Annotated in this window: 54 protein-coding genes (2 of these 54 cut by a window edge); 35 read left to right on the plus strand and 19 right to left on the minus strand. The window is 71.9% G+C overall.

The window, feature by feature from the left end:
• The 3 genes from ACIQID_RS12580 to ACIQID_RS12590 form a co-directional block, all read left to right on the plus strand.
• On the plus strand, positions 1-347 hold the 3' portion of the coding sequence (locus ACIQID_RS12580) for an MmgE/PrpD family protein (RefSeq protein ID WP_400285394.1). Its footprint begins 1,180 nt before the window's first position; only the last 347 of its 1,527 coding nucleotides appear in the window; its start codon lies off the left edge, out of view; the stop codon is at positions 345-347.
• A 76-nt stretch (positions 348-423) separates the two neighbouring features.
• A complete protein-coding gene (gene prpB, locus ACIQID_RS12585) occupies positions 424-1,332 on the plus strand; it encodes a methylisocitrate lyase (RefSeq protein WP_331201291.1) in 909 nt (302 codons plus the stop codon).
• 77 nt (positions 1,333-1,409) lie between these two features.
• The gene (locus ACIQID_RS12590) at positions 1,410-2,543 is read left to right on the plus strand and encodes a bifunctional 2-methylcitrate synthase/citrate synthase (protein WP_331201290.1); all 1,134 of its coding nucleotides are present in this window, start codon (positions 1,410-1,412) and stop codon (positions 2,541-2,543) included.
• A gap of 34 nt (positions 2,544-2,577) precedes the next feature.
• Here ACIQID_RS12590 and ACIQID_RS12595 read toward each other — a convergent pair whose 3' ends face one another.
• Positions 2,578-3,018: a hypothetical protein gene (locus ACIQID_RS12595; RefSeq protein ID WP_400285398.1), complete on the minus strand. Its 441-nt coding sequence runs from the start codon at positions 3,016-3,018 to the stop codon at positions 2,578-2,580.
• A gap of 186 nt (positions 3,019-3,204) precedes the next feature.
• Here ACIQID_RS12595 and ACIQID_RS12600 point away from each other — a divergent pair, with 186 nt between their 5' ends.
• Complete coding sequence (locus ACIQID_RS12600) at positions 3,205-4,692, plus strand: MFS transporter (protein WP_400285401.1); 1,488 nt, start codon at positions 3,205-3,207, stop codon at positions 4,690-4,692.
• 13 nt (positions 4,693-4,705) lie between these two features.
• Here the strand turns inward: ACIQID_RS12600 and ACIQID_RS12605 are convergent, their stop codons facing one another.
• The gene (locus ACIQID_RS12605; RefSeq protein WP_062765537.1) at positions 4,706-5,308 is read right to left on the minus strand and encodes an antibiotic biosynthesis monooxygenase; all 603 of its coding nucleotides are present in this window, start codon (positions 5,306-5,308) and stop codon (positions 4,706-4,708) included.
• A gap of 153 nt (positions 5,309-5,461) precedes the next feature.
• On the minus strand, positions 5,462-6,436 hold the full coding sequence (locus ACIQID_RS12610) for a DUF559 domain-containing protein (RefSeq protein WP_400285406.1): 975 nt from the start codon (positions 6,434-6,436) through the stop codon (positions 5,462-5,464).
• A 393-nt stretch (positions 6,437-6,829) separates the two neighbouring features.
• Between ACIQID_RS12610 and ACIQID_RS12615 the strand changes: the two genes are divergently transcribed.
• The 4 genes from ACIQID_RS12615 to ACIQID_RS12630 all read left to right on the plus strand — a co-directional run bounded on the left by ACIQID_RS12615 (position 6,830) and on the right by ACIQID_RS12630 (position 11,273).
• Complete coding sequence (locus ACIQID_RS12615) at positions 6,830-8,329, plus strand: CoA-acylating methylmalonate-semialdehyde dehydrogenase (RefSeq protein ID WP_400285409.1); 1,500 nt, start codon at positions 6,830-6,832, stop codon at positions 8,327-8,329.
• A gap of 8 nt (positions 8,330-8,337) precedes the next feature.
• Entirely contained in the window at positions 8,338-9,519 is a 1,182-nt protein-coding gene (locus tag ACIQID_RS12620; protein WP_280565950.1) for an acyl-CoA dehydrogenase family protein, read from the plus strand.
• Positions 9,516-10,394, plus strand: a complete 879-nt coding sequence (gene mmsB, locus ACIQID_RS12625) for a 3-hydroxyisobutyrate dehydrogenase (RefSeq protein WP_400285413.1) — start codon at positions 9,516-9,518, stop codon at positions 10,392-10,394. The genes ACIQID_RS12620 and mmsB overlap by 4 nt, the downstream gene beginning before the upstream one ends.
• A 102-nt stretch (positions 10,395-10,496) precedes the next feature.
• Positions 10,497-11,273, plus strand: a complete 777-nt coding sequence (locus tag ACIQID_RS12630; RefSeq protein WP_400285416.1) for an enoyl-CoA hydratase-related protein — start codon at positions 10,497-10,499, stop codon at positions 11,271-11,273.
• Between the two features lie 14 nt (positions 11,274-11,287).
• On the opposite strand, the gene ACIQID_RS12635 is transcribed toward ACIQID_RS12630, so the two are convergent.
• The 3 genes from ACIQID_RS12635 to ACIQID_RS12645 are packed head-to-tail and all read right to left on the minus strand — an operon-like array spanning position 11,288 to position 12,448.
• The gene (locus tag ACIQID_RS12635) at positions 11,288-11,731 is read right to left on the minus strand and encodes a YdeI/OmpD-associated family protein (RefSeq protein ID WP_400285419.1); all 444 of its coding nucleotides are present in this window, start codon (positions 11,729-11,731) and stop codon (positions 11,288-11,290) included.
• Positions 11,728-11,883 carry a hypothetical protein gene (locus ACIQID_RS12640; RefSeq protein WP_400285422.1) on the minus strand — a complete coding sequence of 52 codons (156 nt, stop codon included), beginning with the start codon at positions 11,881-11,883 and terminating at the stop codon, positions 11,728-11,730. Before ACIQID_RS12640 ends, ACIQID_RS12635 begins: the two co-directional genes overlap by 4 nt.
• Before the next feature lie 28 nt (positions 11,884-11,911).
• A complete protein-coding gene (locus ACIQID_RS12645) occupies positions 11,912-12,448 on the minus strand; it encodes a MarR family winged helix-turn-helix transcriptional regulator (RefSeq protein WP_071329144.1) in 537 nt (178 codons plus the stop codon).
• 175 nt (positions 12,449-12,623) lie between these two features.
• Between ACIQID_RS12645 and ACIQID_RS12650 the strand changes: the two genes are divergently transcribed.
• From ACIQID_RS12650 to ACIQID_RS12670, 5 genes are read left to right on the plus strand one after another with little or no spacing between them, the layout of a single operon-like run.
• The gene (locus tag ACIQID_RS12650; protein ID WP_312674913.1) at positions 12,624-13,400 is read left to right on the plus strand and encodes an electron transfer flavoprotein subunit beta/FixA family protein; all 777 of its coding nucleotides are present in this window, start codon (positions 12,624-12,626) and stop codon (positions 13,398-13,400) included.
• Position 13,401: 1 nt separating this feature from the next.
• Positions 13,402-14,373 (plus strand): electron transfer flavoprotein subunit alpha/FixB family protein, encoded by a 972-nt coding sequence (locus tag ACIQID_RS12655; protein ID WP_400285426.1) that lies wholly within the window; start codon positions 13,402-13,404, stop codon positions 14,371-14,373.
• A 2-nt stretch (positions 14,374-14,375) separates the two neighbouring features.
• Positions 14,376-16,019, plus strand: coding sequence for a cytochrome b/b6 domain-containing protein (locus tag ACIQID_RS12660; protein ID WP_400285429.1), 1,644 nt, complete (start codon positions 14,376-14,378; stop codon positions 16,017-16,019).
• Between the two features lie 3 nt (positions 16,020-16,022).
• The gene (locus ACIQID_RS12665) at positions 16,023-16,496 is read left to right on the plus strand and encodes an ASCH domain-containing protein (RefSeq protein ID WP_400285431.1); all 474 of its coding nucleotides are present in this window, start codon (positions 16,023-16,025) and stop codon (positions 16,494-16,496) included.
• Between the two features lie 13 nt (positions 16,497-16,509).
• Complete coding sequence (locus tag ACIQID_RS12670) at positions 16,510-17,661, plus strand: acetyl-CoA C-acetyltransferase (RefSeq protein ID WP_400285434.1); 1,152 nt, start codon at positions 16,510-16,512, stop codon at positions 17,659-17,661.
• A gap of 53 nt (positions 17,662-17,714) precedes the next feature.
• On the opposite strand, the gene ACIQID_RS12675 is transcribed toward ACIQID_RS12670, so the two are convergent.
• Positions 17,715-18,224, minus strand: a complete 510-nt coding sequence (locus ACIQID_RS12675; protein WP_025105423.1) for a GNAT family N-acetyltransferase — start codon at positions 18,222-18,224, stop codon at positions 17,715-17,717.
• Between the two features lie 130 nt (positions 18,225-18,354).
• Between ACIQID_RS12675 and ACIQID_RS12680 the strand changes: the two genes are divergently transcribed.
• The 7 genes from ACIQID_RS12680 to rocD all read left to right on the plus strand — a co-directional run bounded on the left by ACIQID_RS12680 (position 18,355) and on the right by rocD (position 26,976).
• Positions 18,355-18,915 (plus strand): acyl-CoA thioesterase, encoded by a 561-nt coding sequence (locus ACIQID_RS12680; RefSeq protein ID WP_025105424.1) that lies wholly within the window; start codon positions 18,355-18,357, stop codon positions 18,913-18,915.
• A gap of 64 nt (positions 18,916-18,979) precedes the next feature.
• Positions 18,980-22,654, plus strand: a complete 3,675-nt coding sequence (locus ACIQID_RS12685; RefSeq protein ID WP_400285439.1) for a proline dehydrogenase family protein — start codon at positions 18,980-18,982, stop codon at positions 22,652-22,654.
• Between the two features lie 397 nt (positions 22,655-23,051).
• Complete coding sequence (locus tag ACIQID_RS12690; RefSeq protein WP_060922631.1) at positions 23,052-23,486, plus strand: hypothetical protein; 435 nt, start codon at positions 23,052-23,054, stop codon at positions 23,484-23,486.
• Positions 23,486-23,716: a helix-turn-helix transcriptional regulator gene (locus ACIQID_RS12695; RefSeq protein ID WP_400285443.1), complete on the plus strand. Its 231-nt coding sequence runs from the start codon at positions 23,486-23,488 to the stop codon at positions 23,714-23,716. The genes ACIQID_RS12690 and ACIQID_RS12695 overlap by 1 nt, the downstream gene beginning before the upstream one ends.
• Entirely contained in the window at positions 23,713-24,711 is a 999-nt protein-coding gene (locus ACIQID_RS12700; RefSeq protein ID WP_400285446.1) for an NAD(P)-dependent alcohol dehydrogenase, read from the plus strand. Before ACIQID_RS12695 ends, ACIQID_RS12700 begins: the two co-directional genes overlap by 4 nt.
• Before the next feature lie 163 nt (positions 24,712-24,874).
• The gene (ddaH, locus tag ACIQID_RS12705) at positions 24,875-25,753 is read left to right on the plus strand and encodes a dimethylargininase (protein WP_400285449.1); all 879 of its coding nucleotides are present in this window, start codon (positions 24,875-24,877) and stop codon (positions 25,751-25,753) included.
• Positions 25,754-25,755: 2 nt separating this feature from the next.
• Positions 25,756-26,976, plus strand: coding sequence for an ornithine--oxo-acid transaminase (gene rocD, locus ACIQID_RS12710; protein ID WP_331201793.1), 1,221 nt, complete (start codon positions 25,756-25,758; stop codon positions 26,974-26,976).
• Between the two features lie 90 nt (positions 26,977-27,066).
• On the opposite strand, the gene ACIQID_RS12715 is transcribed toward rocD, so the two are convergent.
• The 3 genes from ACIQID_RS12715 to ACIQID_RS12725 are packed head-to-tail and all read right to left on the minus strand — an operon-like array spanning position 27,067 to position 29,189.
• Complete coding sequence (locus ACIQID_RS12715; RefSeq protein WP_025105431.1) at positions 27,067-27,351, minus strand: hypothetical protein; 285 nt, start codon at positions 27,349-27,351, stop codon at positions 27,067-27,069.
• A 60-nt stretch (positions 27,352-27,411) separates the two neighbouring features.
• Entirely contained in the window at positions 27,412-28,743 is a 1,332-nt protein-coding gene (locus ACIQID_RS12720; protein ID WP_331201792.1) for an MFS transporter, read from the minus strand.
• 5 nt (positions 28,744-28,748) lie between these two features.
• Complete coding sequence (locus ACIQID_RS12725) at positions 28,749-29,189, minus strand: MarR family transcriptional regulator (RefSeq protein WP_331201272.1); 441 nt, start codon at positions 29,187-29,189, stop codon at positions 28,749-28,751.
• 70 nt (positions 29,190-29,259) lie between these two features.
• Between ACIQID_RS12725 and ACIQID_RS12730 the strand changes: the two genes are divergently transcribed.
• The 5 genes from ACIQID_RS12730 (at position 29,260) to ACIQID_RS12750 (ending at position 34,231) form a co-directional block, all read left to right on the plus strand.
• A complete protein-coding gene (locus ACIQID_RS12730) occupies positions 29,260-30,018 on the plus strand; it encodes a copper homeostasis protein CutC (protein ID WP_331201271.1) in 759 nt (252 codons plus the stop codon).
• A 9-nt stretch (positions 30,019-30,027) separates the two neighbouring features.
• Positions 30,028-30,882 carry an alpha/beta fold hydrolase gene (locus ACIQID_RS12735; protein ID WP_400285455.1) on the plus strand — a complete coding sequence of 285 codons (855 nt, stop codon included), beginning with the start codon at positions 30,028-30,030 and terminating at the stop codon, positions 30,880-30,882.
• A gap of 524 nt (positions 30,883-31,406) precedes the next feature.
• Positions 31,407-32,144, plus strand: coding sequence for a DUF1684 domain-containing protein (locus ACIQID_RS12740; protein WP_331201269.1), 738 nt, complete (start codon positions 31,407-31,409; stop codon positions 32,142-32,144).
• Positions 32,145-32,177: 33 nt separating this feature from the next.
• Complete coding sequence (locus ACIQID_RS12745; protein ID WP_312674929.1) at positions 32,178-33,227, plus strand: biotin/lipoate A/B protein ligase family protein; 1,050 nt, start codon at positions 32,178-32,180, stop codon at positions 33,225-33,227.
• A gap of 86 nt (positions 33,228-33,313) precedes the next feature.
• On the plus strand, positions 33,314-34,231 hold the full coding sequence (locus ACIQID_RS12750; protein WP_400285755.1) for a DNA-methyltransferase: 918 nt from the start codon (positions 33,314-33,316) through the stop codon (positions 34,229-34,231).
• A gap of 23 nt (positions 34,232-34,254) precedes the next feature.
• On the opposite strand, the gene ACIQID_RS12755 is transcribed toward ACIQID_RS12750, so the two are convergent.
• From ACIQID_RS12755 to ACIQID_RS12765, 3 genes are read right to left on the minus strand one after another with little or no spacing between them, the layout of a single operon-like run.
• On the minus strand, positions 34,255-34,605 hold the full coding sequence (locus ACIQID_RS12755) for a cupin domain-containing protein (RefSeq protein ID WP_400285460.1): 351 nt from the start codon (positions 34,603-34,605) through the stop codon (positions 34,255-34,257).
• Positions 34,602-36,005: an NAD(P)/FAD-dependent oxidoreductase gene (locus tag ACIQID_RS12760; RefSeq protein WP_400285463.1), complete on the minus strand. Its 1,404-nt coding sequence runs from the start codon at positions 36,003-36,005 to the stop codon at positions 34,602-34,604. The genes ACIQID_RS12755 and ACIQID_RS12760 overlap by 4 nt, the downstream gene beginning before the upstream one ends.
• Positions 36,006-36,031: 26 nt before the next feature.
• Positions 36,032-36,499, minus strand: a complete 468-nt coding sequence (locus tag ACIQID_RS12765) for an Lrp/AsnC family transcriptional regulator (protein WP_025105441.1) — start codon at positions 36,497-36,499, stop codon at positions 36,032-36,034.
• 99 nt (positions 36,500-36,598) lie between these two features.
• On the opposite strand from ACIQID_RS12765, the gene ACIQID_RS12770 reads away from it, so the two are divergent.
• Together ACIQID_RS12770 and ACIQID_RS12775 are read left to right on the plus strand one after the other, a co-directional pair.
• A complete protein-coding gene (locus tag ACIQID_RS12770) occupies positions 36,599-38,047 on the plus strand; it encodes a gamma-aminobutyraldehyde dehydrogenase (protein ID WP_400285466.1) in 1,449 nt (482 codons plus the stop codon).
• A 67-nt stretch (positions 38,048-38,114) separates the two neighbouring features.
• Entirely contained in the window at positions 38,115-39,401 is a 1,287-nt protein-coding gene (locus tag ACIQID_RS12775) for a low temperature requirement protein A (protein WP_400285469.1), read from the plus strand.
• 12 nt (positions 39,402-39,413) lie between these two features.
• Here ACIQID_RS12775 and ACIQID_RS12780 read toward each other — a convergent pair whose 3' ends face one another.
• On the minus strand, positions 39,414-39,941 hold the full coding sequence (locus ACIQID_RS12780; RefSeq protein ID WP_400285472.1) for a GNAT family N-acetyltransferase: 528 nt from the start codon (positions 39,939-39,941) through the stop codon (positions 39,414-39,416).
• 163 nt (positions 39,942-40,104) lie between these two features.
• Between ACIQID_RS12780 and ACIQID_RS12785 the strand changes: the two genes are divergently transcribed.
• From ACIQID_RS12785 to ACIQID_RS12795, 3 genes are read left to right on the plus strand one after another with little or no spacing between them, the layout of a single operon-like run.
• On the plus strand, positions 40,105-41,250 hold the full coding sequence (locus ACIQID_RS12785) for an ROK family protein (protein ID WP_331201265.1): 1,146 nt from the start codon (positions 40,105-40,107) through the stop codon (positions 41,248-41,250).
• A 23-nt stretch (positions 41,251-41,273) separates the two neighbouring features.
• Positions 41,274-42,203: a polysaccharide deacetylase family protein gene (locus ACIQID_RS12790; protein WP_400285475.1), complete on the plus strand. Its 930-nt coding sequence runs from the start codon at positions 41,274-41,276 to the stop codon at positions 42,201-42,203.
• Complete coding sequence (locus ACIQID_RS12795) at positions 42,200-43,525, plus strand: MFS transporter (RefSeq protein WP_331201263.1); 1,326 nt, start codon at positions 42,200-42,202, stop codon at positions 43,523-43,525. Before ACIQID_RS12790 ends, ACIQID_RS12795 begins: the two co-directional genes overlap by 4 nt.
• Positions 43,526-43,527: 2 nt before the next feature.
• Here ACIQID_RS12795 and galE read toward each other — a convergent pair whose 3' ends face one another.
• Genes galE through galT form a run of 3 tightly spaced genes read right to left on the minus strand, consistent with a single transcriptional unit; the run spans position 43,528 to position 46,923 of the window.
• Positions 43,528-44,508 (minus strand): UDP-glucose 4-epimerase GalE, encoded by a 981-nt coding sequence (gene galE / locus ACIQID_RS12800; RefSeq protein WP_400285479.1) that lies wholly within the window; start codon positions 44,506-44,508, stop codon positions 43,528-43,530.
• A 46-nt stretch (positions 44,509-44,554) separates the two neighbouring features.
• Positions 44,555-45,739, minus strand: a complete 1,185-nt coding sequence (gene galK / locus ACIQID_RS12805) for a galactokinase (protein ID WP_331201261.1) — start codon at positions 45,737-45,739, stop codon at positions 44,555-44,557.
• Entirely contained in the window at positions 45,736-46,923 is a 1,188-nt protein-coding gene (gene galT / locus ACIQID_RS12810) for a galactose-1-phosphate uridylyltransferase (RefSeq protein WP_400285483.1), read from the minus strand. Before galT ends, galK begins: the two co-directional genes overlap by 4 nt.
• A gap of 103 nt (positions 46,924-47,026) precedes the next feature.
• Here galT and ACIQID_RS12815 point away from each other — a divergent pair, with 103 nt between their 5' ends.
• Positions 47,027-47,992, plus strand: coding sequence for a LacI family DNA-binding transcriptional regulator (locus tag ACIQID_RS12815; protein WP_400285758.1), 966 nt, complete (start codon positions 47,027-47,029; stop codon positions 47,990-47,992).
• Between the two features lie 6 nt (positions 47,993-47,998).
• Here ACIQID_RS12815 and ACIQID_RS12820 read toward each other — a convergent pair whose 3' ends face one another.
• On the minus strand, positions 47,999-49,957 hold the full coding sequence (locus tag ACIQID_RS12820; protein ID WP_400285486.1) for a DUF2264 domain-containing protein: 1,959 nt from the start codon (positions 49,955-49,957) through the stop codon (positions 47,999-48,001).
• Positions 49,954-50,964, minus strand: a complete 1,011-nt coding sequence (locus ACIQID_RS12825) for a hydroxyacid dehydrogenase (protein WP_400285489.1) — start codon at positions 50,962-50,964, stop codon at positions 49,954-49,956. The genes ACIQID_RS12820 and ACIQID_RS12825 overlap by 4 nt, the downstream gene beginning before the upstream one ends.
• A gap of 182 nt (positions 50,965-51,146) precedes the next feature.
• Between ACIQID_RS12825 and ACIQID_RS12830 the strand changes: the two genes are divergently transcribed.
• The 4 genes from ACIQID_RS12830 to ACIQID_RS12845 all read left to right on the plus strand — a co-directional run.
• Positions 51,147-52,247 carry a substrate-binding domain-containing protein gene (locus tag ACIQID_RS12830; protein ID WP_400285492.1) on the plus strand — a complete coding sequence of 367 codons (1,101 nt, stop codon included), beginning with the start codon at positions 51,147-51,149 and terminating at the stop codon, positions 52,245-52,247.
• A gap of 102 nt (positions 52,248-52,349) precedes the next feature.
• Entirely contained in the window at positions 52,350-53,519 is a 1,170-nt protein-coding gene (locus ACIQID_RS12835) for a Gfo/Idh/MocA family protein (RefSeq protein ID WP_400285495.1), read from the plus strand.
• Positions 53,516-54,736 carry a DUF993 family protein gene (locus tag ACIQID_RS12840; protein WP_400285498.1) on the plus strand — a complete coding sequence of 407 codons (1,221 nt, stop codon included), beginning with the start codon at positions 53,516-53,518 and terminating at the stop codon, positions 54,734-54,736. Before ACIQID_RS12835 ends, ACIQID_RS12840 begins: the two co-directional genes overlap by 4 nt.
• On the plus strand, positions 54,733-54,766 hold the beginning of the coding sequence (locus ACIQID_RS12845) for a sugar phosphate isomerase/epimerase family protein (protein ID WP_400285501.1). 884 nt of this gene lie beyond the right edge of the window; the window shows 34 of its 918 coding nt (coding positions 1-34); its start codon is at positions 54,733-54,735; the stop codon falls past the right edge of the window. Before ACIQID_RS12840 ends, ACIQID_RS12845 begins: the two co-directional genes overlap by 4 nt.

A 54,766-nucleotide genomic window follows, 5' to 3' on the forward strand; every position in this document is an offset into this window, starting at 1 on the left:
CCACGGCCGAGGACGCGGAATGGACGCGCCGCTATCACTCGGAGGATCCGGACGAGAAGGCCTTCGGCGGCCGCGTCGAGATCCGCCTCACCGACGGCTCGACCGTGGTGGACGAGATCGCCGTCGCCGACGCCCACCCGCTCGGCGCCCGTCCGTTCGCGCGGGAGAACTACGTCGCCAAGTTCCGTCTGCTCGCGGAGCCCGTGCTCGAGGCTGCCGAGATCGAGCGGTTCCTCGACCTGGTGCAGCGCCTTCCCGAGCTCACGGCCGCCGAGGTCGCCGAGCTCTCGATCGTCGCGAAGCCGGGTCTGCTCGACGACGCCGACGCCCCGGCGGGTCTGTTCTGATGCCCTTCGAGAGGCTCAGCAACCCAGTCAGCTGGGTTGCTGAGCTTGTCGAAGCACGATCACGAAGGAGCAACTGATGCTGTACTCCACCGTCACGCCTGCCGAGAAGCGGCGCCTGTTCCGGGAACGCCTGGCCTCCGGCGAGCTGCTCCGCTTCCCCGGCGCGTTCAACCCGCTGAGCGCCCGACTGATCGAGCAGAAGGGGTTCGAGGGTGTCTACATCTCGGGCGCCGTGCTCTCCGCCGACCTCGGCCTGCCCGACATCGGCCTCACCACGCTCACCGAGGTCGCCGGGCGGGCGAAGCAGATCGCCCGCATGACCGACCTCCCCGCGATCGTCGACGCCGACACCGGCTTCGGTGAGCCGATGAACGTCGCCCGCACGATCCAGGAGCTCGAGGACGCCGGCCTCGCGGGAACGCACATCGAGGACCAGGTCAACCCCAAGCGCTGCGGCCACCTCGACGGCAAGGCCGTGGTCGACGAGGACACCGCGATCAAGCGCATCCGCGCCGCCGCCGACGCCCGCCGCGACGAGAACTTCCTGATCATGGCGCGCACCGACATCCGGGCGATCGAGGGGCTGGACGCCGCGATCGACCGCGCCAAGGCGCTCGTCGACGCGGGAGCCGATGCGATCTTCCCCGAGGCGATGCGCACGATCGGCGAGTTCGAGGCCATGGCCGCGGCGCTGGACGTGCCGATCCTGGCGAACATGACCGAGTTCGGCAAGAGCGAGCTGTTCTCCGTCGATGCTCTCCGCGATGCCGGGGTGCGCATGGTCATCTGGCCCGTGTCGCTGCTCCGGATCGCGATGGGGGCGGCGGGCCGTGCGCTCGATACGCTGAACGACGAGGGGCACCTGACCTCGAAGCTCGGCGAGATGCAGCACCGCGCCGACCTCTACGAGCTGATCGACTACGAGTCGTACAACCACTTCGACTCGGGCGTCTTCAACTTCACACTCGACAACACCGGTCGCTGAGCGCAGCGAAGCGGACACACGACGCGGTTGCTGAGCGAGGAGCGCAGCGACGAGTCGAAGTACACGAAGGAGTGACCATGACCGAGCCGGACATCAAGAAGGGCCTCGCGGGGGTCGTCGTCGACACGACGGCGATCTCGAAGGTCAACCCCGAGACGAACAGCCTGCTCTACCGCGGCTATCCCGTGCAGGAGCTCGCCGACACGCAGTCCTTCGAGGCCGTGGCGTACCTGCTGTGGAACGGCGAGCTGCCGACGGGCGACGAGCTGGCCGCGTTCCGGCTGGAGGAGCGCAAGCACCGCGCCCTGGCCGACAACGTGAAGGCCGCGATCGATCTCGTCCCGCTCGAGGCGCATCCGATGGACGAGGTGCGCACCGCGGTCAGCCTGATCGGCGCATCGGACCCCGAGGCCGGCGGCTCGGTGCTCGACGCCGGTGGCAGCCCGGAGCAGAACCTGGCGCGCAGCATCCGCCTGTTCGCGGCGCTGCCGGCCATCGTCGCCTACGGTCAGCGTCGCCGTCGCGGCCAGGAGCTTATCGCTCCGCGCGACGACCTCGACTATTCGGCGAACTTCCTCTGGATGACGTTCGGGGAAGAGGCCGACGACGTCGTGGTCGACGCGTTCAACCGGTCGATGATCCTGTACGCCGAGCACTCCTTCAACGCCTCGACCTTCACCGCCCGGGTCATCACCTCGACCCTCAGCGACATCTACTCGGCGGTCGTCGGAGCCATCGGTGCGCTCAAGGGCCCGCTGCACGGCGGGGCGAACGAGGCCGTGCTGCACATCTTCGACGAGATCGGGTCGGCGGACGCCGTCGAGGCCTGGCTCGACAAGGCCCTCGCCGAGAAGCGCAAGATCATGGGCTTCGGGCACCGCGTCTACAAGAACGGCGACTCCCGGGTGCCGACCATGAAGGCCGCGCTCGACACCCTCGTCGCGCACTACGGCCGGGAGGACGTCGCGGAGCTGTACGACGCGCTGGAGTCGCAGTTCGTCGAGCGCAAGGGCATCCACCCGAACCTCGACTACCCGTCCGGTCCCGCGTACAGCCTCATCGGCTTCGACACCCTCACCTTCACGCCGCTGTTCGTCGCGGCGCGGGTGACGGGGTGGACGGCCCACGTCATCGAGCAGGCCGGCGCGAACGCCCTGATCCGCCCGCTGTCGCACTACGACGGCCCCGACGAGCGGCACGTGGCCGGCTGACCCCCTCCGTTCGAATCGCCTGAATGGCTCCATCTCACCCCGGGATGGAGCCATTCGCGCGATTCGGAGCGGTGCGAGCGAGGAGCGGGCGCGGCCAGGCGCCGAGCATGAGGACGGCGCACACCGTCTGGACCAGCCCGGTCGCGAAGAAGATGCCGTGCAGCGGCGACCACACCAGCATCAGCGCGATCTCGACGAAGATCCAGATCATCAGCGTGAGGCCGGCGGCCGCGTGCAGCCCCCATGCGACCTGGAAGCGGCCGACCTGGGCGATCAGTGCCAGCGACTGAGTCCCTCCCACGACCACGCCGAGGATCACGCCCGGCCAGAAGTAGGACGCAAAGATCGTCCCGGTGATCCACTCCGCGGGCAGGCCCATGCCGCCGCCGATCGTCAGCCCGATCATGCCGATCAGGGCGGACACGACGGAGAAGCCGGCGAGGGTGAAGAGCAGGATGCGGAGCGTCGGTCGCATGGGCTCACCGTAGCGTCCTCCCCGTTCGAGTCGCGCGAATCGCTCCACCTCCACCCGGAATGGAGCCATTCGCGCGATTCGGAGCCGTAGCGTGCCGGCGGCCCCGGGTCAAGCGGATGCGGCGGATTTCGGGGAGGAGTAAACCGGATCCGGGACGACAGCCCGTCCCGCGAGAAGGAGGCCCCCATGTCCGCGTCCGACGTCACCGTCAAGGAGGTCCGGTCGCTCGTCCCCGCGCGCATGGACCGGCTCCCCTGGTCGCGATTCCACTGGATGATCGTCGTCGGACTCGGGTTCTCCTGGATCCTGGACGGCCTCGAGGTGCAGATCGTCGCGGCGAACGGCTACGCCCAGACACTGGGGATGGGGCCGGCCGAGGTCGGTCTCGCCGGCACCTGCTACCTGCTCGGACAGGTTTTCGGCGCCCTCGTGTTCGGCCGTCTCGCCGACCGCCTCGGCCGCAAGAACCTCTTCCTGCTCTCCCTCGGGGTGTACCTCGTCGGGTCGGCCGTCGCCGGACTCGCGTTCGCCCCCTGGTTCTTCTACATCTGGCGCTTCGTCGCCGGGGCGGGCATCGGCGGCGAGTACGCGGCCATCAACTCGGCCATCGACGAGATCATCCCCGCCAGGTACCGCGGCCGCGTCGACATCGCCATCAACGGCACCTACTGGGGTGGTGCGGCCCTCGGCGCCGTGGCCAACATGTTCTTCCTCAACACCGACATCCTGCCCGCCGACATCGGCTGGCGGCTGAGCTTCTTCGTCGGCCCGATCCTCGGCCTCCTCATCATCTGGCTGCGGCGGCACATCCCGGAAAGCCCGCGCTGGCAGATGACGCACGGCCGCGAGGAGGAGGCGGAACGCAACGTCGACGAGATCGAGGAGCGCATCCGCAAGGAGGGCAAGACGATCGAGCCCGTCGACGAGAGCAAGGCCATCACGGTCAAGGAGTACGGCAGCGTCCCGTTCCTCGTGATCGCGAAGGTGCTGTTCAAGAAGTACCCGCGGCGCACGCTCGTCGGCATCACCATGATGGTGACGCAGTCCTTCCTCTACAACGCGATCTTCTTCACGTACGCGCTCGTGCTGGAGAACTTCTACGACACCCCGCCCGCGTCGGCGTCGCAGTACTTCATCGTCTTCGCCGTGGGCAACCTCGCCGGCGCCCTCATCCTCGGCCACTTCTTCGACACGTGGGGTCGTCGGCGGATGCTGTTCGGCACCTACGTGCTCGCGGGACTGATCCTGCTCGTCAGCGCCTTCCTCTTCAACGCGGGGGTGCTGAACGCGGGCACGCACACGGCGTTCTGGTGTGCGTCGTTCTTCTTCGCCTCAGCCGGGGCTTCCGCCGCGTATCTGACGGTGAGCGAGATCTTCCCGCTCGAGCTGCGCAGCCAGGTGATCTCGTACGTCTTCTCGATCGGGCAGCTCGTCGGCGCCGTCGCCCCGGTGCTCTACGGCGCACTGATCGGTGCGAGCGCCGAGTCCGGCGACCGCGGTCCGCTGTTCTGGGGCTACGTGCTCGGCGCGGCGATCATGATGTTCGGCGGTGTCGTGTGCGGTGTCTTCGGCGTCAGCGCCGCCGGGAAGTCGCTGGAGGACATCGCTGATCCGCTCTCGCTCGTGGAACCGGCGAAGAAGGGTGTCACCCCGGGATCGGAGTCGGGGTCCTGACGGGGCGCTTCCGCTAGCGGGCGAGCCAGTTCCGCAGGGAGCGCGTGACGAACGGCAGCACCCAATACGTCATGATCGGCGTGAGCACGAGGGTGGTGATGAGCACGCGGAGCCACAGCGGCACGGCGTCCCATCCCGGCACCGGGCTCATGGCGTAGGTGAACGCGAGGTTCACGGGGAAGAAGCCGAGCCAGATCGAGACGGCCTGCTTCCACCGCGGCGGCGCGGGGGCGACGGTCACGGTGCTGGTCGTGCCGTCCGGGTCGACGACGGGGATGGAGCCCGTGGACGGCTCGTCGAACCAGCCCTCGATGCCGGAGCGGCGCTTGGACCGCTCGCTGCGGACGAAGCCCTGGCCCATCGACAGCCACCACGCGCGCTCTCCGGACTGCTCCCACGCGGTGAGCGCGTCCTCGCTCGCGAAGCGGTAGAGCATGTGCCAGACCTGGGAGTCCTCGCCGGCACGGACCCAGCCGGAGCCGAGGAACCCCGGGTACTTCGTCGCGAGGTTCACCCCGGTCTGCACCCACGCGGTGGCCTCGGCGATGCGCTCCGGGTCGACCTCGCGGCGGATGGAGACGGTGACGGGTTCGGAGACGGGCGCGGATGCGGACATGGTGCGGTCCTCGGGGTGAGCGGCGTCGGGGTGCGGACGCGGGGTGGCGGCGCCAGGGTCGCGGCGCCTGGTCGATTCTAGTTCCCGTTCGAGTCGCGCGAATGGCTGTGAATCCGGGCCGGATGCCGCCATTCGCGCGATTCGAACGCCGGGTCACCGCCCCAGCGCCAAGGCCACACGGCGGATCAGCTCCTCTGGCTTGTGGAGGAGAGGTGCGGTGACCTCGATCACCGTCCACCCGGCAGCCCGCAGCGTCGCGACCCGCTCGACATCGCGTGCCCACTGTGCGCCGTGCACCATGCCGTGATACTCCACTGCGACGCGTTCGGCCTCCCAGACCATGTCGACGCAGGCGAGGAAGCGGCCCCGGTCGTCGAACACGTCCACGTTGAGCTGCGGTTCCGGGATTCCGGCCGCGACCAGGAGGCACCGCAGCCTGCTCTCCCGCGGCGACCACGAGTCCTCCCGCACGAGCTCGACCGCCTCCCGCAACCGTGCCGCCCCGCGCCTCCGCCCGGCCGCCAGCATCTCCCGCAGCTCGTCGACCGTCGCCCACGGCTGCCGCCCGACACCCGGCCGCCCGACGCCCGGTCTCCAGTGCCGGCAGAAGTAGTCGCCGAGCGCCACGAGGTCCGTGAGCGGCAGCGTGCCCAGGGAGACCCAGGTCGCGGCGGGGGAGGTCACGCGGAGTCCGTCCCGATAGCGGATCGAGGTGAGGCTGGACAGCGTGCGGTGTCCGGTCACGCCGCGGGCGCGGGGGAACGGGATCCCGCCGGACGCACTGACGTGGAGGGCGAGGTCGTCCGCCGTCGCGATACCCCCGTGGTCGTCGAAGGCGAGCGGCAACGGGCCTCCCCAGATCGACACGGCAGTCTCGTGACTGAAGAAGTGCCCGGTATGCAGGATCGGGGCATAGGACTGCGCTCGTGCCACCCGCGCTCGCCGCTGCCGCTCGTACGGGTCAGCGATATCGGGCCCGAGAGCCGGGCGGGGGTGCACGCGGACCCCGTGGAACGGTGCCTCGAGGTCGGATCCGCGCAGCCGTCCGCGGCTGACTCCGTGCAGTCGCGCCGTTCGCACCGCGAAGTCCCCCTCGAAGCGGGCCGGAAGCTGCTGTCGTCGTCCCATGCCCCCACGTTCGCACCCCTGCGGTCGCGCCGGGGTCGGCTGTCCACAACCCCCGTTCGAATCGCGCACTGTGCTCCATTCCCGGCCGAAATGGAGCAAAGCAAGCGATTCGAAGGAAGAGAAGACCCCCGCCGACCCGATTCGGCGGGGGTCTCGGGAGCGAGAGTGCTCACCGTGTGCACGGGAGACGCGACTACCCGATCCGGTCTGAGTCTGTGCCGTGCATCTGCAGTTGTAATCGGCCCGGATGTCCGGCGGGTGAACGGCTGGAGAACGGGTGACGGCGGCATCCGAACGCGGGGTGACGCAGGATACAAGGACGTCCTCGTATTTTCACGGTCGTCGGAGTAAACTCGCCGATGTGCCAAAGAGGGCACGGAGGGATGTCGCACAATGACCCGTACTATCCCGCACTTCGTGGGCGGAACGCATGTCACCCCGGAAGACGGCCGCTTCGCCGACGTCTTCGACCCGAGCACCGGAGCCGTGCAGGCCCGGGTGCCGCTCGCGTCCGCGGAGGAGGTGCGCCGCGTGATCGCGAACGCCGAAGAGGCGCAGGTCGCGTGGGCGGCGACCAACCCGCAGAAGCGCGCCCGCGTCCTCCTTCGGTTCCTCGACCTCGTGCAGCAGGAGATGACCTCGCTCGCCGAGCTCCTCGCGAGCGAGCACGGCAAGACCGTCGACGACGCCAAGGGCGACATCCAGCGCGGGCTCGAGGTGATCGAGTTCTCCGCCGGAGCCCCGCACCTGCTCAAGGGCGAGTACTCCACCGGTGCCGGGGCCGGCATCGACGTGTACTCGATGCGGCAGCCGCTCGGGGTCGTCGCCGCGATCACGCCCTTCAACTTCCCCGCCATGATCCCGCTGTGGAAGGCCGGTCCCGCGCTCGCCGCCGGCAACGCCGTGGTGCTCAAGCCCAGCGAGCGCGACCCTTCGGTGCCGGTGCGCATCGCCGAGCTGTTCCTCGAAGCGGGGCTGCCGGCCGGCGTCCTCAACGTGGTGCACGGCGACAAGGAGGCGGTCGACACGCTGCTCACCGACGACCGGATCCGCGCGGTCGGCTTCGTCGGCTCCACACCCATCGCCGAGTACATCTACGCCACCGCGGCCGCCCACGGCAAGCGGGCGCAGTGCTTCGGCGGCGCGAAGAACCACATGATCGTGATGCCCGACGCCGACCTCGACCAGGCCGTGGACGCCCTCATCGGCGCCGGTTACGGCTCCGCGGGGGAGCGGTGCATGGCCATCTCGGTCGCCGTGCCGGTCGGCGAGGAGACCGCGGACGCCCTTGCCGCCAAGCTCACCGAACGCGTCGCTCAGCTGCGGGTCGGGCCGTCCCTCGCCGCGGACGTCGACTACGGCCCCCTGGTCACGCGGGCAGCCGTCGAGCGGGTCGAGGGCTACATCCAGCAGGGGATCGACGAAGGGGCGACGCTGCTCGCCGACGGCCGCGGCTTCACCGTCGACGGGCACGAGGAGGGCTTCTACCTCGGACCGACGCTCTTCGACCACGTGACCACCGACATGGCGATCTACCGCGAGGAGATCTTCGGCCCCGTGCTCGTGATCGCCCGTGCCGCCGACTACGAGGAGGCGCTGCGCATGGCCTCCGAGCACGAGTACGGCAACGGGGTCGCCATCTTCACGCGCGACGGCGACGCGGCTCGCGACTTCGCCGCTCGCGTGGAGGTCGGGATGGTGGGCGTGAACGTGCCGATCCCGGTGCCGATCGCCTACTACACGTTCGGCGGCTGGAAGCGCAGCGGTTTCGGCGACCTCAACCAGCACGGCGCCGACGCCTTCCGCTTCTACACGAAGACCAAGACCGTGACGAGCCGCTGGCCGTCGGGGATCCGCGAGGGCGCCAGCTTCGTCATCCCCACGATGCACTAGGACACGCGATGACCATGACCACCGTCACCACCACCGACGAGGAGCGCGAGGCGATCCTCGATGCCGTGCGGGAGTTCGCCGACGCGGAGCTCGCCCCGTTCGCCGCGGAACGCGACGAGAAGCACCTGTTCCCGCGGGAGTCGCTGCAGCGCGGCGGCGAGCTCGGCCTCGGCGGGATCTATGTGAGCGAGGAGTTCGGCGGCACGGGCCTCACCCGCGTCGACACCGTCGCGATCTTCGAGGAGCTCGCCAAGGCCGACCCCGCCGTGGCCGCCTACATCTCCATCCACAACATGGTGGTGTGGATGATCGACACCTACGGCGACGACGAGCAGCGGTCGCGCTGGCTGCCGTCGCTGACCGCCATGCAGGAGTTCGGCGGCTACTGCCTCACCGAGCCGGGAGCCGGATCCGACGCGGCGAACATCGCGACCAGCGCCGTCCGCGAGGGCGACGAGTACGTGCTGACCGGGGTGAAGCAGTTCATCTCCGGAGCCGGTGAGGCCGCGGTGTACGTCGTCATGGCGCGGACCGGCGAGCCGGGAGCCCGGGGCATCAGCGCCTTCCTCGTCCCCGGTGACGCGGAGAACCTGAGCTTCGGTGCTCCGGAGAAGAAGATGGGATGGCACGCGCAGCCGACCCGGCCCGTGATCATGGACGGCGTGCGGGTGCCGGCGTCCGCGATGCTCGGCGACGAGGGGCGCGGTTTCGCGATCGCGATGTCGGCGCTCAACGGCGGCCGCCTCAACATCGCGGCGTGCTCTCTCGGGGGAGCGCAGGCCGCGCTCGACAAGGCCGTGCAGTACGTGCACGAGCGCGTCGCGTTCGGGGAGCCGCTGGCGGAGAAGCAGTCGATCCTCTTCGCGATCGCCGACATGCGCACCGACCTGCAGGCCGCGCGACTGATGATGCGCGACGGCGCGCAGGCGGTGGATGAGAAGGCGCCGGACGCGACGATGCGCTGCGCGATGGCCAAGCGCTTCGCGACCGACGCGGGCTTCGAGGTCGCCAACCGCGCCCTCCAGCTGCACGGCGGTTACGGCTACCTGCAGGACTACGGCATCGAGAAGATCGTCCGCGACCTCCGCGTGCACCAGATCCTCGAGGGGACGAACGAGATCATGCGCCTGATCGTCGGCCGGGAGATGCTGCGACCCGCGGGGTCGACGTCGATGCGGAGCGCGTCATGACCCGCGTGGCGTTCCTCGGACTCGGGCACATGGGGCTGCCGATGGCGAAGAACCTCGTCGCCGCCGGACACGAGGTGCACGGCTTCGACCTCGTGCCCGCGGCGATCGAGGCGGCCGGGGCGGCCGGGATCCCCGTGGCGGCGAGCGGCGCGGAGGCGGTGGCGGACGCGGAGGTCGTGGTGACGATGTTCCCGGCGGGGAAGCACGTCATCGAGGCCTACCGCACGGAGCTGCTGGCGGCCGCGCGCCCCGGGACGCTGTTCATCGAGTCGTCGACCATCGCCGTGGACGAGGCGCGGGCCGCGCATGCGCTCGCGCTCGCCGCGGGCCACCGGCACATCGACGCTCCGGTCTCCGGCGGCGTGGTCGGGGCGGAGGCCGGGACCCTGGCGTTCATGGTCGGGGGCTCCGACGACGACTTCGCGGCGGCTCTTCCGCTGCTGGAGATCATGGGGAAGCGCATCGTGCACTGCGGCGGACCCGGGCTCGGTCAAGCGGCGAAGGTCTGCAACAACATGGTGCTCGCGGTGTCGCAGATCGCCGTCGCCGAGGCCTTCGTGCTGGGGGAGCGGCTCGGGCTCGAGCATCAGGCCCTCTTCGACGTGGTGTCCCAGGCGTCCGGGCAGTGCTGGGCGCTCACCACGAACTGTCCCGTCCCCGGACCGGTGCCCACGAGCCCCGCGAACCGGGACTACCAGCCGGGGTTCGCGGGTGCCCTCATGGCGAAGGACCTCGGTCTCGCGCTGCAGGCCATCGAGCAGACCTCGACGGACGCCCGGATGGGCCGTCTGGCGCAGGAGCTGTACGCCGCGTACGCCGCCGGCGAGGGCGGGACCCGCGACTTCTCCGGCATCATCACGGACATCCGTGGCTGACCTCCGGCTTTCGAATCGCCTGAATGGTCGCGAATCCGGCCGAAATGCAGCAATTCGGGCGATTCGAAGGGGAGGGTGGATAACGACAGGAAGGCGGGAGCGATGACCGAGTACGAGACGATCCTGGTGGAGCAGCGCGGACGCGTGGGCTGGATCACCCTCCACCGTCCCGAGGCGCTCAACGCGCTGAACAGCCGGCTCGCCGAGGAGGTCACCGCGGCCGCGCAGGCCTTCGATGCGGATGACGGCGTCGGGGCCATCGTCGTTACCGGCTCCGAGAAGGCCTTCGCGGCCGGCGCCGACATCAAGGAGATGGAGGGGATGTCCGCGACGGAGATGCTCGAGACCGACCACTTCGGCGTCTGGCACGACTTCGCGGCCGTGCGCACGCCGGTCATCGCCGCGGTCTCCGGATTCGCGCTCGGCGGCGGCTGCGAGCTGGCGATGATGTGCGACATCATCCTCGCCGCGGACACCGCGAAGTTCGGTCAGCCGGAGATCAACCTCGGGGTGATGCCCGGTATGGGCGGCACGCAGCGGCTCATCCGTGCGGTCGGGTACTACAAGGCCGCGGAACTCGTGCTGTCCGGTCGCTTCCTGGGCGCTGACGAGGCGGAACGCTCCGGACTCGTGTCCCGGGTCGTCCCCGCGGCGGAGCTGCTCGCCGAGGCGGCCACGCTGGCCGAGACGATCGCGTCGAAGTCGCTGCCCTCGGTCTACGCCGCCAAGGCCGCGCTCGATGCGGCGATGGAGACGACGCTCTCCGCAGGCCTCGCCCACGAGAAGCAGGCGTTCGCGGCACTGTTCGACACGCACGATCAGAAAGAGGGGATGGCGGCCTTCCGCGAGAAGCGCACGCCGGACTTCCAGAACCGCTGACCGCGGAACACCGGTCAGCCGCGCAGGGACTCCACGATCTTCGCGATCCGGCGCTCGCGCGTCGCCTCCTGCTTGGCCTCGGCGACCGCCCTGGCGTGCTCCTTGCGCGCCGACGGGGAGAGGGCGTCGAACGCCGCGCGCACGGCCGGATCGGTGTCGAGGGCGGCGGCCAGTGTCGGCGGCACCTCGACCGTCCGCTCCGCGGTGTCGAGCCGGATCACGGCGTCCACCTCCTGATCGATCTCGACCCCGAGGTCTGCGCGGGCGGCCTTGCTGAGACCGATCATGTTCTCGCCTCCCATCCGGGCCAGGCGCAGGCGGGCGGTGTGGCCGCCGATCGTGACCGCGACCGGGAAGGCCTTGCCCGCGCCGAAGGAGGCCACCTGCTCGTCGGTGAGGAGGATCGCCGCAGCGGGGCCGCGACCGGTGAGGACGGTGTGCACGCGCAGTTCGCTCATGCAGGAAGAGTACGCCCGCCGTCCTCGATCGCGGCGACGAGAGCGGAGTTGCGTTCGGTGATCAGCCGCTCCATGTATCGGCCGAGCACGAGGGCATCGATGAGGCGGCCGAGGGGTCCGAAGGGTGAGCGGAACTCGATCGTGTCGCGCATGAGGGTGCCGCGCGCACGAAACGGGGCATCAGAGCGGTTCCGGGAGGGGGCGCGGGTCGATGAAGTCGCCGGCGTCGCGGCGCAGGCGGGCGACGATGGCGACGAGCTCGGCGGCGTCGGCCTCGCTCATGCCGGGGTCGGCGAAGACGTCGGCGTTGAGGGCGGTCGTCGCGCGCTCGACGAGGTCGCGGCCGTCGTCCGTCAGGGCGAGCATCGCCGCGCGCCCGTCGTGCGGGTGCGGTTCGCGGATGACGAGGCCGTCGCGCATGAGCCGCTCGGCAGTGCTCGTGATGGTGGTGGCGTGGACCTGCAGGCGCGCGACGACGCTCGACAACGGCAGGCGTCCGGCGCGGCTGAAGGCCAGCAGGCGGAGGACCTCGTAGCGGGCGAAGCTCAGCGCGAAGGGCTTGAGGGCCGCGTCGACACGGGCCAGGAGCAGCTGCTGGGCGCGCATGACCGAGGTGACGACGGTCATGCCGTCCGCGGCCTCGGTCCAGCCGTGCGCGATCCACTGCCGCTTCGCCTCGGCGAGCGGGTCGACGGGAAGCGGGCGGGGTCGGACCACGTCTCTACGGTACCGGGGCAGGCCGCCCCCGGTCGCCAGCGGCGAGCCGTGGGGCGCGACTGTCGACTATGTATACATTCGCGGCGGAAATCGGGGGTGCGGCCTGCGGATCCCTCCGCCTTTGGCTACATAGAAGAGCGTGCGGATAGACTCAGCGTGTCGTGAGGAGCATTCGATGAAGATCTTCGTCCTGGTCAAAGAGGTGCCGGACACCTATGGCGATCGCACGTTGAATCTCGAGACCGGACTCGCCGAACGCGGCGCCGGGGATGTGGTCCTCGACGAGATCACGGAGCGGGCCCTCGAGGTCGCCCTGGCCCACGCCGACAAGAACGAGGGCACCGAGGTCGTGGCCCTGACGATGGCGCCGGAGAGCGCGACCGCCTCCGTGCGACGCGCCCTCGCGATCGGTGCCGCGTCCGCCGTGCACGTCGTCGACGAGCAGCTCGTCGGTGCCGACCTGGGTCTCACCGCCGAGGTCCTGGCCGCCGCGATCCGCCGCGGCGCGCCCGACCTGGTCATCACCGGCAACCTGTCCACCGACGGCGCCGGCGGCGTCCTCCCCGCCATGCTCGCCGAACACCTCGGCTGGGCGCAGGCCACCGCCCTCACCGCGGTCGAGATCACCGCCGAGGGCGTCTCCGGTACCCGGGGTGCCGACGCGGGCAACCAGCAGGTGACCGCGCCGCTGCCCGCCGTGATCTCCATCACCGAGGCGCTCCCGGACGCCCGGTTCCCGAACTTCAAGGGCATCATGGCGGCGAAGAAGAAGCCGCTGGAGGTGCTGTCCCTCGCCGACCTCGACGTGTCGGCCGACCCGGCGCTCGCTCCGCGCACCATCATGACCGCGGTCTCGGAGAAGCCCCCGCGGGCCGCCGGCGTCAAGATCGTCGACGAGGGCGATGCCGCCGAGAAGCTCGTCGAGTTCCTCGTGCAGAACAGGCTGGTGTGACATGGCGTACCCCGAGAACCCGATCCTCGTGCTCCTCGACGTCGACCCGTCCGGCGCGCTCGCCAGCAGTGCCGCCGGACTCCTCGGCGCGGCGGCGGGTGTCGGCAGCCCCGTCGCGCTGATCGTCGGCGGTACCGAGGCCGCGGTCGCCAGGGCGGCGGAGGCCGGAGCCGCGGTCGTGCTCACGGCCGAGGGCGACCCGTCTGCGCTGACGGTCCCGATCGTGGACGCGCTGCAGGCCGCCGCCGCGCAGGTGCAGCCCGCGGCCGTGCTCATCTCGAACTCGATCTCCGGACGCGATGTCGCCGGGCGGTTCGCGGTGCGGACGAAGAGCGCTCTCACCGTTGACGCGGTCGGGGTCTCCCGTGACGACGAGGGCATCGTCGCCCACCACTCGGTCTACGGCGGGGCGTACCTCGTCGACGCGGCCGCGACGTACGGCACGCTCGTCGTCACGGTGCGCCAGGGTGCGGTGGACGCCAGGGCCGAGGCGGTCGCCTCCCCGCAGGTCGAGCAGCTCGCGGTCACGCCGTCCGGAGCGGTCGCCGCGACGGCGGGCCCCGTCGAGACGGTCGAGGCCACCTCATCCCGGCCCGAGCTGCGCGGAGCGACCCGCGTGGTCTCCGGCGGCCGCGGTCTCGCCTCGAAGGAGAAGTTCGTGCTCGTGGAGGAGCTCGCCGACGCCCTCGGGGCCGCGGTCGGCGCCTCGCGTGCCGCGGTCGATGCGGGCTACATCCCGCAGTCCCACCAGGTCGGGCAGACCGGCGTCTCGGTGTCGCCGCAGCTCTACGTCGCGCTCGGGATCTCCGGGGCGATCCAGCATCGCGCCGGCATGCAGACGTCGAAGAACATCGTGGCGATCAACAAGGACCCGGAAGCGCCCATCTTCGACGTCGCCGACTTCGGCATCGTCGGCGACGTGTTCGCGATCGTCCCGCAGGTGATCGCCGCGCTCGAGGCGCGGAAGAAGTAGTCATGGCGACGCGGGTGCTGCGCCGCGGGCTTCCGCGGGTGCCGGGCGGCGAGCCCTGGCCGCCCGCCGGGGTGACCGTCGAGTCGGCCGAGGTGGTCGAGGTGGCCGCCGCCGTCGAGACGTCGGCGTCGGCTCCGGCGTCCCCGACGACGGAACGCGTCGAGGGCACGGCCCCCGAGGTCGAGGCCGCAGTCACGACCCCGTCTCTGCCGGAGGACGCCGCCCCGCGCCCGACTCTCCGTCGAGGCCTCCCGCGCGTCCCGGGCGGCGAGCCGTGGCCACCGGCCGAGGCCGCGCCGGCGGTGTCCGCCGTCGCCGCGGTGCCGGCCGAGACGTCACGTGCCGCGGTCACGGCACCCGACGCTCCCGCCGCCGAGCCCGCCGCCGTCGCGCCGGCGTCCGCCGCGACGCCTGCCGCCGCGATGTCCGCCGCCGCGACGCCTGCCGGAGCCTCCCGCATCCGGCGCGGACTGCCGCGTGTCCCGGGCGGCGAGCCCTGGCCGCCCGCCGGGACCGTGCCCGCTCGTGCGACCGCCGACACCACCTCGGCCGGGGCGGCGGACGCGCCCGCGATCGCGGAGACCCCGGCTCCGGCCGCGGCACCCGCGACGGCGGAACCCGCAGTCCCCGGCACCGCGCTCGCCCCGGCCGCCGACATCAGCACACCGCTGCCCTGGACCCGCACGGTCTGGAACGGTCGTGCCCCCCGGCACCTCCCGGCCGCCGCCGCGGCCGCCGACCCGACCGCTCGCCGGCGCCCGACCTGGACCCAGGCGATCGCCGTGCTGTTCGGCGCCGCCGCTCTCGGCGTGCTCGCCGCCGCGGCCGTGGCTCTCGTCCGCACGCTGCTGAGCCTCCCGTTCATGCAGGACTTCCTGGCGGCCTTCCCGGGCGAGTACGAGCCGCCGATCCAGGTCGAGCCCGGCTTCGCGCCGTGGGTCAACTGGGCGCACTTCTTCAACATGTTCCTGATCGTGCTCATCATCCGGTCGGGGCTGCAGGTGCGCACGGAGAAGCGGCCGAGCGTGTTCTGGTCGCCGAGGAACAACCCGAAGGGCAAGATCAGCCTGAACCTCTGGTTCCACCAGGCGCTCGACATCCTGTGGCTGCTGAACGGCGTGATCTTCGTGGTGCTGCTGTTCGCCACGGGGCACTGGGTGCGGATCGTGCCGACGAGCTGGGAGGTCTTCCCGAACGCGCTGTCGGCGGCACTGCAGTACATCTCGTTCGACTGGCCGCACGAGAACGGCTGGAACAACTACAACAGCCTGCAGCAGCTCGCCTACTTCGTCACCGTCTTCCTCGCGGCACCGCTCGCCGCCGTCACCGGGTTCCGCATGTCGGGGCTCTGGCCCAAGAAGGCGGAGCGCCTGTCGAAGGCGTACCCGGTGGAATGGGCCCGCGCCCTGCACTTCCCGGTGATGCTCTACTTCGTGGCGTTCATCATCGCGCACGTCGCGCTCGTGATGCTGACCGGCTTCCTGCGCAACCTCAACCACATGTTCGCCGCGCAGGATGCCGCGACGTGGACGGGGTTCTGGGTGTTCGTCGCCTCGCTCGTCGTGATCGCGATCGCGTGGGTCGCGGCGCGCCCGCTCGTGCTCGCGCCGATCGCGAAGGCGTTCGGCAAGGTCTCGGGGCGCTGATCCATGACCGACCGCACCGCCATCGAGGACTACTGGCGCGAGGCTCGCATCGCGCTGCCCCACCTGCCCGAGGTCCTTCCCGAGGCGTGGGGTTTCGGCGCGACGCCGGAGCATGCCGACGAGCTCCTGGAGCTCGTGCTCCGAGGCATCAAGGTGGGCACCGCGTCCTCCGTCTGGGACTACGAGGAGACGGGGGACCCGCTGCCGACCGTCGGCGAGCTCAGCATCATCCTCGACGGAACCGGCGCCCCGCGCGCCGTGATCGAGACCACGGCGATCGACATCGTGCCGTTCGACGAGGTCGACGAGGCGCACGCCTTCGCCGAGGGGGAGGGGGACCGCACCCTGGCGCACTGGCGCGAGGTGCACGAGCGCTACTGGCGCACCCACTCCGAGAGCCCCCGGGGCTACGAACCCGACATGCCGGTGCTGTGTGAGCGCTTCCGGCTGCTCCTGCCGACCGGCGCGGAGGACTGAGGAGAGGGAGATCATGGCAGAGGCCTACATCGTCGACGCGGTCCGTTCGCCGGTCGGACGCCGTGGCGGCGCTCTCGCGGAGATTCACCCCGCCGACCTCGGCGCGCACAGTCTGCGGGCCCTCGTCGCGCGTACGGGCATCGACCCCGCAGCCGTGGACGACGTGATCCTCGGAGCCATCGATGCGATCGGGGGACAGGCAGGGAACGTCGCGCGCACGGCGCTGCTCGTCGCCGGCTTCCCGGAGCACGTGCCCGGCGTGACGATCGACCGCCAGTGCGGATCCAGTCAGCAGGCCGTGCACTTCGCCGCGCAGGCGGTGCTCAGCGGCACCAGCGACCTCGTGATCGCCGGCGGGCTGCAGAACATGTCACGAATCCCGCTCACCGCCGCCGCGACCGTCGGCCGGGAGTACGGCTTCACGACGCCGTACGCCGAGTCGCCCGGATGGCAGGAGCGGTACGGCGACCAGGAGATCTCGCAGTTCCGGGGCGCGGAGCTCATCGCCGAGCGGTGGGACATCTCGCGGGAGGAGATGGAGCGGTACGCGCTGGAGAGCCACCGCCGGGCGGCCGTCGCCCAGGACGAGGGGCGGTTCGCGGCGGAGATCGCGCCGCTCGCCGGGCTCGACCACGACGAGGGCGTGCGCCGGGACACCACCCTCGAACGCATGGCCGGCCTGCCGCCGCTCGCGCCCGGCGGACGGATCACGGCCGCGGTCGCGTCGCAGATCAGCGATGCGTCGAGTGCCGTGCTCATCGCCAGTGCGCGGGCGGTGCAGGAGCACGGCCTCACCCCGCGGGCCCGCATCCACCACGTCTCCGTCCGTGGCGACGACCCCGTGCTCATGCTCACGGCACCGATCCCGGCGACCCGGCACGCGTTGGAGCGCACGGGACTCCGGATCGAGGACATCGACCTGTTCGAGGTCAACGAGGCGTTCGCCTCGGTCGTGCTCGCGTGGATGCGCGAGACCGGCGCGCCGCACGAGAAGGTCAACGTCAACGGCGGCGGCATCGCCCTGGGGCATCCGATCGGCGCGACCGGCACCCGCATCCTCGCGACCCTGCTCAACGAGCTGGAGCGCACCGGTGGCCGGTACGGCCTGCAGACCATGTGCGAGGGCGGCGGCGTCGCGAACGTCACGATCATCGAACGCCTCTGAGGGCAGACGAAAAGGGCCGCCCCGCGGGGCGGCCCTTCCGGTGAGGACGAGGGTCAGGGGCGCACGAAGCGGACCTCGGTGAGCGTCTCACCGAGGAACGGCTCGGTGTGCGCGGCGCCGTCGAGGTGGAACCCGTTGCGCGTGTAGAAGCGGTGCGCGCGGGGGTTGTCCTCGGCGACCCAGAGGTAGAGCGGCTCGTCCTTCTCGACGGCGGCGTCGAAGAGCTTCTGGCCGATGCCGGTCGAGTGGTACGCGTCGAGCAGGTAGATGAAGTACAGCTCGCGGAACGCCGGGGCGTCCTTGTCGCGCGCCGGACCCGAGCCGACGAAGCCGACGATCTCGCCGTCGACGAGCGCCGCGTTCATCTTGAAGTCGGGGCCCTGCGCGGCCCAGTGCGTCCAGAGCTCGGCCATGCGGCGGGGCGAGACCTTCTCCAGCGCCGCCTTGCTGATGAGGTGATCGTAGGTCTCGTGCCAGCACTGCGCATGCACGCGACCGAGGGCTTCCGCATCCACATCACGGACCGGACGGACGATGACTTCGGGCTGGGCTTCGGCGCTCATGCGGTGACTCTACGGCGGGTCCGTGGAAATCGGAAATCGGGATGACGGCCGGCGAGAGGCCCACCGGGGGCATAGAGGAATCGGACAACGAAGTTCGGCCGTCGTGCGCGGATGGCTACGATCAGTCCTCGTGAACGTGATCTGGCGGACCCTCCTCGTGATCCTCGGTGCGCGTCGCCGCGTGCGTCAGGGGAAGACCCTCGACCCGACAGCCGTCGGCACCGTGACGGTGACCACCCTGCCCACCGACCTCGACATCCTCCGCCACATGAACAACGGCCGGTACCTGTCGCTGTTCGACCTCGGTCGCTGGGACCACCTCATCCGCACGGGGTTGTTCGACGTGATGAAGGAGCAGGGCTGGTACGCGGTCGTGTCGAGCGAGACGATCACCTTCCGTAAGTCGCTCCAGCTCTGGCAGCGGTTCGAGGTGCAGTCCCGGTTCATCGGGCACGACGAGAAGGCCCTGTTCCTGGAGCATCGCGCCGTGGTCGGCGGCGAGGTCTACGCCAGGGCCATCGTGCGGGCCCGCGTGCTGCGGCGCTCCGGCGGCACGGTCAGCAACGAGGAGCTCTTCGCCGCGGTGGGCAAGCCCGACGGGGTGCCGGAGATCGACGCGTGGGTGCACGACTGGGCGGCCGCGTCCGCCCTGCCGCCCGTGCGCACCCCCGCCCCCAGCATCTGGAACTGACCCGACTGCGGCCCGCCCGGTCGGGCACCCCGGGATTCCGCGACCGGCGACCTAGGGTGGTCACATGGCAGAGTCGTCGTCATCCTCCGCGGAGGCGGGGGCATCCGCATCCCTCGCCGATCAGGCGGTCGAGCTCGCGCGCCGCTGGGTGATCGAGGCGGCCGCGGCCGACGTCGACCCCGCCGCCGCGCGTCTCGCCGGAGTGCTCCGCGACGCCAACGGTCTGCCGTTCACCCTCGGTTTCGTCGACGGCGTGATGCGACCGGAGAGCCTGACAGCCGCGGCCGCCCGCCTGCACCGGATCGCGCCCATCGTGCCGGAGTTCCTGCCGTGGTACCTGCGCTCCGCGGTACGGCTCGGCGGCGGCGTCGCCCCGGTGCTGCCGACACCGGTCGTCCCCCTCGCGCGGCGGGCGCTGCGCGAGATGGTGGGGCACCTCGTGGTGGACGCCCGGCCCGCGAAGCTCGGACCCGCGATCGAGAAGCTGCGGGAGTCGGGGTCGCGTCTGAACCTCAACCTCCTCGGAGAGGCGGTGCTGGGCGAGGCGGAGGCGCAGCGGCGGCTCGACGGCATCCACGAGCTCATCCGGCGTCCGGACGTCGACTACGTGTCGGTCAAGGTCTCCGCCATCGTCAGCCGCATCTCGATGTGGGGCTTCGACGAGGTCGTCGACCGGGTCGTGGAGCGGCTGCTCCCGCTCTACGTGACGGCTGCGGCAGACGGCACCTTCATCAACCTCGACATGGAGGAGTACCGCGACCTCGACCTCACGATCGCCGTCTTCACGCGGGTCCTGGAGGACCCTCGGCTCATCGGGCTCGAGGCCGGGATCGTGCTGCAGGCCTATCTGCCCGACGCGCTCCCGGCCCTCCAGGAGCTCACCGCCTGGGCGCAGGACCGCGTGATCCACGGGGGAGCCCGCATCAAGGTGCGCCTCGTGAAGGGCGCGAACCTCGCGATGGAGCACGTCGAGGCGACGCTGCACGGGTGGACGCTCGCGCCCTACAACACGAAGCTCGACACCGACGCCAACTACCTGCGCTGTCTGGACTGGGCGCTGCAGCCCGAGCACACGACCTCGGTGCGGATCGGCGTGGCCGGCCACAACCTCTTCGGCATCGCCCACGCGTGGCTGCTGGCCGGGGAGCGGGGCGTCCGCGACGATGTCGAGTTCGAGATGCTGCTCGGCATGGCCCAGGGGCAGGTGCAGGCGGTGTCCCGGGAAGTGGGTCCGGTGCTGCTGTATGTGCCGGTCGTCGCGCCCGCCGAGTTCGACGTGGCCATCAGCTATCTCGTGCGGCGGCTGGAGGAGAACGCGTCGTCCGAGAACTTCCTCTCCGCGGCGTTCCACCTGCACGACGACGAGACGCTCTTCGCCCGGGAGGCGGACCGCTTCCTCGACGCACTCGACCGGGCGAGGGACCCGGCCCTCGGCCTCGGTCCGCGGCGCACGCAGGACCGCCTCGCGCCCGTGCACGAGTCCGTGCGGCCGGCGCCGGCCAGCCCGGCCGCGGAGGCCGATCTCACGAAGGCCGTGCTCGGCATCGTGCGCGGCTCGGACGACGCCGACACCGGCGCCTACCTCGAGACCGCCGTGTACGCCGCGCGCGAGCGCGGGGAGGACACCGGGGGCGCCCCGGGCTTCGCGAACACCGCCGACACGGATCTCGCCCTCCCCGCCAACCGCGAGTGGGCGGCGGGGATCCGCGCGCGGCTCGCGGAGTCGGCGGTCGGGACGGAGGTCCTCGACGCCGCCCGCGTCGACGACGCCGACGAGCTCGGCCGCATCGTGCGCGGCGTGCAGGGCGCGGCGGCGGCGTGGGGATCGCGTCCTGCGGCCGAACGCGCCGAGGTGCTGCTGCGCGCGGCGGCGGCGCTCGAGTCCCGGCGTGCGGAGCTGATCGAGGTCGCCGCCGCGGAGACCGGCAAGGTCTTCGCCGAAGCCGACGTGGAGGTGAGCGAGGCCGTCGACTTCGCCCGGTACTACGCCGCGACGTGCCGTGAGCTCGATGCGATCTCCGGCGCCGTCTTCGTCCCCGCCCGCGTGACCGTCGTCGCGCCGCCGTGGAATTTCCCCCTCGCGATCCCCGCCGGCGGCGTGCTGGCGGCGCTCGCCGCGAGCTCCGGCGTGGTCCTGAAGCCCGCCCCGCAGGCGCGGCGGTGTGCGGCGGTGCTCGTGGAGGCCCTGTGGGACGGCGGCGTTCCCCGTGAGGCTCTGGCTCTCGTCGACATCGAGGAAGGCGACCTCGGCCGTGCTCTCATCACGGACGAGGCGGTGGACCGGGTGATCCTCACCGGGTCGTGGGAGACCGCGGAGCTGTTCCGCTCCTGGCGTCCCGACCTGCCCCTGCTCGCGGAGACCAGTGGCAAGAACGCGATGATCATCACCCCCTCGGCCGACCTCGACCTCGCCGTGGCCGACCTCGTGAAGAGCGCGTTCGGGCATGCGGGGCAGAAGTGCTCCGCGGCCTCGCTGGCGATCCTCGTCGGGCCGGTGGGGCGCTCGCAGCGTTTCGCCCGTCAGCTCGCCGATGCCGTCCGCTCGCTGCGGGTCGGCTGGCCCTCGGATCCGCTCGCCGAGGTGGGCCCCGTCATCGAGAAGCCCGAGGGCAAGCTCGCCTGGGCCCTCTCCGAGCTGGAGGGCGACGAGCGATGGCTCATCGAACCTGCCCTCGACCCCGCCGACGACGGCAGCGGCCGGCTCTGGCGTCCCGGCGTGCGGGTCGGCGTTCAGTCCGGCTCCCGCTTCCACACCGAGGAGTTCTTCGGCCCGGTCCTCGGGATCATGCATGCCCCGACCCTCGCGAAGGCCGTCGATCTGCAGAACGCCGTCGCCTACGGTCTCACCGCGGGGCTGCACACGCAGGACCCCGACGACCTCTCCTTCTGGCTCGACCGCGTGCAGGCCGGGAACCTCTACGTCAACCGCGGCACCACCGGGGCGATCGTGCAGCGGCAGCCGTTCGGCGGGTGGAAGCGCTCCTCCGTCGGGGCCGGTGCCAAGCCGGGCGGGCCGAACCACCTCATCGGACTCGGGTCGTGGCGCGCCCAGCACGGGTCCCCGGCGTCGAGCACCCTTCATCTGCGGGGGCTCGACTCCCGGATCACGGGGCTCATCGAGGCCGCGCAGCCGTCCCTCCCGTTCGAGTCGTTCGAGTGGCTCCGGCGGTCCGCCCTGTCGGACGCCCTGGCCTGGGACCGGGAGTTCGGCAGGGTGCGGGACGTCTCGCGGCTGGAGATCGAGCGCAACCTCTTCCGGTACCGCCCTGTGCCCGTGGAGATCCGCGCCACCGACGACGCCGCCCTGCACGACCTGCTGCGGGTCGTGATCGCGGGAGTGCGAGCCGGCGCCGGCTTCGTCGTGTCCACTCCGGTCGGGCTTCCGGCGGGCGTGCGGCATGCTCTGGGCGACCTCGACGCCGTGGTGTTCCTGGAGACGGAGGACGAGTGGATCCAGCGGATGCGGGTGGCTGAGGATGCCGGGGCCTCGGGAGATGCCGGTGTTCCGGCGCTTCCGCGGCATGGGCGCGTGCGGCTCGTGGGCGGACGGGAGTCGGTGGCGGCGCTGCGCTCCGCACTGGGGGTGGCGACGGGCGGCGACCCGGACCTCGCGGTGTACGACGCGGAGGTGACGGCGGCGGCCCGCATCGAGCTCCTCCCGTTCGTGCACGAGCAGTCCGTCTCGATCACCGCTCACCGCTACGGAAACCCCGACCCCTGGAGCGCCTCCGTCATCTGACCCCCGCGGTGGCCCGCCCGCCGGGGGACGCTGCGCCCGTCTCCGGTGCGGGTGCGAAAAGGCGCCTCCCCGCGCCATCCGGGGTGCGTTTCTGATCCCGCCCGGCCAGGGGCCGCCGCGCCGGTTTCGGTGCGGGTGCGAAAAGGCGCCGCTCCGGAGCGACGGGGGTGCGTTTTCGATCCGGCCTACGGGGGGTGTGCGGGATGGGGGGCGGGAGGTTCCTGGGACGTGGGATCGAAAAGGTGCCGCTGTGGGCCTGGGGAGGCGCGTTATTGATCCCGCGGTGCGGCGAGGGGCGAGGGGCGGGGGGCGCGGGGCGGGGGTGTAAAAGATTCTTGACACGGAGGGTGGGTGGACGTAGTGTCGTGTCAAGAATTTTTGACACGAGGAGATTCGCATGGTCTACGAGGAGCGCAACGTCTGGGCCGGGCTCATCGTCAGCCCGATCGTCGCGGTCGTCTACGTCGTGCTGCTGCTGCAGCAGGCCGGCGGCGGACCGCTCACCGCCACGGACTGGTTCCCGCTGATGCTGTGGACGATCGGCGGGGGCATCGTCGGGACGATCGTGCTCAGTGTCCTCTGGGGCATCATCGCCGGGATGTCCGATCCGGACGGCGTCGGCCGCTCCGACATCCGCGACCGGGATATCGGCCGGATGGGTGCCCGCGTGGAACAGGCCTTCGTCACCATCGCCGGTCTCGGCGTCATCGTCCTCTGCGGTCTCGGGGCCGACGTGTTCTGGATCGCGAACACCATGTTCGCCGGGTTCCTCGTGGCGGCCGTCGTCGGCGGTGTCGCCCGGGCGATCGCGTACCGCCGGGGGCTCCGCTGATGGTCAAGCCCACCCTCGTCTCCAACACCATTCGGGCCCATCGCGAGCGCGCCGGACTCACGCAGGCCGAGCTCGCCCGCACGATCGGGGTCACCAGGCAGACCGTCATCGCGATCGAACAGCAGAAGTACTCGCCGACGCTGGAGCTCGCGTTCCAGATCGCGCGGGCCTTCGGCGTCGGGATCGACGACCTGTTCGCGTATCCGGCCGACGCCGGAGGTGCCGTATGACCGAGACCATGCCCGCCTGGACCCGGGAGACGTACGGCCCGGCCGCCGGGACGACGCTGACCCCCGTCCCGGTCCCGCAGCCGCATCGGGGAGAGGTCGTGCTGCGGGTGCAGGCCACCGCCCTCAATGCCGGCGACGTGCGGCTGCTCCTCGGCGACCCGCTGCTGGTCCGGCCGGTCTTCGGCCTCACGCGCCCGAAGAACCCGGTGCGGGGACTCGACGTCGCCGGCACCGTCGTGGCGGTCGGCGCCGACGTGGTGAACGCCGAACTCGGTGAACTCGTCGTCGGGGAGCTGCAGGGCGGCGGCGGCCTCGCCTCCCACGCCCGCATCGCGGCCGACCGCGTCGTGCCCGTGCCCCCGGACGTGACGCCCGAGGCGGCTGCATGCCTGCCGATCGCCGGAGGCACCGCCTGGCAGGCGCTCGACGCGGCCGGCGTGGGGTTGCGGCACCGTGCGCAGCGGATCCTCGTGATCGGGGCGTCCGGCGGCGTGGGGACCTTCGCGGTCCAGCTCGCGGCGCTGCGCGGGGCCGAGGTCTGGGCGACGTGCGGTACGCGCAACGCCCTCCTGCTGCAGCGTCTCGGAGCCGTGCGCACGCTCGACCACCGCACGTCTCCGCTCACGCACCTGCCCTCCTCGCGGTTCGATGCCGTCATCGACCTCGCGGGAGGCGTGCCGATCCGTGAGCTCCAGCGCCTGGTCCGTCCAGGTGGCCGGGTGGTGCTCGTGACCGGCGACGGCGGACGGGTGCTCGGTCCGGTGCCGCGGATGATCCGCGCCGCCGTGCTCTCGCTCCGCGGACCCCGGGTGCTGTCCCTCGCGGCGACGTCGCGCCCCGAGGTCCTCACGAAGCTGCTCGAGCTCGTCGAGGAGGGGCATCTGGTTCCGGTGATCGAGCGCACGTACCCGTTCGACGAGGCCGTGTCCGCGCTCGCGCACGTCGAGGCCGGGCATGCGGTCGGCAAGGTCGTGGTGACGCAGCGCGAGGGCTGAGGGCGACACGGGACGGATGCTGGTGGCGCCCAGGGTCCGGTGGCACAATGGTCACCGGCGTGCCCGAGTCGCATCTTCCCCTCCGCCTCTTCCGAGCAGGGGGTCGAAGGACCGCCGGGCCCCTGGACAGCGTCCGCCGCGCCCGTTCACACGAGGAGCATCCATGTCGACGCCGGAGACCGCCGTCACCACCGCCCCCACGCGCACCGCGCACCGCCGCCACTACCTGATGTGCCGTCCCGAGCACTTCACGGTGAACTACTCCATCAATCCGTGGATGGAGCCGTCGCGGCCGACCGACACCGCCAACGCCGTCGCCCAGTGGCAGAAGCTCTATGACCTGTACGTCGAGCTCGGTCACGAGGTCGAGCTCATCGATCCGCTCCCCGGCTACCCGGACATGGTCTACACGGCCAACGGCGGCTTCCTCATCGACGGGCGCGCCTACGTGCCGGAGTTCCGGTTCGTCGAGCGCCAGGGCGAGGCTCCGGCCTTCGCCGACTGGTTCCGCGCCGCCGGCTACGACACGGTGATGCCGAAGGAGGTCAACGAGGGCGAGGGCGACTTCCTGCTCGTCGGCGACGTGATCCTCGCCGGGACCGGCTTCCGCTCCACCGGCGACAGCCACCGCGAGGTCGGCGAGGTCTTCGGCCGCGAGGTCGTGTCGCTGAACCTCACCGACCCCCGCTTCTACCACCTCGACACCGCGATCGCGGTGCTCGACCCCGTGCAGGGCGTGGAGAACGGCGGCCCCGAACGGGCGAACATCGCCTACCTCCCCGGGGCCTTCGACGACGCCAGCCGTGCCGAGCTGGAGAAGCGCTTCCCGGACGCGATCCTCGTGTCGGACGAGGACGGCGCGGTGTTCGGCCTGAACTCCTCGAGCGACGGCCACAACGTCATCATCTCGCCGCGGGCGAAGGGCTTCGAGCAGCAGCTCCGGGAGCGCGGGTACAACCCGATCACCGTCGACCTGTCCGAGCTCCTCCTCGGCGGCGGCGGGATCAAGTGCTGCACGCTCGAGCTGCGGGGTGCGAAGTGACGATTGAGCAGGCGGCGGGCGCTTCGACGAGCTCAGCGACCCGCGCGGTCGCCGAGCCGCACGTCGCGCACAACTACCACCCGCTGCCCGTGATGATCGCGCGCGGCGAGGGGGCGTGGGTCACCGATGTCGAGGGCAAGCGCTACCTCGACCTGCTCGCGGCCTACTCCGCGGTCAACTTCGGGCACCGTCACCCCGCGCTCGTCGCGGCACTGACCGAGCAGCTCGGTCGGGTCACGCTCGTGAGCCGCGCGTTCCAGAGCGACATGCTGGAGCCCTTCGCCGCCGCGCTCGCCGAGCTCTGCGGCAAGGAGCTCGTGCTGCCGATGAACACGGGCGCCGAGGCGGTGGAGACCGGCATCAAGGTCGCCAGGGCCTGGGGCTACCGCGTGAAGGGCATCCCCGAGGGGAAGGCGCGGATCGTCGTGGCGAAGGGCAACTTCCACGGCCGTACGACGACGATCGTGAGCTTCAGCGACGACGAGACCGCGCACGACGACTTCGGCCCCTACACGCCGGGCTTCGACCGCGTGCCGTTCGGTGACGCGGAGGCGATCGCCGCGGCGATCACGGAGGACACGGCGGGCGTGCTCGTGGAGCCGATCCAGGGCGAGGCCGGTGTCGTCATCCCGCCGGAGGGGTACCTGCGCCGCATCCGCGAGATCTGCGACGAGAAGAACGTGCTGTTCATCGCCGACGAGATCCAGGCGGGCCTCGGACGTGTCGGCGAGACGTTCGCGTGCGACCGCGAGGGCGTCGTGCCGGACCTGTACCTGCTGGGCAAGGCGCTCGGTGGCGGCATCCTGCCGGTCTCGGCCGTGGTGGGGAACACGGATGTGCTGGGCGTCATCCGCCCCGGTGAGCACGGCTCCACGTTCGGCGGCAACCCGCTCGCGGCGGCCGTCGGCCTCCGCGTGGTGGAGATGCTGCAGACGGGCGAGTTCCAGGAGCGTGCGCGTGCGCTCGGTGCCCACCTCGAGCAGGCGCTGCAGCCGCTGATCGGCCACGGCGTCACGGAGGTGCGCATCGCCGGGCTGTGGGCGGGCGTCGATATCGATCCCGCCGTCGGCACCGGCCGTGAGGTCGCGGAGAAGCTGCTCGACCGGGGTGTGCTCGTGAAGGACACGCACGGGCAGACCATCCGCATCGCCCCGCCGCTCGTCATCCGGGCGACCGAGCTCGACTGGGCCGTCGAGCAGCTCAAGGTGGTACTCGACGCCTGACCGCGGCCGACCCACCCCCTTCTGCACGAGCCACCCCCTTGCGAACGTTCGCAAGGGGGTGGCTCGTCTCGAAAGGGGTGGGTCGACGGATCAGGCCGGCGGGGAGTCGGGGTCGAGCGTGCGGAGGGTGTCCTCCTCGGCGGCGTTGTCGGCCGCGAGCTCGTCCTCGGTGTTCTCGTCGCCGCCGAGCGGAGCGTCGTGGCCCGGGCCGGAGCTGCCCTGGATGGCGCCGCCGGTCGACTCGCCGCGGGAGCTGTCGCCCTGGATCGCGCCGCCGGTGCCGTCGCCCTGGCCGGAGTTCTCGTCAGGGACGTCGACGCCGGGAGCGCCTTCGGCCGGATCCTGCGGGTGCGGGGTGCTCATGTTCTCGTCCATGACCCGACGCTACGACCGTCGGGCCAAGATGAGGAAGGCGTTGACAAACGCCTTCGCAGCTCACTCGCCGTCGCGGCGCGGGAGGCGGATGGGCGTGGTCGCCGCCGCCTTCTCCGTGTAGTCGACCGGCTCGACGGGCTGCACGACCCGCAGCGGCCGGGTCTCGTCGAGCGTCAGCCGGAAGCGGCTGCTCTCCTCACGGCGCAGTCTCCCCGACGTCAGCACCCAGGTCACGCCGATCGCGCACGCGATGAAGCCGGCGGTCCCGCCGAGCATGATGGCGGCTCGAGGACCGAACGCGTCGGCGACCCACCCGGCGATCGGCGCGCCGACCGGAGTCGACCCCATGATCACCGCCATGTAGAGGGCGAGCACGCGGCCGCGCAGTGCCGGATCCGTCGTGATCTGCACGTAGCCGTTGGCGGTCGTGAGCAGCGTCACGATCATGAAGCCGGTGAACGTGAGCGTGACCGCGTAGGAGAGGTAGGTGGGCATCGCGGCCGAGACGAAGGCCGCGATCCCGAAGCCGCCCGCAGCGAGGATCACCACGCGGACCCTCGCCCGGTCCCGACGCGCGGCGAGGAGGGCGCCGATCAGGGACCCGATCGCGAGCACCGAGCTCAGCACCCCGTACCCGTCGGCGCCGGCTCCGAACTCCAGCGCCATGGTCGAGGCGAAGATCGGGAAGTTCATGCCGAACGCGCCGATGAGGAACACCGTCACGAACACGACCTTGAGGTCGCTGCGTGCCCAGACGTAGCGGAAACCCTCGGCGAGACCCCCGCTGCTGCGGTTCTTCGGTCGCGGCGCGAGCAGGTGCGTGCGCATGAGCAGCAGCGCGACGATCATGGCGAGGAAGGTCGCGGCGTTGACGATGAAGACCCAGCCGGAGCCGATCGCGACGATGAGCAGACCGCCGACCGCGGGGCCGATCATCCGGGCGAGGTTGAAGGAGGCGGAGTTGAGCGCCACGGCGTTGGAGGTCTCCGTGGCGGAGACCATGTCCGACACGAAGGCCTGTCGCGCGGGGGCGTCGAACGCATTGACGATGCCGAATCCGAGGGCGAATGCGAACATCATCGGCAGGGTCATCACCCCGGCGAGCAGCAGGGAGCCCACCGCGATCGCGAGAGCGAGGAGCGCGCTCTGCGTGGTCAGGAGGATCCTCCGCCGGTCGAAGCGATCCGCCACCCAGCCGGTCAGGCTCACGAGCACCAGCGGCGGGCCGAACTGGAGCGCCATGGTGACGCCCATCGCGGTCGCGTCGTTGTCGGTGAGCTCGGTCAGCACGACCCAGTCCTGCGCGGTGGCCTGCATCCACCCGCCGACGTTCGAGACGAGGGCTCCGGCGAACCAGATCCGGTAGTTGATGTTCGCGAAGGAGCGGAACATGGCGCTCATCGCTCCACCACCCTCCGCATCAGGGCGCTCGCTTCTCGCAGCGTCGCCAGCTCCGCCTCGGTGTAGTCGACCTCGCGGAGCATGTCGGCCAGCAGCACGTCGCGGCGGCGGATGGTCTCGACGACGATCTCGACGCCGGCGGGCGTGATGTCCACCTGCACGCGGCGGCGGTCGTCCTCGTCCGGGGTGCGGGCGACGAAGCCCTGCTCCTCCAGGCCGTTCACGATGCTCGTCATCGACGGGGCGGTCACGCGCTCGCGCTCGGCGAGGGTGGAGATGGTGCGTCGACCGTTCATGCGCAGCTCGGCGAGGACGGCGAGCTGGGTGTCGCTCATCATGTCGGCGGCACGGGCGCAGCGGAGCCGGCGGGCGAGCCGGAACGTGGCCATGCGGAGGTCTGTGGCGGTGAGGTGCAGGGAATCATCGGACGCAGACATACTTAGTTAGTCTATCTAATATTTCTGACCCGGGGGCGGCCGGGGGCGGGGCAGCGGGCACAATGGAGGGGTGACCCGAACGATCCCTCTCGAAATCGCCGTCCAGGATCCCGCCGGAGTGCGCATCGCCGCCGAGGTCGGCGCCGCTCGCGTCGAGCTCGCCACGGCCCTCGCGCTGGGTGGGCTCACCCCGTCGCCGGCCACCCTGGAGCTCGCGCTCGAAGCCGCGGGGGCGAACGGCCCCGAGGTGCACGTCCTCATCCGTCCGCGCGCCGGCGGCTTCCACTACAGCGCCGACGAGCTGGCCGTCGCCGAACGCGACGTACGGCACGCGGTCGCGGCGGGGGCCGCAGGAGTGGTGATCGGCGCGCTCGACGGCGAAGGCCGACTGGATCGCGACGCCATGGCCCGGCTGCGGGATGCGGCCGGGGGAGCTCCCGCGACCCTGCACCGCGCGATCGACGTGACCGCCGACCCGGTGGCGACCCTGCGGGCCGCGAGGGAGCTCGGGCTCCGGCGCGTGCTCACCTCCGGAGGGGCATCCGCCGCGATCGACGGCATCGACACCCTGCGCGCGCTCGTCGCCGCAGCCGAGGGGCAGATCGAGGTGATGGCCGGCAGCGGCGTCGACGTCGCGAGCGCTCCGGTGCTCGCCCGGGCCGGGGTGGACGCCCTCCACTTCTCCGCGAAGCGGGCCGTGACCGAGGACGGCGGCGTGCGCATGGGCTCCGCCTCCGACGGGGTCGGCGGCTACGAGGTGACGGATCGCGACATCGCCTTCGCCATCCGTGACGCCCTCCGCGGCGCCCTCGCGGAGACCGACCGGTAAGGCAGGATCATGACCGAGACCCGCGAGTACACCGACAGCCACGGCATCGCCATCGTCTACGACGTCCACCCGGCGGAGGGCACGCCCCGCGGAGTCGTCCAGCTCCTGCACGGGGTGGGCGAGCACGCGGGACGGTATCCGGCGCTGATCGCCGCGCTCACCGGAGCCGGGTTCACCGTCTACGCCGACGACCATCGCGGGCACGGGCGCACCGGCATGCGCCAGCACGGCGACCCCGCCCGGCTCGGACGGCTCGGCCCCGGCGGTCTCCGGGCGGCCAAGGACGCGGTCTGGCAGCTGACCGGCATCATCCGCGACGAGAACCCCGACCTCCCGCTCGTGCTCCTCGGGCACTCGTGGGGGTCGTTCCTCGCGCAGATGCTGGTGAACGAGCACGCGGAGGCCTTCGACGCGGTGATCCTGTCCGGCTCGGCGCTGCGGACGCCCCGCTCCCTGAACCCGGCGCCGCTGAACGCCGCGTGGGCCGCCGACGACGCGACCGGATACGAGTGGCTGAGCCGGGACCCCGCGGTGTGGAAGGCCTTCGAGGAGGACCCGCTCACGACGGGGGTGCCGCTGCTCAAGCTCTTCGGTCCGCTCGACGCGGCGCGACTCTACGGGCGTCCGGCTAAGCACCTCGCGCGCGACCTCCCGGTGCTCCTCCTCGTCGGCCGTGACGATCCGGTCGGCGGTCCCCGCAGCGTCCACAAGCTCGCCGACGCGTACCGCCAACGCTCCGGGCTCACCGACGTCACGACCCTCGTCTACCCCGACGCCCGGCACGAGATCTTCCAGGAGCTCCAACAGGACGAGGTGCGCGCCGACGTGCTCGCCTGGCTCGACGCCCACATCCCCGCCCGCTGACCCCCGCCCGGCCCGTCCCGTCCCGTCCCGTTCCGTCCCGTTCCCGTTCCGGGATCACTTTCGCCCCTTCCGCCGGTCCCGCGGGATCACTTTCGTACCTGGCACAGGCCCCAGCGGAGCGTTTTCGAACACGCACCGTGCGTGGGCGCGCCCGTGAGTCCGGGTGCACACTGACGTGTCGGGATCACGTTCGTCCCTCCCTCCGGCCCTGCGGGACCACTTTCGTGCTTGGGGTGGGTTGCGGGGGAGCGTTTTCGAACACGCACGGTGACGAGGTCCCGGGGGACGGTTTTGATCCCGCGGGAGGGGTGCGGTGGGGCGACCTGGTGGCGGGATCAGGAACGGGCGGGGGAAGGGGTGCCGAGGGACGGGGGTGATCCCGCACGCGGATGGAGGGACGGGTGGAGGAGTGTGTGACGCGGGATGACGCGCGGTGAAGGCGTGTGACGGACGGGGGTCACGGGCGACGGGGGCAGCCCTAGATTCGGGGCACATCCGCACGAGCGAGGGGAGGGCCCGCGGCGATGAGCTTCCTGACGGACTGGCACGAGTGGCATGCGGCGCGCGAGCGCTATGCGGGGTCGGAGTACGGGCCGTCCGCGCTGGAGTCGACGAACTGGCTCATCACCGAGCCCGCGGCGGTCGACGGCGTGCCTGGACTCTGGGCACTCACCGGCGACGGCGGCATCCGCGGCAGTGAACTCGGGCCGTCGGGGTCGGTCGTCACCCTCCGCGGCACCCAGACCCTGCGCCTCGGGCGGCGCGAGCTGCGTGTGTTCGACCGCAACGGACTGCTGGCGCTCCGCGTCTGGAACCCGGCTCGTCCGCAGCGGGAGTGGTTCACCGCGATCGACGCCTACGCGCCCGACGAACGCTGGCGCCTCCCGGCCACGTTCGAGCCCGCACCCGATGAGCGGATCGTCGTCACGGCGGTCGACGGCGAGGAGCGCGAGACCCCGATTGCCGGACGCCTGCGGTTCGAGCTCGCGGGGGCCCCGCGCGAGCTCACCGTCACCCGCAACGGGAGCGGAGCGCTGAGTGCGGTCTTCGCCGACGGGACGAACGGGCTGGAGACGTACCGGTTCCGGTTCCTCCCCGTCGACGAGCCCGCTGCCGACGGGTCCGCGGTGATCGACTTCAACCGGGCGTATCTGCCGCCCTGCGCCTTCTCCGACCAGTTCATCTGCCCCCTGCCCACGCCCGGCAACCGCTACTCCACACCGATCAGGGCCGGGGAACGCGTGGTCGTGCTCGGCGGCTGACCACGGCGGCAGCGTGCGCCTTAAGCTGGATCCGTGCACGGAGAATACAAGGTTCCTGGGGGCAAGCTCGTCGTCGTCGACCTCGAGGTCGAGAACGACCGGATCGCGCGGTTCCGGCTCGCCGGGGACTTCTTCCTCGAACCGGACTCCGCGCTCGACGACATCAACGCCGCCGTCGAGGGTCTCCCCGTCGAGTCCGACGCCACGGCCATCGCCGCGGCCGTCCGCGGCGCCCTCCCCGAGGGGGCGCAACTGCTCGGCTTCACCCCCGAGGCCGTGGGCACCGCCGTGCGTCGCGCGCTGGTCACCGCACCGGGGTGGCGCGACTTCGACTGGGAGATCGTCCACGAGAAGGCGGTCTCGCCGCGCATGAACCTCGCCCTCGACGAGGTGCTCACCTCCCGTGTCGGCGAGGGGCGTCGGCGTCCGACGCTGCGCATCTGGGAATGGGACGAGTCGGCCGTCGTCATCGGCTCCTTCCAGTCGTACCGCAACGAGGTCGACCCGGAAGGCGCCGCGAAGCACGGCTTCGACGTCGTCCGCCGCATCTCGGGCGGCGGTGCGATGCTCATGGCTGCGGGACAGATCATCACCTACTCGCTGTACGTGCCGGCCTCGCTCGTGGCGGGCATGACCTTCGCCGACTCCTACGCGTTCCTCGACGACTGGGTGCTGCAGGCGCTCCGTTCGCTCGGCATCGACGCCGTCTACCAGCCGCTCAACGACATCGCGAGCCCGACCGGCAAGATCGGCGGCGCCGCGCAGAAGCGCCTCGCGAACGGGGGCGTGCTGCACCACGCCACCCTCTCCTACGACATCGACGGCCAGATGATGACCGAGGTGCTGCGCATCGGGCGCGAGAAGCTCAGCGACAAGGGCACGACCTCGGCGGCCAAGCGCGTCGACCCGCTGCGCAGCCAGACCGGACTGGAGCGCGCCGAGATCATCGAGCGCTTCAAGGACACGTTCCGGTCGCTCACCTCCGCCGAGGACGGCGGCATCACGCCGGACGAGTACGCCGATGCCCAGGCGCTCGTGGAGTCGAAGTTCTCGACCGACGCGTGGCTGCACCGGGTTCCGTGAGCCCTTCGACGGGCTCGGGGACCCAGGACCCTTCGACGGGCTCAGGGACCCAGGGCGGTGGCTCAGGGGCCCAGGTCCCGGGGCGGGTGTCGGTGATCGAGGGGGACAACCTCACGGTCGCGGCGACCCTGCCGTCCGCATCCTTCACGCTCGTCTACCTCGACCCGCCGTTCAACACCGGGCGGGTGCGGGAGCGGCAGGTGGTCACCGCCCGCCGCACGTCCCCGACGCCGGAGGAAGCGACGGATGCGGACGGCGGGAGCCTCGAGCCGGCCGAGCCCGCGGCGGAGGGCCGGAGCCCTGAACGGGCGCCCGGCGAGCCCGAGGTGCGGCACGGTTTCCACGGGCACCGGTATGAGCGGGTGCGCGGCATGCTGCGCGCGTACGACGACAGCTTCGACGACTACGGCGCCTTCCTCATGCCGCGGCTGGAGGAGGCCTGGCGGCTGCTCGCCGACGACGGCACCCTGTACCTGCACCTGGACTACCGCGAGGCGCACTACGCGAAGGTCATGCTCGACGCGGTGTTCGGCCGGGACTGCTTCCTCAACGAGCTCATCTGGGCGTACGACTACGGCGCGAAGTCCCGGCGGCGGTGGCCCACCAAGCACGACACGATCCTGGTGTACGTGAAGAACCCGCGGACGTACGTGTTCAACTCCGACGACGTCGACCGGGAGCCGTACATGGCACCGGGCCTGGTGACCGCGGAGAAGGCCGCGCGCGGGAAGCTCCCGACGGACGTGTGGTGGCACACGATCGTCCCGACCACCGGACGCGAGAAGACGGGCTATCCGACGCAGAAGCCGGAGGGCGTCCTGCGGCGCATCGTGACCGCGTCGAGCCGGCCGGGTGACCGGGTGCTCGACCTCTTCGCGGGCAGCGGCACTACCGGAGCCGTGGCGTCCGCACTCGGCCGGGAGGCGGTGCTCGTGGACGACAACCCGGAGGCGGTGCGGGTCATGGCTGAGCGCATCCCGCACGCGGAGGTCCGACGGGCCTGAGCGGCACGCGCTCGGCGGAGGCGTCAGATCCCGATCGAGACTTTGCGGAGCGTCGCGGTCACCGTCCAGACGGTGCGCATGCCGGTGGTGAGCCGCATCACGGACCCCGGTCCGAGCTCGACCGGCGGGAGCACGGGCGCGGTGAACGTCACGGTCGCGCGCCCGGAGAGCACGACGAACACCTCGTCCTCCTCGACGTCCACCGCCGTGCCCGGCGTCATCTCCCAGACGCCGATCTCGATCCCTCCGGCATCGTCGAGCACCGAGTACCCGGTGGTCGGCGCGCCGTCCCGGACGTCCTCCTCGGGCAGTGGGGCGTGCGTCAGCGCGAGGCGTCCGGCGTCGACGGCGGCCCCCGGGGCGAGGCCGGTCACGAGTCGAAGCCCATGCCGAGGGCGTCGAGCGTTTTGAGGAACAGGTTCCGGCGCCCCTCGTTGTGATCCGCCCTGTCCATCGCGGCGCGGACGAGGTTGATGCCGACGGACGCGGCCGGCTCCGGCGGGAACGGGATCGGCTTCTCACGCACCATCCGCAGCCGTGTGCGCTCGGTCTCCTCGCCGGCGAGCTTGTCGAGCATGACATCGGCCGCGAACCGGGCGGCGCCGACCCCGAGACCGGTGAACCCCGTGGCATAGGCGACCCGGCCGCCGCGGGCGGTGCCGAAGAACGCGCAGAACCGGCTCGACGAGTCGATCGCCCCGGCCCAGCGGTGCGTGAAGCGGAGGCCGGCGAGCTGCGGGAAGGTGGTGAAGAAGTGCGAGGCCAGGCGCCGGTGGCTCTCCATCCGATCCTCGTAGGCGGGGCGCACCTTGCCGCCGAAGTGGTAGACCGCGTCGTAGCCGCCGAACAGGATCCGGTCGTCGGCGGTGAGGCGGTAGTAGTGGAACTGGTTCGCGCTGTCGGCGAGACCCTGGCGGTTCCGCCAGCCGACGGACGCGAGCTGCTCGGCCGACAGCGGCTCCGTCATCAGCACGTAGTCGTACACGGGCACCGTCATGAGGCGGTTGCGCTTCAGGAGCGAGGGGAACACGTTCGTCGCGAGCGCCACGGCATCGGCGGTCACCCGGCCGTGCTCGGTGACGAGGGTCACCGGGCCGGAGTCCGCGCCCTCGATCCGCCGGACGAGGCTGTGCTCGTGGATCTCCACGCCGAGCTCGACGGCCACCCGTGCGAGCTCCAGGCCCAGCTTCGCGGGGTGCACGAGAGCGCTGCCCTCCCGGTCCCACGCGCCGGCGAGGAACGTGGGGGAGTGCACCTCCGCCTGCACCGCCTCCCGGTCGAGGAAGCCCTCCTCCTCGCGCAGCCACTCGACCTGATGCGGCTCCACGGCGACCGCGAGCTGGCCCGTCCGCTCGAACTCCGCATCCATGTCGTACCGCCGCACGGTCTCGGCGATGCCGTCGAGGTTCTCGTGGCCCAGCTCCTCGAGGCGGTCGATCTCCTCGGGCCAGCGGTTCACGCCGTTCTCGTGGCCGTGCGTGAGGCTGGACTCGCAGAAGCCGCCGTTGCGCCCGGACGCCGCCCAGGCCACGCGGGACGCCTCCAGGAGGACCACCTTCCGCTCCGGATCCCGCTCCTTCGCGCGCACGGCGGTCCAGAGCCCGGTGTAGCCGCCGCCGACGACCACGAGGTCCGTGTGCACGGTGCCGCGCAGCGGCGGATGCGCGGGACGCTCGACGTCGTCGAGCCAGAAGACCGACAGGGCCGTGTCGCGCAGGGCGTCGTCGATGACGGACTGCGGAGGACGCCGGCGTTCGAAGACCGTGGTGCCCATGTTCACTCCGATGCGAGGGGAGCGCGTCAGCGCGTTCCCCAGTTGTAGAGGTCTTTGTAGAGGCCGGCGTAGAGCAGGCTCTCCGTCTGGATGATGCCGGGGATGGTGCGGATGCGGGTGGCGATGAGGTCGAGCAGGTGGTCGTCGTCCTCGCACACCGCCTCGACGAGGATGTCGAACGTCCCGAGGGTGACCACGACGTACGCGAGCTCGGGGATCGCCGTGAGCTCCTCCGCGATCGCGCGGGGGTCGCCCGACACCCGGATCCCGATCATCGACATGCGGTGGAAGCCGAGCTGCAGCGGGTCGGTCACCGCGACGATCTGGATCAGCCCTGATTCGGTCAGGCGCTGCACACGCTGGCGGGCCGCGGCCTCGCTGAGCCCCACCTCGCGGGCGATCTCCGCGTAGGGACGCCGCCCGTCCTCCTGCAGCAGTTCGACGATGCGCTTCGAGATATCGTCGAGGGCGGGGGGAGGCGTCTTCGGACTCATGTACCGATCGTGACATTCCGATGGGTCCTGCGCAACTGAATCCGTCGATCTCTGGCCGAAAAGCTACAGATTCCGCGTTCGCATGGCTACCATGGCGCTATGTCCTCACCGTCGACGATGACCGTGCCCCTGGAGAACTTCATCGGCGGCCGCGCCGTCACGGCAGCCGGGAGCGGCCGCCTTCCCCTCATCGATCCGGTGACGGAGGAAGCCTACGGCGAGATCCCGATCTCCGACCGTACCGACGTGGATGCCGCGTATGCCGCGGCCGCGGCGGCGTTCCCGATCTGGCGGGACACCCCGCCGTCCGCGCGCCAGCTCGCCCTGTTCCGCATCGCCGAGGACATGGCCGCGCGGGCCGAGGAGTTCGCCGACCTCGAGTCGAAGGACACCGGCAAGCCCCGGGCGACGCTCGTCGCCGACGAGATCCTGCAGTCGGTGGACCAGCTGCGGTTCTTCGCCGGGGCCGCACGGAGCCTCGAGGGTCGAGCCGCCGCGGAGTACCTCCCCGGGCACACCTCCTTCGTGCGCCGGGAGCCGATCGGCGTGATCGGGCAGGTGACGCCGTGGAACTACCCCCTGAACATGGCGGTGTGGAAGATCGCTCCCGCGCTCGCGGCCGGGAACACCGTCGTGCTGAAGCCGGCGGAGTCCACGCCGCTCACCACGCTGCTGCTCGCGGAGATCGTCGCCGCGCACACCCCCGCCGGCACCCTCAACATCGTGCTCGGCGATCGCGAGACCGGAGCGGCCCTCGTCGAGCATCCGGCGCCGCAGATGGTGGCCATCACCGGCTCGGTGCGGGCGGGCATGGCCGTGGCCCGCTCCGCGGCCGACGACGTCAAGCGCGTGCACCTGGAGCTCGGCGGCAAGGCGCCCGCGATCGTCTTCCCGGACGCGTCGATCGAGAAGGCGGTCGAGGGCATCGTCACCGGTGCCTTCTTCAACGCGGGTCAGGACTGCACCGCGGCGACCCGGGTGCTCGTGCACGCGTCGGTGCACGACGAGCTCGTCGCCGCACTGGTGGAGCGGACCCGCACGCACGCGCGGACCGGGGCGCCGGACGAAGAGGGCGTGCTGTACGGGCCGCTGAGCAGCGCGGCCCAGCTCGCGCAGGTGCAGGGCTTCGTCGACCGGCTTCCCGCGCATGCGACGGTCGTGACCGGCGGGGCGCGGCAGGGCGACCGTGGCTACTTCTGGGAGGCGACCGTCGTGACCGGCGTGCAGCAGGACGACGAGGTCGTGCAGGGGGAGATCTTCGGACCCGTGCTGACCGTGCAGCCCTTCGACACCGAGGAGGAGGCGCTCGCGATGGCGAACGATGTGCCGTACGCGCTCGCCGCGTCGGTGTGGACGCGGGACCACTCCCGCGCGATGCGCCTCTCCCGCGACCTGGACTTCGGCTGCGTGTGGATCAACACCCACATCCCGTTCGTGTCGGACATGCCGCACGGCGGGTTCAAGCACTCCGGATACGGGAAGGACCTGTCGCAGTACGGCTTCGACGACTACACCCGGATCAAGCACGTGATGAGCGCGCTGGACTGACATTCCGGCATCCGGGGCTCGTCGGCGAGTCCCGGTTATCGTGAACCTCTCGATCCTGGGGGTTCACATGCCGACGACCACCTACTACCGCCATGGCCTGCGCCGGATGACGGGGCGCGACACGGGGCAAGGGCACCGTGCGGCGACGCCGCTCGAGCTGCTGTTCGACCTCACCTTCGTCGCGGCCTTCGGCGTCGCGGGCAATCAGCTCGCGTCCGCGGTCGCGCACGGCGACTACGCGGCGGGGATCGGCGGGTTCTGCTTCGCCATGGCGGCGATCGTCTGGGCCTGGATCAACTACTCCTGGTTCGCCTCCGCCTTCGACACCGACGACTGGCTGTTCCGCGTGCTGACGATGGTGCAGATGACGGGCGTCGTCGTCCTGGCGATCGGGCTCCCCGCGATGTTCGAGTCGCTGGAGCGCGGGCAGCCCGTCGCCAACGAGGTCATGGTCGCGGGATACGTCGTGATGCGGGTCGCCGTCATCGCGCAATGGCTGCGTGCCGCGCACGGGAGCCCGAGGTACACCGCCGTCGCCAAGACGTACGCCCTCACCATCGGCATCGCCCAGGTCGGGTGGGTGATCCTGCTCTTCCTCCCGTTGGACCCGCTCGGCTTCCTCATCGGCGCCGTCATCGTCTCGGCGATCGACTGGTCCAGTCCCGTCCTCGCCGAGACGAAAGGCCTCCGGCATGGGGGCACCACGCCCTGGCACGCGCATCACATCGTGGAGCGCTACGCCCTCCTCGCGATCATCGCGCTCGGGGAGACGGTCTTCGGCACCCTGGCGGCCGCGCAGGAGGTGACCGAGGCGGAAGGATGGTCGGTCTCGTCGATCATGGTGATCGGACTCGGGATCCTCATGGCCTTCGCCCTGTGGTGGGTCTACTTCCTGGTCCCGAGCGCACCGATCCTCGCGGTCCACCGATCCAAGGCGCTGCTCTGGGGGTTCGGCCACATCGTCCTCTTCACCGCGATCGCCGCGGTCGGAGCCGGACTGCACGTCATCGGATACGTGTACGACGAGCACTCCCACGTCAGCACCCTCACGGCGATCGTGGCGATCGCGGTGCCGGTGCTCGCCTTCCTGGTCACCCTGTTCCTGCTGCACGGGTGGCTGGTCTCGGAGCTGCTCGGGCACACCGCCCGTCAGATCCTCGTCCTCGCGCTGCCGGTGGCGGGCATCATCCTCGCGGCACTGGAGGCGCCGCTGTGGTTGTGCCTGCTGGCGATCGTGGCGTCACCGGTCGCCATCGTGGTGTCGTACGAACTCGGCGCCTGGCGGGGTCTCGAAGCCCAGCTCGACAGCGCGCTGAAGCGGGCTTCCCGACGGTCGGGCGACGTCCGGCCCTGACGGCGGGACCGCTCAGCGCGGGGCGAGGCGCTTGACGCGGCGATGCTCCCGGAGCGTGAACTGCGGGCGCTGGTCGATCTTCGTGGCCCCGTCGAGCTCCCACCCGTGCCGGGCGTAGAAGCCGTCGGCGCGGTCGTTGCCGTCGAGGACCCAGAGGTAGGCGCGGGTGTGGCCGGCGTCGATCATGCGCTGCTCGGCCGCGTCGAGGAGGGCGTGCCCCGCCCCCGTCGACCATGCGGCGGGATCGGCGTAGATGCCGTACAGCTCGGCATCGTCCAGTCCGTCGGGGTCGCGGCCGGAGCCGAACGAGGCCCAGCCGACGACGGTGCCGTCGCGTTCGGCCACCAGGGTCCCGAGGCTCGTGGGCAGCGGGTCGGCGAAGATGCGGCGCCACCCGTCGGCCCGTTCCGAGACGGACAGGCCGTCCAGCACCTCCTGGTCGATGAGGCCCTCGTAGGCCGCCTGCCACGACCGCACATGCACTCCGGCCACGGCCTCGGCATCGTCGGCGACGGCGTCTCGGATCACCAGGGGCGTCATCCCTCCACCCTATGCGTGCCCGCCGACGTCCTTCCGTCCCCTCCCGGTACTCGGTGACCCGGTGCAGGCGACGCCGCCGGACGGGTCGACGGGTGCGACACGATGTGGCAGGCTGGCGGGCACCGACTCCGCACGAGAATCGACCCCCCAGAGGTTCCGCCGCATGTCACGACCCCTCGCAGGACCGCAGACCCTGCTCCGCACGCTCAACGGCCGCGCGATCCTCGAGCGTCTCGCCCGGAGCGGACCGCAGACCCGGGCCGAGCTCATGGCGGCGACCGGCCTCTCCCGCACGGCCGTGACCCAGGTGCTGCGGATGCTCGACGCCGCGGGAGCCGTCACCGCGGCCGGGGTCGACCGCGACACCCGCGGACCGGCAGCCGGCCGTGTCGCGCTGCACCCGGCCCTCGGCTTCGCGGCCGCCGTGCACGTGGACCATCACGCCGCCCACGTCGTCCTCGTCGACGCCACCGGCGCCGTCAGGGCCGAACGGCACGGAGCCTTCCCCGCGGGCGAGGACCGGGTCGCGCACATCGCCGCCCTCGTCGCGGCCTGCCGCCGATCCGTGAAGGGCGCGCTCCACCTCGCCGTCGTCGGCGTGCCCGGCATCGTGGCCGCCGACGGCGCGATCCGCGACGACCAGGGGCCGGACGGCGGCGCCTTCCGCTCGGCTCTCGCGGCCGCCCTCGACTGCCCTGTCCGCGTCGAGAACGACGTCAACCTCGCCGCGCTCGCCGAGTCGACCACCGGCGTCGGCATCGACCTCGCGAGCTTCGCGCTCCTGCTGCTCGACGACGACCTCGGAGCCGGCATCGTGATCGACGGGACGCTGCATCGCGGGTTCTCCGGAGTGGCGGGCGAGGTGATGTACCTCCCGCAGACGCCGGTGCCCATCGGCGCCCCGGTCGCGGGCGCCACGGTGGTGCGCGACCTCGCCCTCGGCCTGGGGCTGGATGTCGACGCGCCGTTCCTCGCCCACCTGGAGGCGGCACAGCGCGGCGACGAGGCGGCGCAGGCGCTCGTCGCCGAGATCGGACGGCGGCTCTTCCTCGCGGCGGGCAGCGTCGCCCTCGTGCTCGATCCCGAGGCCTTCATCCTCGGCGGGGAGGCGGTACACCCGGCGCTCCTGGACGCGATCGAACGGGTCGCGGACGAGTTCTCCGCGCAGCTGCCGCTCCGGTTCCTCGCCTCGGCGTTCGGTCCGGAGGCGCCGCTCGTCGGAGCCGTCGGGGAGGCGGCGTCCGCACTCCGCGCCGACGTGTTCACGCGTATCCTTTCGCCCTCCCGCCCACCCGCCACCGGCCGCTGACCGCCCGCCCGACAGGACACGCCATGACCGCCTCCTCCGCCCTCGCCGACCGACTCGGACTGCCGTCCGGTGCCAGGGCGGTCATCCTCAACGCCGACGACTTCGGCATGTGCCATGCCGCGAACGCCGCGATCTCCGGACTCCTCCTCCGTGAGCGGATCGACTCGGCGACGGTGATGGTGCCCTGCGCCTGGTCCCCGGAAGCGCTCGCCTTCGCCGCCGCGCACCCGGAACTCGACGTGGGCGTGCACCTCGTGCTCACGAGCGAGTGGCGCCGGTACCGGTGGCGTCCGCTCACCGCGGGCGCCTCCACCCTCGTCGACGCCGACGGCTTCTTCCCCGCCGACGTCGCGACCGTGGAGCAGCACGCCTCCGAAGCGGATGTCGCGGCCGAGATCGCCGCCCAGCTGCAGACCGCGCTCGATGCCGGCGTCGACGTGACCCACCTCGACAACCACATGGGCTCCGTCTACGGGCTGCTGACCGGCCGTGACTTCCTGCGCGCCGTCTTCGAGCTCGCCGCCCGGCACGGCCTCCCCTTCCGCCTGCCCCGCGAGATGGAGGGGGCGGACGCCGATCCGATGCTGCAGGCGAAGCTCACCGAGGCGGCGGCGGTGGCCGATGCGTTCGGCGTGGAGATCGTCGACCGGCTGTGGACGCACCCGTTCGAGCTGCGCGGCGAGGGCACCGCCGACGAGGAGTCGTACGAGCAGGTCCGAGACGGCTTCCTCGCGGTGCTGCGCGCCGTCCCGCCCGGGGTCACCGAGATCTACCTGCACCCGATGGCCGACGGCGAGGAGCTGCGCGCCGCGGTGGACTTCGCGGCGGCTAAACGCGGCTACGAGCTGCGGCTGCTCGACGACCCGCTCGTGCAGCAGACGATCGCTGCGGAGGGCCTGGTCCGCGTCGGCTGGCGCGCGCTGCGGGAGTTGCAGCGCGGAGACGCCCGGTGACGGCGCTCGGCGAACGGCTGCGCGACCGCCGTCTCGACGCCGCTCCCACCCGCTCCCAGACCATCGCCTTCGGGGCCTCGGGGTTCCCGACGCAGCTGATGACGCAGACGTTCTCGGCGTTCGTCGTGTACTTCTACGTCTCGCACCTCGCCGTCCCCGCGGGGTGGGTGGCGGCGGCGATGATCGCGCACGGCATCCTCAACGCGGCGCTCAACCCGGTCGTCGGGGCGCTCTCCGACCGGATCCGTACGCCGTGGGGCCGCCGCATCCCGTGGATCGGGCTGGGCATCGTGCCGCTCGTCGTGGCCTTCGCCCTCGTCTGGATGCCGCCCGCGCTCCCGGCGGCCGGGCTGATCGTGTGGTTCCTCGTGGTCGTCGCGGTCTACGACATCGCCTTCGTCGTGGTGGTGCTGAACATCTCCGCGCTGTTCCCGGAGATCTTCCGGACCACGGAGGAGCGCGCCCGCGGGAACGTGCCGCGGCAGATCTTCGCGATACTCGGCATGGTGCTCGGCACGGCCGGAGCTCCAGCGCTCTACGACGCGATCGGCTGGCCGGGGATGGCGCTCGTGCTGTCCGGTGTCTGTCTCGTGCTGCTCGCCTGGTCGTTCCTCGGCGGGATGATCGAGCGCCGGGTACCGGAGGCCGCCTCCGAGGCGATGCGCTGGCGGGACCAGCTCGTGTACACGTTCCGCAACCGCGCCTTCGTGCCGTACGTGCTGGGCTCGCTCTGCGTGCAGACCTCGATCGCCGTGATCCTCGCCGCCGTGCCGTTCTACGTCCGCTACTCGCTGGGGGCGGCCGAGGGCGAGGGCAGCCTCCTGCTCGGCGCCATCTTCGTCACGGCCATCCCGTCGATCGTGCTGTGGAGCGCGGTGGTCCGGCGCACCTCCCCGCGCACGGCCCTGCTCTGGAGCGTCGGGGTGTTCGGGGTGGCGGTGCTCGGCTACCTTGTCCCGACCTCCGTGGGGGCGGCGGCTCTCGTCGGCATCGCGGTCGGCGTCGGCGTCGGCGGGCTGCTGCAGCTCCTCGAGGTCGTGCTCGCCCAGATCATCGACGACGACGCGCACCGCACGGGCCACCGCCGCGAAGGCGCCTATTTCGGCGTGAACGGCTTCGTCGTCCGCGGCTCCGTCGTCCTCCAGGCGATCGTCGCCGCGGCCGTGCTGACCGCGACCGGCTTCGACGCCGAGCTCGGCGACGCGCAGCCGGAGGCCGTCGACGGCGGCATCCGGCTCATGCTGGCGGTCATCCCGCTGGCGTTCACCGCCGTCGGATGGCTGTGCTTCTGGCTCTACCCGCTCCGCACCCGCGACGTGTGAGGTCAGCCGGCGGCGGCGCGGCGGGCCTCCCAGCCGGTGCGCACCATCTCGTCGACCGTATAGCGCATGGTCCAGTCGAGGTCGCGGGCCGCGAGCTCGCCGGTCGCCACGATCCGATCCGGGTCGCCGGGGCGGCGCGGGCCGATCTCGGGGGTGAAGTCGATGCCGGTGACGCGGGCGACCGCGTCCATGATCTGCTTCACGCTGAGGCCGTCGCCGGAGCCGAGGTTGTACGCGGGCTCGATCGGGGCGCCGGAGGCCAGGCGCTGCGCCGCGGCGACGTGGGCGGCGGCGATGTCGCCGACGTGCACGTAGTCGCGCACGTTCGTGCCGTCGGGGGTGTCGTAGTCGTCGCCGAAGATCTTGGGGGTGCGGCCCTCGATCAGCGCCTCGAAGACGATGGGGAACAGGTTGTGCGGGCTGACGTCGTAGACCGTCGGGTCGGCCGAGCCCACGACGTTGAAGTACCGCAGCGAGGTGTGGCGCAGCGGGCGGTCGGAGTCGGCGGTGGCGATCGCCTGGTCGCGGAGCAGCCATTCTCCGATGAGCTTCGACTCGCCGTAGGGGCTCGCGGGCCTCTTGTCGGTGTCCTCGACGACGAGGGAGACGTCCGGGGTGCCGAACACGGCCGCCGAAGAGGAGAAGACGATGTTCGCGACACCCGCCGCCGCCATCGCCTCGAGGATGATCCGCGTCCCCTCGACGTTCTGGGCGTAGGTGTGCAGCGGGCGCTGGACCGAGACGCCGGCGTACTTGTAGCCCGCCACGTGGATCACGCCGTCCGCCTCGTGCGTGCGCAGCGTCTCCTCGACGAGCGTGCGGTCGAGGATGCTGCCCTGCACGAACGGCACGCCCTCCGGCACGAACGAGGCCACGCCGCTGGAGAGGTCGTCCAGCACGACGGGGGAGAGGCCGGCGTCCGCGAGAGCGCGGACGACGTGGGCACCGATGTAGCCGGCGCCGCCGGTGACGATCCAGGACATGCGTTCCTCTCCTGCCGCGGCGGTGGCGGCTCGACCCCTCATTGTGTCAGGCGTCGCGGCGCGGACCTGCGGACGGGCTGACCTCGAACAGGTGCGGGGCGACGAAGCCCTCCGCGGCGAACCGCCCCCGCACCGCGTCGGCGAGGTGAGGCAGGGCGCCGCGGTCGACGAGGGCGATCGCGGCGCCGCCGAAGCCGCCGCCGGTCATGCGCGCGCCCACCGCCCCCGAGGTGAGGGCCGTCTCCACGGCGGCGTCGAGCTCGGGAGTGGAGATCTCGAAGTCGTCGCGCATCGACGCGTGGGACGCGACGAGGAGGTCGCCGATGCCGCGTGCGCCCGCGGTGCGCAGCGTCGCCACGGTGTCCTGCACGCGCTGGTTCTCCGTGACGATGTGGCGCACGCGGCGGAAGGTCACGTCGTCCATCAGGCTCTCGGCGCGGGCGAGGTCGGCCACGGCGACGTCGCGCAGCGCGGGCACTCCGAGGATCGCGGCTCCGCGCTCGCATGCGGCGCGGCGTTCCCGGTAGCCGCCGGTGGAGTGTGCGTGCGTGACGCGGGTGTCCATCACGAGCACCGCGAGGCCGGCGTCGGCCATGCCCAGCGGCACGACGTCGGCGGCGAGAGAGCGGCAGTCCAGGAAGATCGCGGCGTCGGGCTCCCCGAGCATCGAGGCCATCTGGTCCATGATCCCGGTGGGCGCGCCGACGGCCTCGTTCTCCGCCGTGCGTCCGATCCGGGCGAGGGCGACGGCGTCGAGGCCGGTGCCCCAGAGCTCGTCCAGCGCGGTCGCGGTCGCGCCCTCGATCGCGGCGGACGACGAGAGCCCGGCCCCGACCGGGACGTCGGAGGCGATCGCGATGTCCAGGCCGGAGACCGCGGTCGCGGGGGCGGCCGCACGGAGGGCCCAGGCGACGCCGAGCGGGTACGCGGCCCACTCCGGCACCGCGGGTGCCGCCCCGGCCGGGGTGGGGAAGAGGTGGTCGAGGTCGTCGAGGGCGATATCGACCGGCTCGTCCGCGAAGGTCGAGGCGACGCGGAGCCGACCGTCGGTGCGACGCCCCACGGCGGCGACCGTCCGCTGCGGGATCGCGAAGGGCAGCACGAAGCCGTCGTTGTAGTCGGTGTGCTCGCCGATGAGGTTCACGCGACCCGGGGCCGACCAGACGCCGTCCGGTGCGTGTCCGGTGAGGGCGGTGAAGAGGTCGACGGCGGCGTCGTGTGCGGAGGTCATGCGGAGGCTTCCTGGTCGGCGCGGGCGAGGGCCTCGCGGAGTCGGGCGGCCCCCTGCTCGGGTGCGACCTCGGCGGCCCAGGCCCACATCGCGGCCTCGGAGCCCGCGAGGAACTTGAGCTTGTCGGCGGCGCGGCGCGGGCTCGTGAGCTGCAGGTGCAGGCGCACGCTGTCGCGGCCGACGTGGACGGGAGCCTGGTGCCAGGCGGCGATGTACGGGGTGGGGCTGTCGTAGAGGGCGTCGACGCCGCGGAGGAGGCGGAGGTAGAGCGGGGCGAGCTCGTCGCGCTCCTCCGCCGTCGTCTCGGCGAGGTCGGGCACGTGCCGATGCGGCATGAGGTGCACCTCGAGCGGCCATCGCGCCGCGAAGGGCACGAACGCCGTCCAGTGCTCGCCGCGGAACACCACCCGCTCGGACGCCTGCTCCTCGGCGAGGATGCGGGCGAAGAGGTCGGGCGCGGTGCGGTCGACGGCCTCCCGCACCCGGGCGGTGCGCGGGGTCACGTAGGGGTACGCGTAGATCTGGCCGTGCGGGTGGGGGAGGGTGACGCCGATCGCCTCGCCCCGGTTCTCGAACGGGAAGACCTGCTGGATGCCGGGGAGGGCGGACAGGGCTGCCGTGCGGTCGGCCCAGGCCTCGATCACGGTGCGCGCGCGGGTCACGGTCTGGGTGCCGAAGGAGCCGGAGTGCTCGGGGCTGAAGCACACGACCTCGCAGCGGCCGACGGCGGTGCGGGTGCGCCCGAGTCCGAGGGCGGCGAGGTCGTCGAGGCCCCGCGGGGGGTTCGTCGCCCCGGGGGCGGTGCCGACCGGCTCGGCGAGGGCGGGACCGAACGCGGGGGAGCGGTTCTCGAACACGGCCACGTCGTACCGGGACGGCACCTCGGACGGATTCCCCGGCGTCTGCGGCGCGAGCGGGTCGGCGTCGGCTCCCGGCATCATGACGCGGTTCTGGCGGTTGGCGGCGACGGTGATCCAGTCGCCCGTGAGCACGTCGAGCCGCATGGTCGCGGTGTCCGGTCGAGGAGCCAGCGTCCGGGCGTCGACCGACCGCTCCGCACCGAGGGTCGTGTCGGGGTCGTCGTAGTAGATGAGGTCACGGCCGTCGGCGAGGGTGGTCGGGCGCTTGACGACACCGGCGCCGAGACGCTCCGGGGGGATCTCCGAGGATGCGGGCGTGTTCACGTCAACATGGTAGGCGGGGCCGCGTGCTAACGTCAACACGACGGCGTTGCGAACGGAGGTGCCCGTGGCCGAGAAGCCCACGACTGCGAGCAGCCGGGTGTCCATGGCGACCGTCGCGGCGCGCGCCGGCGTCTCCGGGCAGACGGTCTCCCGCGTCGTCAACGGCAGCCCCCGCGTCGACCCGCAGACGCGGACGCGGGTCGAAGCCGCCATGGCCGAGCTCAGCTACCGCCCGCATCGCGCGGCGCGGGCTCTGCGCACCGGGCGCAGCCATACCCTCGGCCTCGTCGTCACGACCCTGGCCACGGTCGGCAATTCCCGGATGCTGCAGGCCACGGCCGAAGCGGCGGCGGTCCGCGGATACGCGCTCACCGTCGTCACCGCTGCCGACGGCGTGGAGGCCGCGTTCGTCCGGCTCGCCGATCAGGGCGTGGACGGGGCTCTCGTGCTGAACGAGGCCTCCGCGCTCGTCCCCGCCGCCACCCTGCCCCCGGGGCTGCAGCTCGTCGTGGTCGATGCTCCGGGAGGCGGCGGAGCGACCGTGGTGCACAGCGATCATGCCGCAGGGGCGAAGGTCGCCGCGCGCCACCTCCTGGCCCTCGGGCACGACGTCGTCCACCACCTCGCGGGACCGGCCGACTCCTTCGCCGCCGCCGAGCGCGAACGGGGCTGGCGTGAGGCCCTGGCGGACGCCGGCGTGGCGCCGCCGGCGGTCGTGCGTGGGGACTGGAGCGCGGACTCGGGCTTCGCCGCGGCCGCGGCCCTGGGGGAGGCGACCGCGGTCTTCTGCGCCAACGACCAGATGGCGCTCGGGCTGCTACGGGCGGTGGCGGAATCCGGGCGCGCGGTTCCGGCGGACGTCAGCGTGGTCGGCTTCGACGACATCCCGGAGGCGGCGAACTTCCTCCCGCCGCTCACGACCGTCCGGCAGGATTTCGCGGCGCTCGCGCAGCGGGCGGTGACCGCGCTCATCGCGGCTGTGGAGGGCGACGGGACGGCGACCGATCCCGCCGTACCCGTGGTGGTGCCGACCCGGCTCGTGGAGCGCGCGAGCACGGCACGGCGCTGACGACGCTCATCCCCGCGGCAGGAACTCCTCGGGGCGAAAGGTCGTCGTGTCGCCGTCCGGCCAGGACACCGTCCCATCGTCCTGCCGCAGATCGAGGCGGGGTGCCCCGGGCGAGCTCCCGAGCAGCACGCCGACCGCGATCCAGGTGTCGGGTCGCACCCCCGCCGAGAGCCACGGGGTGGCGGTCTCCGGGCCGAGCGGGGTCACGTCCCGCTCCCGCCGGACGCCTGCGGTCGCGCCGTCGAGTCCGAGGAGCCCGACGACCCGGCTGTGCGTCCCGCCGCCGAGAGCGAGGGTGGCGGTGACGGCCGCGGGACCCGTCTCGACGACGGTGCGGGCGGACAACGCCCATCCGCCGATGCGGACGACATCGCCGTCGCGGATCGCCCCCTCCGCCCCCGCGCCCGGCCGGACCCGCACGAGCCGCACCTCCCACGGTCCGCGCACCACCGACACCACATCGACCACGGGGCCGATCGTCGTCTCGGCGGCCGTGCCGCCCCCGCCGACGTCGAACTCCGCGCGGATGCCGTCGTGCCAGTGCACGGGTCCGGAGGAACCGCCGAGCGCCGTGCGGTCCGTCTCCCGCAGGCGCCCCGTCAGGAAGCCCGAGCGGTGACTCGCTCGGCCCCCGCGCACCACGGCGACCGTGCCGTCCAGCCCGTCTCGCACGCCGGGCCCCGCGAGCACCGGGGCGGTCGCCGTGGAGTATCCGAGCTTCGCGTACAGCGGGGCGTCCGGCTGGTGCGACCCCGGCTTCCGATGGTCGGTCCCGTGGTTGACCACCCGCACGATGCCGTCCGCGGTGCCCGTCGCCAGCCACCCCGGGGCGATGAGGACGCGGGTGAACGGGCCGCGCTCGATCGGCAGGGGCTGTTCGACGGCGGTCCAGAACGGATGCGCGGCGGGCAGGGCGAGCGGCAGGAGGCCCTTCGCCGCCCAGTACGGGGAGCCGGGGCCGGAGTAGTCCTGGGCGAGCGGACGCCAGGCGCCGTGCCAGCCCAGCGGAAGCACTCCGCTCGCATCCGGTGCGCCACGGTCGGCGAAGTGCCGGACCTGGCCGCCCACCGCCCGGCGCAGGAGACCGGGGTCGTGCCGCGAGGTGCCGGAGAACGCCGCGACCCCGGCCGCCGCGGCGGAGGCGAAGCGGTAGGTGAGGCTGCGGCCCTGGAGGAGCGGCCCGCCGTCGGCGCCGACGAGATGCAGCGCGTCGTCGAGGAACGCGTCGAGCCGGGCGCGAGAGCGGACGATGCGGTCCGTGTGCCGCGGATCCCCGCCGACCATGTCCGCCCAGAGCAGCGGGTAGAAGGACAGCGCCCAGCCGGCGTAGTGGTCGAACGACCGCGCGGCGCCGTCGGCGCTCCACCCGCTCTCGCGTTCGAAGCCGTCCAGGAGCGCGAGGTCGGTCGCGCGATCCGTGGCGGAGTACGGCCCGCCGACGCTCTCCAAGAACTGCTCGACGAGCACCCGGAACCAGGCCCAGTTGTTCGGCGGGTAGCCGCCCCCGACGAACGCCGCGAGGTAGTCCACGGTGTGCGTCCGCGCGGTGTCGTCGAGGCGCGCCCACACCGTGTCGCGCGTGAGGTGCAGGCCCAGGGCGAGTGCCGCGGCCTCGACCTTCGCCTGGTCGACCTCGTCGGGGCGCGGCCACCGTTCGGCACCATCGGGGTCGACACCCGCAGCGAGGCCTCGGGCATACCGTTCGGCCAGCGGCACCGTGCCGAGCGGGTCGCCGGCGATGCGGAACGCGGCCAGGAGGAACGTGCGGCTGAAACCCTCGAGGGCGTCGACCGCGGAGCCGAAGCCGCCAGGGGCACCGGGGTACCGGATGCCCGCGCCCGCCGGGCTCGCGTGACGGGCGGCCCCGTCGAGGATGGCATCGGCCACCGTCGTCAGGTGCGCGCGCGTCCATCCCGTGTGCGGGGAGAGCGCGCGGTCCTCCGGAGGCAGCGCGAGGGGCGTCATGCGCTGTGCGCGAGGTCGGCGCGGTGCACGGGGTGTCGAGGCGGACGGCCGGTCTTCCACGCCTCCAGCTCGTCGAGGGCGGCGTCGGCCAGCCGGTGCGCCTCGCTGCCGAGCGAGCCGGCGAGGTGCGGGGTGACCGCGACGTTCGGCAGGTGCAGCAGCGGGTGGTCGGGCGGAAGCGGCTCCGGGTCGGTGACGTCGAGGATCGCGTCGAGGCGACCGGAGGCGCACTCCGCGAGCAGCGCGTCGTGATCGAGGAGGGCGCCGCGCGCGGTGTTGAGCACGGTGGCGCCGTCGCGCAGGGCCGCGAGCTGCGCGCGGCCGATCATCCCCCGCGTCGCGGGCAGCGCCGGTGCGTGCAGGGAGAGCAGGTCGACGGCGGGGAGCAGGGCGTGCAGCGGGACGAGCCGGGCGCCGGCCGCGGCCACCTCCTCGGGGTCCGCGTACGGGTCGGCGACGAGCACCTGCAATCCGGGGAAGGGGCGCAGCAGGTCGACGACGCGGCGCCCGATGCGGGAGAACCCGACGATGCCCACCGTGCGGTCGAGGTTGCCGATACGGCCCCCGACGCGGGGGCCGACGCGCAGGTCGTGCTGTGCGTCGGCCGTACGGAGCGGGAGGAGGGCGCGCTTGCCGGAGAGCAGGATCATCGCGAGCGTGTACTCGGCGACGGGAGCCGCGTTGGCCTCGGCGGCCGAGGTGAGCAGGATGTCGCGCTCCCAGAACGCGTCGGACACGAGGCCGCGCACGCTTCCCGCCGCGTGGAAGACGGCGCGCAGCCGGGGCAGACGGTCGAGCAGCTCCGCGTCCAGGACCGGAGCGCCCCAGCCCGTCACCAGCACCTCCACGCGGAGGAGGTCGTCCCGGGCCGCGGCACCGAGGGCAGGCGTGTGTATTGCATCGGCGGGTGCGGCGAGAGCCTGCAGGCGGGCGCGTCGCGCGTCGTCGAACACGAGGTTCCACGCCTCCGTCGACAGCGCGGCGAGGAGGGATGGTCGGGGGGTCATGAGTCTCCGCAGTTCTGGGTATGCGCTTGCCGAGGCGCGGGGTTCCAGTGAAGACTGTGCGTTCGAGCGCAGGCAACGTGATCGAACCGAAACCGTCTGCATCGAACAGACTCGAACAACGAAGGCGAGAACCGGATGATCCCCCGCGGCACCCTCGGCGAGCACGCACCGCGGAGGTCGTCATGACCGAGGAGCGTCCCACCCCGCGTTTCGGCCTCTCCCGCCGGGAGCGGATCCTGGACGAGCTGCGCCAGACGGGGGCGGTGCGCGTCGCCGATCTCGCCCGCGACTTCGGGGTGGCGGAGCTCACCATCCGCCGCGACATCACGACGCTGGCGGACCGCGGGCTGCTGACCCGGGTGCACGGGGGAGCGGTGCTGCGGAGCGCGCTGGACACGACCGTCGCGCGGGCCGCCCTCCCCGGACCGCAGTTCCGCATCGGGATGGTGGTGCCGTCGCTGAGCTACTACTGGCCGCAGGTGGTCGTCGGCGCCCGGAGCGCCGGGGTCGAGGCGGGGGTGCAGCTCGTGCTCCGCGGGGCCAGCTACGCCGCTGAAGATCAGCGCCGCCAGATCGCGGCGCTCCTGGAATCCGGGACGGTGCACGGGCTCATCGTGGCCCCCGAGACGCAGGGCGCCGACGGGCACGCGCTGCTCTCCTGGCTGGACACGCTCCCGGTGCCGGTCGTGCTCGTGGAGCGCCGGACCCCGCCGGCTCTCGCCCTCACCCGGATGCAGTCCGTGGCGACCGACCATGCGTTCGGGGGCGCGCTCGCCGTCGGACACCTCGCCGCACTCGGACACCGGCGGGTCGGGATCCTCACCTCTCCGCAGTCGCCGACCTCCGCCGGGCTGCGGCAGGGCTGGTCGCGGGCGGTCGCCGAGCTCGGGCTCACGGTGACGGTGGACCGCGACGCGGCGCTGGACAGGGTCGAGGGGTCCGCGCAGGCGGAGCTCGTCTCCGCGGTGCTCGCCGAGATCCGCGAGACCCGCACGACCGCCCTGCTCGTGCACTCCGACCCGCAGGCGCTCCTGCTCCAGCAGTACCTGCAGGACGACGGGTGGCGGCTCCCCGACGACCTCTCGCTCGTGGCCTACGACGACGAGGTCGCGGAGCACGGCGCTCCGCCGCTCACCGCGTTGCGGCCGCCGAAGCAGCACGTCGGACGCCGCGCGGTGGAACTCCTCCGGGAGCGACTGCGCGAGGGCGCGGTCCGGCCGGCGGAGCGCGTGGAGGTGGCTCCGGCGCTGCAGGTGCGAGCCAGCACAGCCCCTCCGCGGTAGGGGCGGTTGCGAGGTCGTGCGTCTCATGCCATGATCTCGGAAAGCGCTTACCAAGATTCTCCTGTCAGCGCCGACAGCTTCCACCGAGAGGAACGGACCGAGATGGCACAGGCCCCCACCCGCGAGATCGGGATCATCATGAACGGCGTCTCCGGGCGCATGGGATACCGGCAGCACCTGGTGCGGTCGATCCTCGCGATCCGCGACGAGGGCGGGATCGAGCTCCCCGACGGCACCCGGGTGACCGTGCGGCCGATCCTCGTCGGACGCAGCGAGGCCAAGCTCGCGGAGCTGGCGGCGAAGCACGGCATCGAGGACTGGACGACCGACCTCGACGCCGCCCTCGCCGATCCGCGGTGGGAGATCTACGCCGACTTCCTCGTCACGAAGGCCCGGGCGTCCGCGATCCGCAAGGCCATCGCCGCCGGCAAGGCGATCTACACCGAGAAGCCCACCGCCGAGTCGCTGGACGAGGCCCTGGAGCTCGCGCGGCTGGCGCGCGACGCGGGCGTGAAGACCGGCGTCGTCCACGACAAGCTCTACCTCCCGGGGCTGCAGAAGCTCAAGCGCCTCATCGACTCCGGCTTCTTCGGCCGTATCCTGTCCGTCCGCGGCGAGTTCGGCTACTGGGTGTTCGAGGGCGACTGGCAGCCCGCGCAGCGTCCGAGCTGGAACTACCGCACCGAGGACGGCGGCGGCATCATCACCGACATGTTCCCGCACTGGAACTACGTGCTGGAGAACCTCTTCGGCGAGGTCAAGAGCGTCTACGCGCAGGCCGCGGTGCACATCGCCGACCGCTGGGACGAGAAGGGCGAGCACTACACGGCCACGGCCGAGGACGCCGCCTACGGCATCTTCGAGCTCGACGGCGGGGCGATCGCCGAGATCAACTCCTCGTGGACCGTGCGGGTGAACCGCGACGAGCTCGTGGAGTTCCAGGTCGACGGCACGCACGGCTCCGCCGTCGTCGGACTGTTCGGCGCGAAGATCCAGCCCCGCAACGCCACGCCCAAGCCCGTGTGGAACCCCGACCTGGAGGACAGCCACGACTACGACGCCGACTGGCAGCAGGTGCCGACGAACGACGTGTTCCGGAACGGGTTCCGGCAGCAGTGGGAGGAGTACCTCACCTCGTTCGCCCTCGGAACGGACTACCCGTTCGACCTGCTCGCCGGCGCGCGCGGGGTCCAGTTCGCCGAGGCCGGACTCGCGTCCAGCGCCGAGGGGCGCAAGATCGTGCTCGAGCCGCTGACCCTGGACCACGCATGACCACCCTCCGCCTGCTCGCCGCCGACGGCCGCACCGCCGAGGCGGAGCTCCGGGAGGCCGGCGCCGTCACGCGTCCCGAGGGTCCGCTCCGCAGTCGGGTGGCCTACGCCGCCGCGCACGTCGTCCCGAAGGTCCACGCGGACAACACCCCGGGGCAGCCGGCCGACATCGACTGGGACGCGACCCTCGCGTTCCGCCGCAACGTGTACTCATGGGGACTCGGCGTGGCCGACGCGATGGACACCGCGCAGCGCAACATGGGTCTGGATGCGACGGCGGTGCGCGAGCTCATCGCCCGCAGCGCCGAGGTCGCCCGCGAGGAGGGCGGCGCGGTCGTCGTCGGGGTCAACACCGATCACGTCGACGACGCGCGCATCTCGCTCGATCAGGTGATCGCCGCCTACCTCGAGCAGCTGCACTTCGCCGAGGAGCAGGGGGCGGGGCCGGTGCTCATGGCCTCGCGGCACCTGGCCAGGGTCGCGGAGAGCGCGGACGACTACCGCCGCGTGTACCGCGAGGTGCTCTCCCGCGCATCGACACCGGTCGTGCTGCACTGGCTCGGCACCGCGTTCGATCCCGAGCTGGCGGGATACTTCGCGCCCTCGTCGTCCGCCGGGAGCGGCGGTGCCGGGTGGCAGGAGGCCGCCGAGGTGCTGCTCGACATCATCGGCGAGAACCGCGCCGCGGTCGCCGGGGTGAAGATGAGCCTGCTCGACGCGGAGTCCGAGGTGTGGGTGCGCGAGCGGCTGCCGGAGGGCGTGCGCATGTTCACCGGCGACGACTTCCACTACGTGGGCCTCATCGGCGGGGACAGCCTGACCGATGCGGCCGCGCCCGAGGGGTCCGCGTCGCGCGGGCACTCGGATGCGCTGCTCGGCGCGTTCGCCGCTCTCGCCCCGGTGGCCTCCGCCGCGATCCAGGCGCTCGATGCAGACGACCCCGAGCGGTACCTCGCCCTCCTCGGACCGACCGAGGAGCTGAGTCGACAGGTGTTCGCGGCGCCGACCTTCTACTACAAGACCGGGGTCGCCTTCCTGTCCTGGCTCAACGGTCATCAGCCCGCGTTCCAGATGGTCGGGGGCCTGCACTCCGCGCGGAGCCTGCCGCACCTCAGCCGCATCGTCGAGCTGGCCAACGGGGCGCTCGCCCTGGAGCGGCCGGAGCTCGCGCGGGAGCGATGGCACGGCCTGCTCCGGCTGAACGGGGTGGACGCATGACCGCCCCCCGGAGCCTGGCGGCGGAGCGCG

Source organism: Microbacterium sp. NPDC091676 (genome assembly GCF_044756645.1).
Classification (GTDB): domain Bacteria; phylum Actinomycetota; class Actinomycetes; order Actinomycetales; family Microbacteriaceae; genus Microbacterium; species Microbacterium paraoxydans_D.

What these genes read in the sequence shown, in the direction of transcription:
- ACIQID_RS12815 (WP_400285758.1), top strand. Translation starts at nt 47,027, where the DNA reads ATGGCGACCGTCGCGGCGCGCGCCGGCGTCTCCGGGCAGACGGTCTCC.
- prpB (WP_331201291.1), top strand. Translation starts at nt 424, where the DNA reads ATGCTGTACTCCACCGTCACGCCTGCCGAGAAGCGGCGCCTGTTCCGG.
- ACIQID_RS12670 (WP_400285434.1), top strand. Translation starts at nt 16,510, where the DNA reads ATGGCAGAGGCCTACATCGTCGACGCGGTCCGTTCGCCGGTCGGACGC.
- ACIQID_RS12600 (WP_400285401.1), top strand. Translation starts at nt 3,205, where the DNA reads ATGTCCGCGTCCGACGTCACCGTCAAGGAGGTCCGGTCGCTCGTCCCC.
- ACIQID_RS12840 (WP_400285498.1), top strand. Translation starts at nt 53,516, where the DNA reads ATGACCACCCTCCGCCTGCTCGCCGCCGACGGCCGCACCGCCGAGGCG.
- ACIQID_RS12675 (WP_025105423.1), bottom strand. Translation starts at nt 18,224, where the DNA reads ATGAGCGCCGAAGCCCAGCCCGAAGTCATCGTCCGTCCGGTCCGTGAT.
- ACIQID_RS12595 (WP_400285398.1), bottom strand. Translation starts at nt 3,018, where the DNA reads ATGCGACCGACGCTCCGCATCCTGCTCTTCACCCTCGCCGGCTTCTCC.
- ACIQID_RS12830 (WP_400285492.1), top strand. Translation starts at nt 51,147, where the DNA reads ATGACCGAGGAGCGTCCCACCCCGCGTTTCGGCCTCTCCCGCCGGGAG.
- ACIQID_RS12650 (WP_312674913.1), top strand. Translation starts at nt 12,624, where the DNA reads ATGAAGATCTTCGTCCTGGTCAAAGAGGTGCCGGACACCTATGGCGAT.
- ACIQID_RS12660 (WP_400285429.1), top strand. Translation starts at nt 14,376, where the DNA reads ATGGCGACGCGGGTGCTGCGCCGCGGGCTTCCGCGGGTGCCGGGCGGC.
- ACIQID_RS12685 (WP_400285439.1), top strand. Translation starts at nt 18,980, where the DNA reads ATGGCAGAGTCGTCGTCATCCTCCGCGGAGGCGGGGGCATCCGCATCC.
- ACIQID_RS12630 (WP_400285416.1), top strand. Translation starts at nt 10,497, where the DNA reads ATGACCGAGTACGAGACGATCCTGGTGGAGCAGCGCGGACGCGTGGGC.
- ACIQID_RS12640 (WP_400285422.1), bottom strand. Translation starts at nt 11,883, where the DNA reads ATGCGCGACACGATCGAGTTCCGCTCACCCTTCGGACCCCTCGGCCGC.
- ACIQID_RS12785 (WP_331201265.1), top strand. Translation starts at nt 40,105, where the DNA reads ATGTCACGACCCCTCGCAGGACCGCAGACCCTGCTCCGCACGCTCAAC.
- ACIQID_RS12790 (WP_400285475.1), top strand. Translation starts at nt 41,274, where the DNA reads ATGACCGCCTCCTCCGCCCTCGCCGACCGACTCGGACTGCCGTCCGGT.
- ACIQID_RS12835 (WP_400285495.1), top strand. Translation starts at nt 52,350, where the DNA reads ATGGCACAGGCCCCCACCCGCGAGATCGGGATCATCATGAACGGCGTC.
- ACIQID_RS12690 (WP_060922631.1), top strand. Translation starts at nt 23,052, where the DNA reads ATGGTCTACGAGGAGCGCAACGTCTGGGCCGGGCTCATCGTCAGCCCG.
- ACIQID_RS12620 (WP_280565950.1), top strand. Translation starts at nt 8,338, where the DNA reads ATGACCATGACCACCGTCACCACCACCGACGAGGAGCGCGAGGCGATC.
- ACIQID_RS12665 (WP_400285431.1), top strand. Translation starts at nt 16,023, where the DNA reads ATGACCGACCGCACCGCCATCGAGGACTACTGGCGCGAGGCTCGCATC.
- ACIQID_RS12740 (WP_331201269.1), top strand. Translation starts at nt 31,407, where the DNA reads ATGAGCTTCCTGACGGACTGGCACGAGTGGCATGCGGCGCGCGAGCGC.
- ACIQID_RS12715 (WP_025105431.1), bottom strand. Translation starts at nt 27,351, where the DNA reads ATGGACGAGAACATGAGCACCCCGCACCCGCAGGATCCGGCCGAAGGC.
- ACIQID_RS12825 (WP_400285489.1), bottom strand. Translation starts at nt 50,964, where the DNA reads ATGACCCCCCGACCATCCCTCCTCGCCGCGCTGTCGACGGAGGCGTGG.
- ACIQID_RS12615 (WP_400285409.1), top strand. Translation starts at nt 6,830, where the DNA reads ATGACCCGTACTATCCCGCACTTCGTGGGCGGAACGCATGTCACCCCG.
- ACIQID_RS12765 (WP_025105441.1), bottom strand. Translation starts at nt 36,499, where the DNA reads ATGAGTCCGAAGACGCCTCCCCCCGCCCTCGACGATATCTCGAAGCGC.
- ACIQID_RS12610 (WP_400285406.1), bottom strand. Translation starts at nt 6,436, where the DNA reads ATGGGACGACGACAGCAGCTTCCGGCCCGCTTCGAGGGGGACTTCGCG.
- galK (WP_331201261.1), bottom strand. Translation starts at nt 45,739, where the DNA reads ATGACCTCCGCACACGACGCCGCCGTCGACCTCTTCACCGCCCTCACC.
- ACIQID_RS12735 (WP_400285455.1), top strand. Translation starts at nt 30,028, where the DNA reads ATGACCGAGACCCGCGAGTACACCGACAGCCACGGCATCGCCATCGTC.
- ACIQID_RS12635 (WP_400285419.1), bottom strand. Translation starts at nt 11,731, where the DNA reads ATGAGCGAACTGCGCGTGCACACCGTCCTCACCGGTCGCGGCCCCGCT.
- ACIQID_RS12605 (WP_062765537.1), bottom strand. Translation starts at nt 5,308, where the DNA reads ATGTCCGCATCCGCGCCCGTCTCCGAACCCGTCACCGTCTCCATCCGC.
- ACIQID_RS12590 (WP_331201290.1), top strand. Translation starts at nt 1,410, where the DNA reads ATGACCGAGCCGGACATCAAGAAGGGCCTCGCGGGGGTCGTCGTCGAC.
- ACIQID_RS12780 (WP_400285472.1), bottom strand. Translation starts at nt 39,941, where the DNA reads ATGACGCCCCTGGTGATCCGAGACGCCGTCGCCGACGATGCCGAGGCC.
- ddaH (WP_400285449.1), top strand. Translation starts at nt 24,875, where the DNA reads ATGTCGACGCCGGAGACCGCCGTCACCACCGCCCCCACGCGCACCGCG.
- ACIQID_RS12775 (WP_400285469.1), top strand. Translation starts at nt 38,115, where the DNA reads ATGCCGACGACCACCTACTACCGCCATGGCCTGCGCCGGATGACGGGG.
- ACIQID_RS12695 (WP_400285443.1), top strand. Translation starts at nt 23,486, where the DNA reads ATGGTCAAGCCCACCCTCGTCTCCAACACCATTCGGGCCCATCGCGAG.
- ACIQID_RS12770 (WP_400285466.1), top strand. Translation starts at nt 36,599, where the DNA reads ATGTCCTCACCGTCGACGATGACCGTGCCCCTGGAGAACTTCATCGGC.
- ACIQID_RS12720 (WP_331201792.1), bottom strand. Translation starts at nt 28,743, where the DNA reads ATGTTCCGCTCCTTCGCGAACATCAACTACCGGATCTGGTTCGCCGGA.
- ACIQID_RS12820 (WP_400285486.1), bottom strand. Translation starts at nt 49,957, where the DNA reads ATGACGCCCCTCGCGCTGCCTCCGGAGGACCGCGCGCTCTCCCCGCAC.
- ACIQID_RS12655 (WP_400285426.1), top strand. Translation starts at nt 13,402, where the DNA reads ATGGCGTACCCCGAGAACCCGATCCTCGTGCTCCTCGACGTCGACCCG.
- ACIQID_RS12760 (WP_400285463.1), bottom strand. Translation starts at nt 36,005, where the DNA reads ATGGGCACCACGGTCTTCGAACGCCGGCGTCCTCCGCAGTCCGTCATC.
- mmsB (WP_400285413.1), top strand. Translation starts at nt 9,516, where the DNA reads ATGACCCGCGTGGCGTTCCTCGGACTCGGGCACATGGGGCTGCCGATG.
- ACIQID_RS12725 (WP_331201272.1), bottom strand. Translation starts at nt 29,189, where the DNA reads ATGTCTGCGTCCGATGATTCCCTGCACCTCACCGCCACAGACCTCCGC.
- galE (WP_400285479.1), bottom strand. Translation starts at nt 44,508, where the DNA reads ATGTCCTGGATCGTCACCGGCGGCGCCGGCTACATCGGTGCCCACGTC.
- ACIQID_RS12700 (WP_400285446.1), top strand. Translation starts at nt 23,713, where the DNA reads ATGACCGAGACCATGCCCGCCTGGACCCGGGAGACGTACGGCCCGGCC.